This is a genomic window from Alteribacillus sp. JSM 102045 (assembly GCF_041949975.1).
Classification (GTDB): Bacteria; Bacillota; Bacilli; order Bacillales; family Marinococcaceae; genus Alteribacillus.
This window is the reverse complement of sequence record NZ_JBHFQG010000022.1, coordinates 1-57,068: the sequence shown is the minus strand read 5'-3', so window position 1 is coordinate 57,068 and position 57,068 is coordinate 1. Positions and strand designations below refer to the sequence as shown.

The 57,068-nt window shown below is 38.6% G+C and carries 48 protein-coding genes, 7 pseudogenes and 1 riboswitch; of the genes and pseudogenes, 30 read left to right on the top strand and 25 right to left on the bottom strand.

Annotation, left to right across the window (positions count from 1 at the left end):
- Positions 1 to 164: 164 nt before the first annotated feature.
- Positions 165 to 1,373, bottom strand: a pseudogene (locus tag ACE1TI_RS14640) (aldehyde dehydrogenase family protein); the annotation flags it as partial.
- Positions 1,374 to 1,557: 184 nt separating this feature from the next.
- Entirely contained in the window at positions 1,558 to 1,881 is a 324-nt protein-coding gene (locus tag ACE1TI_RS14635; protein WP_375008315.1) for a TetR/AcrR family transcriptional regulator, read from the bottom strand.
- Between the two features lie 179 nt (positions 1,882 to 2,060).
- Here ACE1TI_RS14635 and pdhA point away from each other — a divergent pair, with 179 nt between their 5' ends.
- From pdhA to rlmD, 8 genes and pseudogenes are all read left to right on the top strand, one after another.
- On the top strand, positions 2,061 to 3,086 hold the full coding sequence (gene pdhA, locus ACE1TI_RS14630; protein ID WP_375008314.1) for a pyruvate dehydrogenase (acetyl-transferring) E1 component subunit alpha: 1,026 nt from the start codon (positions 2,061 to 2,063) through the stop codon (positions 3,084 to 3,086).
- Positions 3,074 to 4,061 (top strand): annotated as a pseudogene (locus ACE1TI_RS14625) (alpha-ketoacid dehydrogenase subunit beta). Before pdhA ends, ACE1TI_RS14625 begins: the two are co-directional and overlap by 13 nt.
- A gap of 13 nt (positions 4,062 to 4,074) precedes the next feature.
- Entirely contained in the window at positions 4,075 to 5,247 is a 1,173-nt protein-coding gene (locus tag ACE1TI_RS14620) for a dihydrolipoamide acetyltransferase family protein (RefSeq protein WP_375008313.1), read from the top strand.
- Positions 5,248 to 5,468: 221 nt separating this feature from the next.
- On the top strand, positions 5,469 to 5,834 hold the full coding sequence (locus ACE1TI_RS14615) for a hypothetical protein (RefSeq protein ID WP_375008312.1): 366 nt from the start codon (positions 5,469 to 5,471) through the stop codon (positions 5,832 to 5,834).
- A gap of 15 nt (positions 5,835 to 5,849) precedes the next feature.
- The gene (locus ACE1TI_RS14610; RefSeq protein ID WP_375008311.1) at positions 5,850 to 6,350 is read left to right on the top strand and encodes a GNAT family N-acetyltransferase; all 501 of its coding nucleotides are present in this window, start codon (positions 5,850 to 5,852) and stop codon (positions 6,348 to 6,350) included.
- Between the two features lie 358 nt (positions 6,351 to 6,708).
- Positions 6,709 to 8,421, top strand: coding sequence for a bifunctional metallophosphatase/5'-nucleotidase (locus ACE1TI_RS14605; RefSeq protein ID WP_375008310.1), 1,713 nt, complete (start codon positions 6,709 to 6,711; stop codon positions 8,419 to 8,421).
- Between the two features lie 402 nt (positions 8,422 to 8,823).
- A pseudogene (locus tag ACE1TI_RS14600) lies at positions 8,824 to 9,063 on the top strand (nuclease-related domain-containing protein); the annotation flags it as partial.
- A 644-nt stretch (positions 9,064 to 9,707) separates the two neighbouring features.
- Positions 9,708 to 11,099, top strand: coding sequence for a 23S rRNA (uracil(1939)-C(5))-methyltransferase RlmD (rlmD, locus tag ACE1TI_RS14595; RefSeq protein WP_375008309.1), 1,392 nt, complete (start codon positions 9,708 to 9,710; stop codon positions 11,097 to 11,099).
- Positions 11,100 to 11,163: 64 nt separating this feature from the next.
- On the opposite strand, the pseudogene ACE1TI_RS14590 reads toward rlmD, so the two are convergent.
- The 3 genes and pseudogenes from ACE1TI_RS14590 to ACE1TI_RS14580 all read right to left on the bottom strand — a co-directional run.
- Positions 11,164 to 11,313, bottom strand: a pseudogene (locus tag ACE1TI_RS14590) (transposase); the annotation flags it as partial.
- Complete coding sequence (locus ACE1TI_RS14585; protein WP_375008317.1) at positions 11,244 to 11,801, bottom strand: PepSY-associated TM helix domain-containing protein; 558 nt, start codon at positions 11,799 to 11,801, stop codon at positions 11,244 to 11,246. The pseudogene ACE1TI_RS14590 and the gene ACE1TI_RS14585, both read right to left, overlap by 70 nt.
- Positions 11,802 to 12,241: 440 nt before the next feature.
- A complete protein-coding gene (locus tag ACE1TI_RS14580) occupies positions 12,242 to 13,027 on the bottom strand; it encodes a PepSY-associated TM helix domain-containing protein (RefSeq protein ID WP_375008308.1) in 786 nt (261 codons plus the stop codon).
- On the opposite strand from ACE1TI_RS14580, the gene ACE1TI_RS14575 reads away from it, so the two are divergent.
- The 5 genes and pseudogenes from ACE1TI_RS14575 (at position 12,951) to ACE1TI_RS14555 (ending at position 15,643) form a co-directional block, all read left to right on the top strand.
- Complete coding sequence (locus tag ACE1TI_RS14575; RefSeq protein ID WP_375008307.1) at positions 12,951 to 13,571, top strand: cytochrome c oxidase assembly protein; 621 nt, start codon at positions 12,951 to 12,953, stop codon at positions 13,569 to 13,571. The genes ACE1TI_RS14580 and ACE1TI_RS14575 overlap by 77 nt on opposite strands.
- Before the next feature lie 273 nt (positions 13,572 to 13,844).
- Positions 13,845 to 14,024, top strand: a complete 180-nt coding sequence (locus ACE1TI_RS14570) for a cation transporter (protein WP_375008306.1) — start codon at positions 13,845 to 13,847, stop codon at positions 14,022 to 14,024.
- A gap of 180 nt (positions 14,025 to 14,204) precedes the next feature.
- Positions 14,205 to 14,393, top strand: a pseudogene (locus tag ACE1TI_RS14565) (hypothetical protein); the annotation flags it as partial.
- Positions 14,394 to 14,766: 373 nt separating this feature from the next.
- Positions 14,767 to 14,961: a hypothetical protein gene (locus ACE1TI_RS14560; protein WP_375008305.1), complete on the top strand. Its 195-nt coding sequence runs from the start codon at positions 14,767 to 14,769 to the stop codon at positions 14,959 to 14,961.
- A 256-nt stretch (positions 14,962 to 15,217) separates the two neighbouring features.
- Complete coding sequence (locus ACE1TI_RS14555) at positions 15,218 to 15,643, top strand: ASCH domain-containing protein (RefSeq protein WP_375008304.1); 426 nt, start codon at positions 15,218 to 15,220, stop codon at positions 15,641 to 15,643.
- 359 nt (positions 15,644 to 16,002) lie between these two features.
- On the opposite strand, the gene ACE1TI_RS14550 is transcribed toward ACE1TI_RS14555, so the two are convergent.
- Positions 16,003 to 17,169 (bottom strand): DUF4317 domain-containing protein, encoded by a 1,167-nt coding sequence (locus tag ACE1TI_RS14550; RefSeq protein ID WP_375008303.1) that lies wholly within the window; start codon positions 17,167 to 17,169, stop codon positions 16,003 to 16,005.
- Between the two features lie 324 nt (positions 17,170 to 17,493).
- On the opposite strand from ACE1TI_RS14550, the pseudogene ACE1TI_RS14545 reads away from it, so the two are divergent.
- The 6 genes and pseudogenes from ACE1TI_RS14545 to ACE1TI_RS14520 form a co-directional block, all read left to right on the top strand.
- Positions 17,494 to 18,692, top strand: a pseudogene (locus ACE1TI_RS14545) (APC family permease); the annotation flags it as partial.
- Between the two features lie 15 nt (positions 18,693 to 18,707).
- The gene (locus tag ACE1TI_RS14540) at positions 18,708 to 19,019 is read left to right on the top strand and encodes an Ada metal-binding domain-containing protein (protein WP_375008316.1); all 312 of its coding nucleotides are present in this window, start codon (positions 18,708 to 18,710) and stop codon (positions 19,017 to 19,019) included.
- Positions 19,020 to 19,034: 15 nt separating this feature from the next.
- Positions 19,035 to 19,274 carry a helix-turn-helix domain-containing protein gene (locus ACE1TI_RS14535; protein ID WP_375008302.1) on the top strand — a complete coding sequence of 80 codons (240 nt, stop codon included), beginning with the start codon at positions 19,035 to 19,037 and terminating at the stop codon, positions 19,272 to 19,274.
- Positions 19,275 to 19,713: 439 nt separating this feature from the next.
- Positions 19,714 to 19,917, top strand: a complete 204-nt coding sequence (locus ACE1TI_RS14530; protein ID WP_375008301.1) for a hypothetical protein — start codon at positions 19,714 to 19,716, stop codon at positions 19,915 to 19,917.
- Between the two features lie 180 nt (positions 19,918 to 20,097).
- Complete coding sequence (locus ACE1TI_RS14525) at positions 20,098 to 20,649, top strand: DJ-1/PfpI family protein (RefSeq protein WP_375008300.1); 552 nt, start codon at positions 20,098 to 20,100, stop codon at positions 20,647 to 20,649.
- A 752-nt stretch (positions 20,650 to 21,401) separates the two neighbouring features.
- Positions 21,402 to 21,608 carry a hypothetical protein gene (locus tag ACE1TI_RS14520; RefSeq protein ID WP_375008299.1) on the top strand — a complete coding sequence of 69 codons (207 nt, stop codon included), beginning with the start codon at positions 21,402 to 21,404 and terminating at the stop codon, positions 21,606 to 21,608.
- Positions 21,609 to 21,913: 305 nt separating this feature from the next.
- Here the strand turns inward: ACE1TI_RS14520 and ACE1TI_RS14515 are convergent, their stop codons facing one another.
- Entirely contained in the window at positions 21,914 to 23,653 is a 1,740-nt protein-coding gene (locus ACE1TI_RS14515; RefSeq protein ID WP_375008298.1) for a sigma-54 interaction domain-containing protein, read from the bottom strand.
- 279 nt (positions 23,654 to 23,932) lie between these two features.
- Between ACE1TI_RS14515 and ACE1TI_RS14510 the strand changes: the two genes are divergently transcribed.
- Genes ACE1TI_RS14510 through ACE1TI_RS14500 form a run of 3 tightly spaced genes read left to right on the top strand, consistent with a single transcriptional unit; the run spans position 23,933 to position 28,759 of the window.
- Complete coding sequence (locus tag ACE1TI_RS14510; protein WP_375008297.1) at positions 23,933 to 24,817, top strand: carbon-nitrogen hydrolase family protein; 885 nt, start codon at positions 23,933 to 23,935, stop codon at positions 24,815 to 24,817.
- A gap of 48 nt (positions 24,818 to 24,865) precedes the next feature.
- Positions 24,866 to 26,983 carry a hydantoinase/oxoprolinase family protein gene (locus ACE1TI_RS14505; RefSeq protein ID WP_375008296.1) on the top strand — a complete coding sequence of 706 codons (2,118 nt, stop codon included), beginning with the start codon at positions 24,866 to 24,868 and terminating at the stop codon, positions 26,981 to 26,983.
- A gap of 18 nt (positions 26,984 to 27,001) precedes the next feature.
- Complete coding sequence (locus tag ACE1TI_RS14500; protein ID WP_375008295.1) at positions 27,002 to 28,759, top strand: hydantoinase B/oxoprolinase family protein; 1,758 nt, start codon at positions 27,002 to 27,004, stop codon at positions 28,757 to 28,759.
- 368 nt (positions 28,760 to 29,127) lie between these two features.
- Here the strand turns inward: ACE1TI_RS14500 and ACE1TI_RS14495 are convergent, their stop codons facing one another.
- The 6 genes from ACE1TI_RS14495 to ACE1TI_RS14470 all read right to left on the bottom strand — a co-directional run bounded on the left by ACE1TI_RS14495 (position 29,128) and on the right by ACE1TI_RS14470 (position 37,630).
- Complete coding sequence (locus ACE1TI_RS14495) at positions 29,128 to 30,705, bottom strand: BCCT family transporter (protein ID WP_375008294.1); 1,578 nt, start codon at positions 30,703 to 30,705, stop codon at positions 29,128 to 29,130.
- A 1,046-nt stretch (positions 30,706 to 31,751) separates the two neighbouring features.
- Positions 31,752 to 33,212, bottom strand: a complete 1,461-nt coding sequence (gucD, locus tag ACE1TI_RS14490) for an alpha-ketoglutaric semialdehyde dehydrogenase GucD (protein ID WP_375008293.1) — start codon at positions 33,210 to 33,212, stop codon at positions 31,752 to 31,754.
- Between the two features lie 105 nt (positions 33,213 to 33,317).
- Complete coding sequence (locus ACE1TI_RS14485; protein WP_375008292.1) at positions 33,318 to 34,529, bottom strand: CaiB/BaiF CoA transferase family protein; 1,212 nt, start codon at positions 34,527 to 34,529, stop codon at positions 33,318 to 33,320.
- A gap of 50 nt (positions 34,530 to 34,579) precedes the next feature.
- Positions 34,580 to 35,395 carry an enoyl-CoA hydratase/isomerase family protein gene (locus ACE1TI_RS14480; protein ID WP_375008291.1) on the bottom strand — a complete coding sequence of 272 codons (816 nt, stop codon included), beginning with the start codon at positions 35,393 to 35,395 and terminating at the stop codon, positions 34,580 to 34,582.
- Complete coding sequence (locus ACE1TI_RS14475; protein WP_375008290.1) at positions 35,388 to 36,482, bottom strand: acyl-CoA dehydrogenase family protein; 1,095 nt, start codon at positions 36,480 to 36,482, stop codon at positions 35,388 to 35,390. The genes ACE1TI_RS14480 and ACE1TI_RS14475 overlap by 8 nt, the downstream gene beginning before the upstream one ends.
- The gene (locus ACE1TI_RS14470; protein ID WP_375008289.1) at positions 36,479 to 37,630 is read right to left on the bottom strand and encodes an acyl-CoA dehydrogenase family protein; all 1,152 of its coding nucleotides are present in this window, start codon (positions 37,628 to 37,630) and stop codon (positions 36,479 to 36,481) included. Before ACE1TI_RS14470 ends, ACE1TI_RS14475 begins: the two co-directional genes overlap by 4 nt.
- Positions 37,631 to 38,956: 1,326 nt before the next feature.
- Here ACE1TI_RS14470 and ACE1TI_RS14465 point away from each other — a divergent pair.
- The 5 genes from ACE1TI_RS14465 to ACE1TI_RS14445 all read left to right on the top strand — a co-directional run bounded on the left by ACE1TI_RS14465 (position 38,957) and on the right by ACE1TI_RS14445 (position 44,249).
- Positions 38,957 to 40,180 (top strand): LLM class flavin-dependent oxidoreductase, encoded by a 1,224-nt coding sequence (locus ACE1TI_RS14465; protein ID WP_375008288.1) that lies wholly within the window; start codon positions 38,957 to 38,959, stop codon positions 40,178 to 40,180.
- A gap of 111 nt (positions 40,181 to 40,291) precedes the next feature.
- The gene (locus ACE1TI_RS14460) at positions 40,292 to 41,080 is read left to right on the top strand and encodes an N-acyl homoserine lactonase family protein (RefSeq protein ID WP_375008287.1); all 789 of its coding nucleotides are present in this window, start codon (positions 40,292 to 40,294) and stop codon (positions 41,078 to 41,080) included.
- Between the two features lie 135 nt (positions 41,081 to 41,215).
- Positions 41,216 to 42,196: a 3,4-dihydroxy-2-butanone-4-phosphate synthase gene (locus ACE1TI_RS14455; RefSeq protein ID WP_375008286.1), complete on the top strand. Its 981-nt coding sequence runs from the start codon at positions 41,216 to 41,218 to the stop codon at positions 42,194 to 42,196.
- A gap of 782 nt (positions 42,197 to 42,978) precedes the next feature.
- Entirely contained in the window at positions 42,979 to 43,746 is a 768-nt protein-coding gene (locus ACE1TI_RS14450) for an IclR family transcriptional regulator (protein WP_375008285.1), read from the top strand.
- A 233-nt stretch (positions 43,747 to 43,979) separates the two neighbouring features.
- On the top strand, positions 43,980 to 44,249 hold the full coding sequence (locus ACE1TI_RS14445) for a hypothetical protein (protein ID WP_375008284.1): 270 nt from the start codon (positions 43,980 to 43,982) through the stop codon (positions 44,247 to 44,249).
- Positions 44,250 to 44,601: 352 nt separating this feature from the next.
- Here ACE1TI_RS14445 and ACE1TI_RS14440 read toward each other — a convergent pair whose 3' ends face one another.
- The 3 genes from ACE1TI_RS14440 to ACE1TI_RS14430 form a co-directional block, all read right to left on the bottom strand.
- Positions 44,602 to 45,429, bottom strand: coding sequence for a 5'-methylthioadenosine/adenosylhomocysteine nucleosidase (locus tag ACE1TI_RS14440; protein ID WP_375008283.1), 828 nt, complete (start codon positions 45,427 to 45,429; stop codon positions 44,602 to 44,604).
- A gap of 105 nt (positions 45,430 to 45,534) precedes the next feature.
- Positions 45,535 to 47,286 carry an adenine deaminase gene (gene ade / locus ACE1TI_RS14435; RefSeq protein WP_375008282.1) on the bottom strand — a complete coding sequence of 584 codons (1,752 nt, stop codon included), beginning with the start codon at positions 47,284 to 47,286 and terminating at the stop codon, positions 45,535 to 45,537.
- A gap of 109 nt (positions 47,287 to 47,395) precedes the next feature.
- Positions 47,396 to 47,497: riboswitch (purine riboswitch) on the bottom strand.
- Between the two features lie 91 nt (positions 47,498 to 47,588).
- Positions 47,589 to 48,113: a ribonuclease H-like YkuK family protein gene (locus ACE1TI_RS14430; protein ID WP_375008281.1), complete on the bottom strand. Its 525-nt coding sequence runs from the start codon at positions 48,111 to 48,113 to the stop codon at positions 47,589 to 47,591.
- 215 nt (positions 48,114 to 48,328) lie between these two features.
- On the opposite strand from ACE1TI_RS14430, the gene htpG reads away from it, so the two are divergent.
- Positions 48,329 to 50,209, top strand: a complete 1,881-nt coding sequence (gene htpG / locus ACE1TI_RS14425) for a molecular chaperone HtpG (protein ID WP_375008280.1) — start codon at positions 48,329 to 48,331, stop codon at positions 50,207 to 50,209.
- Positions 50,210 to 50,255: 46 nt separating this feature from the next.
- Here the strand turns inward: htpG and ACE1TI_RS14420 are convergent, their stop codons facing one another.
- On the bottom strand, positions 50,256 to 50,681 hold the full coding sequence (locus tag ACE1TI_RS14420; protein ID WP_375008279.1) for a pyridoxamine 5'-phosphate oxidase family protein: 426 nt from the start codon (positions 50,679 to 50,681) through the stop codon (positions 50,256 to 50,258).
- 149 nt (positions 50,682 to 50,830) lie between these two features.
- Between ACE1TI_RS14420 and ACE1TI_RS14415 the strand changes: the two genes are divergently transcribed.
- A complete protein-coding gene (locus ACE1TI_RS14415) occupies positions 50,831 to 50,980 on the top strand; it encodes a hypothetical protein (RefSeq protein WP_375008278.1) in 150 nt (49 codons plus the stop codon).
- Here ACE1TI_RS14415 and ACE1TI_RS14410 read toward each other — a convergent pair.
- From ACE1TI_RS14410 to ACE1TI_RS14390, 5 genes and pseudogenes are all read right to left on the bottom strand, one after another.
- Positions 50,932 to 51,304, bottom strand: a pseudogene (locus ACE1TI_RS14410) (HAD hydrolase-like protein). The gene ACE1TI_RS14415 and the pseudogene ACE1TI_RS14410 overlap by 49 nt on opposite strands.
- Positions 51,305 to 51,452: 148 nt before the next feature.
- Entirely contained in the window at positions 51,453 to 51,611 is a 159-nt protein-coding gene (locus ACE1TI_RS14405; protein ID WP_375008277.1) for an HAD hydrolase-like protein, read from the bottom strand.
- Between the two features lie 24 nt (positions 51,612 to 51,635).
- Positions 51,636 to 52,037, bottom strand: a complete 402-nt coding sequence (locus ACE1TI_RS14400; protein ID WP_375008276.1) for a UbiA prenyltransferase family protein — start codon at positions 52,035 to 52,037, stop codon at positions 51,636 to 51,638.
- 575 nt (positions 52,038 to 52,612) lie between these two features.
- Positions 52,613 to 53,995, bottom strand: coding sequence for an NADP-specific glutamate dehydrogenase (gdhA, locus tag ACE1TI_RS14395; protein WP_375008275.1), 1,383 nt, complete (start codon positions 53,993 to 53,995; stop codon positions 52,613 to 52,615).
- A 193-nt stretch (positions 53,996 to 54,188) separates the two neighbouring features.
- Positions 54,189 to 54,356, bottom strand: coding sequence for a hypothetical protein (locus tag ACE1TI_RS14390; RefSeq protein WP_375008274.1), 168 nt, complete (start codon positions 54,354 to 54,356; stop codon positions 54,189 to 54,191).
- A 205-nt stretch (positions 54,357 to 54,561) separates the two neighbouring features.
- On the opposite strand from ACE1TI_RS14390, the gene gltC reads away from it, so the two are divergent.
- Positions 54,562 to 55,461, top strand: a complete 900-nt coding sequence (gene gltC, locus ACE1TI_RS14385; RefSeq protein WP_375008273.1) for a glutamate biosynthesis transcriptional regulator GltC — start codon at positions 54,562 to 54,564, stop codon at positions 55,459 to 55,461.
- A 24-nt stretch (positions 55,462 to 55,485) separates the two neighbouring features.
- On the opposite strand, the gene ACE1TI_RS14380 is transcribed toward gltC, so the two are convergent.
- The 3 genes from ACE1TI_RS14380 to ACE1TI_RS14370 all read right to left on the bottom strand — a co-directional run.
- Positions 55,486 to 55,725, bottom strand: a complete 240-nt coding sequence (locus tag ACE1TI_RS14380; RefSeq protein ID WP_375008272.1) for a YetF domain-containing protein — start codon at positions 55,723 to 55,725, stop codon at positions 55,486 to 55,488.
- Positions 55,726 to 55,790: 65 nt separating this feature from the next.
- A complete protein-coding gene (locus ACE1TI_RS14375) occupies positions 55,791 to 55,994 on the bottom strand; it encodes a YetF domain-containing protein (RefSeq protein ID WP_375008271.1) in 204 nt (67 codons plus the stop codon).
- 582 nt (positions 55,995 to 56,576) lie between these two features.
- Positions 56,577 to 57,068: transposase (locus ACE1TI_RS14370; protein ID WP_375008270.1), on the bottom strand; the 492-nt coding region annotated here is incomplete at its 5' end.

The following is a 57,068-nucleotide window of genomic DNA, read 5'->3' as shown; positions in this document are numbered from 1 at the left end:
ACAATCAAACAAAGGTGATTAAACGAAACGCTTTTGGCTTCAAGCGTTATGATCGTTTAAGGTTACGTGTCTTATTACATCACCAATATAAAATAACGGAATTTCAAGTAGGATAAAGGAGTAGGAGCAAGGCACTCCTACCCCAACATTTGACATAGAACCAAAATTTCTTCCTGGAAGACACGCATGTTATTTGAGCCTTTAAAGATAGTCGGCTGGACATAATATCCGTTGGCCAGCTCACCATTTAATTCATTTTTGCCGCCGCCGGCAAGAACTTCGGCTCCTTCTTGCTTCCCGATGTCAAGGTAGGACATAATTTTTTCCATTTGTTCTTGAGAGGCTTGCGCGCCCATCATGGTATCGGTATCCAGCGGATGTCCAGTTTTTATAGCTTCTACTCGATGCAGGGCGCGTTCCATAAAGCGGTCGTAAATGGACTCGTGAATAAGGGCCCGGGATGGACATGTACAAACTTCCCCTTGATTTAATGCAAACATTACAAAGCCTTCAATGGCTTTATCAAGGAATTTGTCATCTTCTTTCATGACGTATTAAAAAAAGATGTTTGGAGATTTACCACCAAGTTCTAACGTAACAGGAATAATATTTTCAGAGGCGTATTGCATAATCAAACGGCCGGTCGTTGTTTCCCCGGTAAACGCTACTTTAGAGATACGGCTGTTTGATGCAAGAGGTTTACCAGCTTCTACCCCAAAACCGTTTACAATATTAAGCACACCAGGCGGAAGAAGGTCTTTTATTAAATCAAGCAGGACATGAATGGAAGCAGGCGTTTGTTCAGCAGGCTTCAGAACGGTGCAGTTGCCGGCTGCAAGTGCAGGAGCAATTTTCCATGTAGCCATTAAAAGCGGAAAGTTCCATGGAATAATTTGACCGACTACGCCAAGCGGTTCATGGAAGTGATAAGCGACCGTATCATCATTAATTTGACTGATTGTACCTTCCTGAGTGCGAATGATCCCCGCAAAATAGCGGAAATGATCGACCGCAAGCGGAATATCAGCATTTAATGTTTTGCGGACTGCTTTTCCATTTTCCCATGTTTCCGCAACAGCCAGCATTTCTAGATTTTCTTCGATACGATCGGCTATCTTATTCAATATTTTGCCGCGTTCAGCAGGAGATGTTCGCCCCCAGGCATCTTTTGCCTGATGAGCTGCATCAATAGCTAGTTCTACATCATCTGCGGTAGAACGCGACATTTGACAAAATACTTCCCCGGTAACAGGAGTAACATTGTCAAAGTATTCACCTTTTACAGGTGCTTTATATTCTCCTCCATTAAAATTGTCGTACCGCTCTTTAAAGTTTACTAGACTTCCAGATGTATTCGGTGCATCATAACGCATCTTTTACTATCCCCTTTCTGTCTATAGAAAAGTTTAATGATTAATAAGAAAAGCACCAAAACCCTGCTAGGTTTATAGATTTCCCAGACCTTCATCCCTCCTTAACTATGTAAACGCTTTCAATTCGTTGTTTTACCATTAAATACGTCAATTTTAAACAATTTATTTGTACACACCATGGGTATTAGATTGCAACTTGAAGAAACTCTTTGGCCCGTTTATACGCAAAAGCGGTCGTTTCTTGATGGGAAGAAGGGGTGAATGTGGTATCGGCAATTTGGTAGAATTCATTCATTGCGCCTTCTACAACGGCGAAAAACAGTTCTTCTTTTCCTTTTTTAAAATGCGAGTAGACGGTACCATATCCTAGATTAGCTTCTTTTGCGACTTTGGCGATAGTCGTTTGTTTATAACCGTGTGCTAGGAACGTATTCTTTGCCGATTCTAATAATAAAACTCGCGAGCGGAGCGCTCTAATATTCCTTTGATCAAAATTTTCACTTTTCAAAATATTACCTCGCTTCGTATTGACGCTTGATTTGTGGAACATTATACTATAGCTAAACAATTTGACATAATGTCATTTTTTTATAAATATACTTGGAATTCGTCTTAAAAAACGAGGGAGGGGGAGTAAAATGTGGGTAGAACCCGAAAGTATTAATATTCAAAGAAAGCAGCTTCTCAATGAAGACGGCAAAATGGAATGGTAATACTAGTATTGGCGATGAAACATTAATCGACATGTATAAGTGGATGGTGCGGGGGAGAATTTTTGATGAAAGAGCGCTAAAGTATCAGCGCCAAGGAAAGATCGGTACTTATGCACCTCTAGCAGGCCAAGAGGCAGCTCAAGTTGGAAGCGCGATGGCTTTAACTTCTGAGGATTGGATGTTTCCCAGTTACAGAGAAGAAGCTGCCTGCATGGTGCGGGGTGTGAGCATGGAAAATTTTTTTCGGTATACGATGGGTCATTTAGAAGGTGGAAATTTAAAAGGAAGCAATGTTTTTCCGATTCAAATTATTATAGGAGCTCAGTCTCTTCACGCTGTTGGAAGTGCATTTGCTGATCAATACAAAAACAGAGACGGCATCAGTGTTGCTTATGTCGGAGATGGTGCAACCTCAGAAGGCGATTTTCATGAAGCATTAAATTTTGCGGGGGTATTCAACCTGCCCGTTATTTTTTTCGTCCAAAATAATCAGTGGGCAATCAGTATGCCGTTTCATAAGAAAACAAACAGCCGGTCCATCGCCCAAAAAGCGCTGGCTTACGGTATAACTGGAATTCAAGTAGATGGAAATGATGCACCAGCCGTATATGAAACGATGAAAGAAGCAAGAACGAAAGCAATAGAAGGTACTCCTGTTTTAATTGAAGCAGTTACTTACCGTAAAGGACCTCATACAACGGCAGATGATCCGACAAAATATAGACAAGCAGAGGAAGGAAGAGAGTGGGAAAATAAAGACCCTCTTCGCAGAATGAGAAACATGTTGATAGATAAAAACATATGGAATGAAACAAAAGAAAAATCATTAAGAGCAGAATTAGAAGATGAAGTGACGAAAAATCTCCAAAAAGCAGCGCAGCATAAACCCTCCACATTAGAAGATGCCTTAGAATGCGTTTATGATCAACCTACAAAAAGGTTGAAAGAACAGATCGACGAGGTTACCGGAAAAAGGAGGGAACAAACATGGCAGTTCTAAATATGGTGGAAGCTATCAACTATACTTTGCGCCAGGAAATGGAACAAAATGAAGACATTCTCATTCTTGGAGAAGATGTCGGCAAAAATGGCGGCGTGTTCCGTGCAACAGACGGATTAGCAGAAACTTTCGGAGAGAAACGCGTCATTGATACCCCATTAGCAGAGTCGGGATTGTAGGCGCGGCAGTGGGAATGGCAGTCCGTAACCTAAAACCAGTTGCGGAGATCCAGTTTTTAGGTTTTATTTATCAAACGATGGACCAAATAGCAGCGCAGGCTGCCAGAGTGAGGTTTCGATCAGCGGGCGCTTACCATGTTCCCATGGTGATTAGAGCTCCGTACAGCGGAGGTGTCCGCACCCCCGAGCTCCATTCTGACAGCTTAGAAGGACTGTTCATGCACTCTCCCGGCATAAAACTGGTCATGCCTTCTACTCCCTGCGATGCAAAAGGTTTATTGGCAGCAGCAATTGATGACCCTGATCCTGTCCTCTTTCTAGAACCGATGAAATTGTACAGAGCATTTAAAGAAGAGGTTTCAGAAGAGAGATATATCATTGAATTAGGAAAGCAAATGTAGTCAAAGAAGGTAACGATATCACTGTGATCAGCTGGGGAGCAGCGATGCAAGCGGTAAAAGAAGCGGTACAAAAAGGAGAGCAGAGCCGGGGACTATCCATTGAATTAATTGATATACGAACGATCGTACCTTTAGATGAAGAAACGGTTATCACTTCGGTTCAAAAAACAGGCCGCGCCGTTATTGTTCACGAAGCAGTTAAATCTGCAGGAGCCGGGGCCGAAATATCAGCGGTTATTAACGAAAAAGCGATGTTTTATTTAGCAGCGCCGATTAATAGAATAACAGGCTATGACAGTCCATATCCTGTGCCAAGTGTAGAGGACCATTGGATACCGTCAGCAGAGCGAATTGAAGAACAGATAATAAATACTTGGGAAATATCTTTGGATTAAAGGGGGCGGCAGGATGAGCTTTGAATTTCGGCTGCCGGATATAGGAGAAGGCCTTCATGAAGCAGAACTGGTAACATGGTTTATACAAAATGGAGACCATGTTAAGGAAAACGAAAATATTGCAGAAGTGCAAACCGATAAGGCATCGGTAGAAATTTCTTCTCCTTATACTGGAAAAGTTGTTAGCCTGGGGGCAAAAGAAGGAGAAGTCATTAAAGTAGGGGAAGTGCTTGTTTCGTTTGAGGAAAAAGCTGAAAAGGTGGAGAAGTCAGCAGCTTCCTCTGGTAAAAAACAAATTCCAGCTGCACCGGTTGTCCGAAAGCTTGCACGAAAACTGGGTGTAGATATTCATGCTGTCACGCCTACTGGAAAGGGCGGAAGAGTGACAGCCGAAGACGTAAGAAATCATGTAGAAGATTACAAGACACCTGCTTCAGTAAATGCTACCAAGACAAAGGATGAAGCCATTCCAGCTGAAACACGGACTCATCGAGTCGAACCTATTAAAGGGTTACGGAAACAAATCTACCAGAACATGACCCGGGCAAAAGAAATCATTCCTCATTGCATTGGGATGGATGAGGTGAACGCAGAAAAGCTGACACAGCTGCGCGATGATTTAACGCCTGAGTTGGAAGGAAGAGGGATTCAGTTAACTTATCTGCCTTTTATTGTGAAAGCGGTAACCCGTGCTTTAAAGAAAATCTCTCGTTTTAACGGAACCGTAGATGACGAAGCAATGGAATTTCATTATCATGCGGGTATTCACATTGGAATCGCCACTGCAACGGAAGAGGGATTAATTGTACCGGTTATTAAGCAAGCCGATGGATTGTCCATTATAGAAATTGCAGAACAGATTCAGGACCTTTCTGACCGAGCTAGACAAAAACGTCTTAAACCAGAAGAATTGAAAGGAAGCACATTTACTATTTCTAATACTGGAAAAAAAGGCGGCTGGTTCGCTACACCGATCATTAATTATCCCGAAGTAGCTATATTAGGTATTCACAGGATGGAAAAGAAACCTATTGTCGTAAATGACCGAATTGAAATAGGCTACATGATGGGAATGTCTTTAACCTTTGACCATCGCGTGATTGACGGGGAACATTGCGGAGAATTTATGACAGAGGTGAAAAGTTACCTAGAAAAACCAGAGCTATTAATATTGGACAGCCGCTGAGCTGCATTTAATGGGAGGTGTGATAAGAAGCCATCGAAGATTTCGCAAAAATATTATAAATTTAGTTAAAGACAGACGTCTGTCCTGTTTATGAAAACAAAGGCAGGCGTTATTCCGTATTAAGGAGAAAGTGTTTTCAATTTGAAGGGGGGAAATTTTTTTCATATACTATAAGGAAACCAATTTAAAGACTAGGACAACAAAGAAGGAGTAGCACAATATTGCTAAAAATATTACTTCAAGCAGGTTTTTTTATTGTCGTCGGCATCCTGGTGTTAAATGACTTTTTCCCCTACACCCAGGTTGCTGAAAGCATATCTAATAGGACCATTATTTTTATTATGGCTGTTCTCATCATTGTATCAATAGCAGTTCCGGAGATTCGCCGCTCTTTTACACCATGGACCAGTTTTCGCTTTAAGTTAATTTTAACGATTTATATCGTTGCTTTAATTGCAGGGTTTACGCTTATGGGAGCATCGTCGAGAGCAGGATTTGATCTCTACAGTCCATTATTTATCGTTCTCGTTCTGCTGCAGGCTTTTCTATTAGTTAATGAATACCGCCGTTTAAAAAAACAGCAATAATATGGAGGTGTATCTTTGAAATATTCGTTTGAACGTTTGCAAAAACCACACTGGCTAGAAGTCAAAGAAATATATGAAATGGGAATAGAAACGGAGATTGCTACATTTGAAACACAAGCACCATCCTGGGAAATCTGGTCGGCAACGCATGATCTAGTCTGCCGACTCGTGGCTATAGATGAGGAAAGCGGTCAGGTTCTCGGCTGGGCTGCTATTTCACCAGTATCCAACCGTACCGTCTATGATGGTGTAGGAGAAACGAGTATATACATAAGAGGCGATATCCGCGGTCAGGGGCTGGGTACATCGTTATTAAAAGAATTAATAGCAGTTACAGAACAGGAAGGCTATTGGACGCTTCAAGCCGGCATTTTCCCTGAAAATCGCAACAGTATAAAAATCCATGAAGGAGCAGGTTTTCGAAAAGTAGGTACGCGTGAGCGGATTGGCCAGTTGAACGGCATCTGGCGCGATGTCGAATTATTTGAACGGCGAAGTGATGTTGTCGGTGTATAAATGAAAAATCGCTTTAAGGCGGTTTTTTTATTGTTTAGGAAATTATGTTTTTACAAGTTGTGGATACTATCTCCATATTGTTTGATCCGCGTCTAGCTTCAGAGCCCAGCCTCTCGGGGTTAAATAACCTCCAGTCATTAAAGGCAAAGAGCGCCTTTATTGACTGGAGAACATTTCCTGTCGAGGCTGAACAGGGCGCTTGCGCTTTTGTTCTTTCTGGAAAACAGCTGGCTAGTTGCAGACCTTTCGATCTATTATCACAATTAGGACCTATCTATTGCAGTGGCTGGATTCTATTGACAGGCAAAAAGTGACCTCCTAGTATGAATTTTAAGTGATTTATAGGGGGGAATTTTTCATGGGTTTTTGTCTGTCCAAATCAAAAGCTGCAATAACCGCTGCTGCACTTTTTTTAGGTTTTTCTGCTGCCACAGCTGAAGCAGCAGAAGAAGAAGTAACTATCATACATACCAATGACATTCATGCTTCGATCGATGATTTTGGAAAACTTGCTGCTTTTGTAGAGGAGAAAAAGAATGAAGATGAAAACGTAATATACCTAGATGCTGGCGACATATCAAGCGGTAACCCAGTAGTGGATTTAAATGAAGGGAAACCGATCATAGATCTTCTTAATCAAGTAGGGCTTGATGCCATGACCGTAGGGAATCATGATTTTGATTATGGGCAAGAAGCCTTTGAAAAAAACATGGGAGATTCAGAGTTTCCTTGGCTTAGTGCTAATACTAAGGTAGAAAGGGAGGATGTCCCGTTTGAAGAACCTGAAGCTTATGAGGTGATAGAAGCGGGAAATGTTGAGATCGGGATTTTAGGTCTCACACAAGCACCGCCTGCTACAGCTCCGGACGGTATTGAGGGGCTTTCTTTTGAAGAAGATTATGCACAAGTAGCAATCGAATACCAAGATATCAAGGAAGACACAGATATTTTTGTCGGGTTGAATCACATAGGATATGATGACGACAGAGCATTAGCTGAAGATACAGATATTTTTGATGTAATTGTTGGGGCTCATTCTCATACGGCACTAGAGGAACCAGAAGAGGTGAACGGCACGTCAATTGCGCAGACAGGTGCTGATTTAAATAACATAGGAGAAGTGAACATTACTGTTGATACGGAAAAAGGAGAAGTAACAAACATAGAAGGACAGCTTCATGATGTGGACGAGCTAGAGGAAATAGATGAAGATGTTCAGGCTTCCGTTGAATCTTATCAAGAAGAAGCCGATGAACTGCTTAGTGAGGAAGTTGGCGAAACCAAAACAGGACTGTCTAGAGAAGGCCGCAACGAACAGGATGTGCCTTTAGGTAATTTTTGGACAGATGCTATGAGGGATTCAATTGATGCAGATATTGCCTTCACGAATAATGGCGGAATTCGTGCAAGTATAGATGAAGGAACGATTACCGCAGGAGATTTTTACGAGGTTGAACCATTTGGAAATGAAGTAATGAAAATCCATATGACGGGTGAATCTATTGAAGAAGTGATAGAGTATTCTTATTCTCGCTATAACGCAATAGATTTACAGGCTTCCGGAATAGGGTACACGATTTATTATGATGAAGAAGATGATGAGTACGTTGACGCTGAGATTTTGGTAGATGGAGAACCAATAGATCCCGAGAAAACCTACGTAGTAGCAGTGAATGATTACATTGGCACAGGCGGAGACGGTTATGAGTTCAACGGTGAAGTCGTACAAGATAACGCAGGCTATGTGACAAACGCTATGCTTAATTATGCGGAAACCTTAATGGAAGAGAAAGGCGTTATTAATTATGAAAGTGAAGGCCGTATCGCTTTAGAAGAGTATCAAGAAGAGGAAGAAGAAGAGGAAACACCGCAGAAGGGTAAAGGAATTGTTAAAGAATGTATAGTAGATGAAGTGCACGAGGTAGTAGGTAACGGAAAACCTCAAGAAAGAGAGACGGAATACAACCGCGGCCAGCTTATTTCTATGTTGAACAAGTATAGAAAAGGGAAGGAAACGGATCTTCCTGAAGAATTGGATGACGCGGTTGGATGTATTGATGAATCAGGATAATAAACGACGAGAGCACCCTCTTCGCAGGGTGTTTTTTGCGTTATCAGCGGTTTTGTAAAGGGGTTATCGGCGAAAAAATTGTCGATATGAGCGAAAAATTTGTCACATCAAGCGTAAGTTCGAAATTTATCAGCGAAAAGGAAAATTAGCACCTCATGTCGAATAAAACATCCATTCAAGCAGAAAGAGAAGTAATAGATTGATCATCAAACCTCGAATCATGCCCCGCCACCTGCAAAAGTTAAAAGCACTAGAGAGAAGACTAATTCCTGGACACCCAAAACCGTTCACGATTGAAAAAGACGCCGCAAAATGGTTCGCCGGATACAAAGGCGAACAATCGATTGACTACCCGTTAACCTTTCTCCCCTCACAACAGTTTTATATACTTCTGGCCTCAGACTCTATGACGGTACTCAGTTTTTCCAAATAGATACACTGATCTTGTCTCCAGCATTTTTTCTTATTTTAGAAATAAAAAACATTTCCGGAACCTTAATATTTGATTCCGAATTTAATCAATTTATCCGAAAAGACGGGGAGAAAGAAGAAGCATTTCTCCACCCTCTTATCCAGGTGAGCCGTCACCAAGCTCAGCTTTCCACATGGCTTCAGAGTCAAAGTGGAATAACTACCCCATAGAAACCTTAGTTGTTATCGGAAACAACCGCTCTGTCTTGAAAAGAACAGGAAAAATGAAGTATGAAAATGTCATTCACTGCTCCTTTCTGCCAGATAAAATAAATCAGCTGCAGCTTCTGTATCCCGAGACGATGCTTTCTTCAACTCAATTAGAATCCTTATCTCTTTTAATGACGAACCATCATACTGATAAAAATCAAGATATCATAAAACGCTATAATATTTCACCGTTCCAAATTATAAAGGGAGTGCAATGTCCACATTGTTTTTATTTTTCTATGAAACGGAAACATGGCAGCTGGCAATGTGCTTCGTGCGATCACTCATCATATTCAATAAAGAAACGAGAGAATTTCTAAATATTTCGTCTCCCCACGCTGCAAAACGGATTCTGCAGTCGCATGGTTTTACTCGGATTGGAAGGTCCAACAGTGGGGCAAAATATGAGTTGAGGTTTGAGGAGGGGGCTCGCTGCTAAAGTTTTTTTTTCGATCGATGCGACATTTATTTCGATTGAATCGACAATTTTTTCGCTGATAACCCCACCTCAATCGCTGATAAACACTCCAACCAAGTTTAAAACCCGATTTTTGTGATACAATGGCTCATATCTTACTAGTACGGAAAAGAAAGGGTCAGCATCAATGAAAAAGAAACAAGCGGTCCAAGCACCGGTTCAAAAAAATGAAATGATCACAGCCACATTTGAAGATTTAACCCATGATGGCGCGGGAGTAGCGAAAGTTGACGGCTATCCATTGTTTGTCCCATATGGCATCCCTGGAGAAAAAGCAAAGATAAAAGTCATTAAAACAAAAAAGAATTACGGTTTTGGCAGATTAATGGAGCGAATCGAAGAAAGTGAAGATCGGACGGATCCGCCTTGTCCCATTTTTTATAAATGCGGCGGCTGCCAGATCCAGCACTTAACGTATGATGCGCAGCTCCGCTATAAGCAAAAGCAAGTTCAGGACGCGATGACTCGAATCGGCGGATTAGAAAACGTTACGGTTCATCCTGCTCTAGGCATGGAAGACCCATGGCGCTACCGCAACAAAGCCCAGGTCCCGATCGGCACAAGAGAAGATGGTCATTTAAAAGCAGGATTTTTTCAAAAGCGATCTCACCAGATTATTGATATGGAAGCCTGCATTATTCAACAAAAAGAAAACGACGACTCGGTCCAGGCCGTCAAAGAAATGGCCGACAAATATAACATTAAAGCGTTTGATGAAGAAAAACACCGCGGCACGCTCCGCCATGTCGTCACCCGATACGCCAAAAATACGGATCAATTAATGATTGTACTTGTCACAAACGGTCCCGATCTGCCTCATAAAAAGAACTTAATTAAAGACATTCGAGAAGGTATTCCGAATGTTGCTTCGATTGTCCAAAACATTAACAACAAGCGTACGAACGTTATTTTTGGTGACAAAACGATTGTATTATGGGGAGAAGAATATATTTATGACACTATCGGCGACGTGAAATTTGCGATATCCGCTCGCTCTTTTTATCAGGTAAACCCGTTACAAACAAAAGTACTCTACGATAAAGCACTTGAATATGCCGATCTGCGCGGAAATGAAAATGTTATTGACGCATACTGCGGCATCGGCACCATTTCTCTGTTTCTCGCGAAAAAAGCAAAGCATGTTTACGGTGTTGAAGTTGTCCCAGAAGCGGTGTCAGATGCAAAACGAAATGCACGCCTAAATAAAATCGAAAACGTTGATTTCGCCGTCGGAGAAGCAGAAGAAGTGATTCCATGGTGGTATAAAGCACATGGCATCCAGCCTGATGTTTTTGTTATTGATCCACCTCGAAAAGGCTGCGATGAAACCCTGCTGGACACCATGCTCTCCATGAAACCAGAACGGATCGTATATGTATCGTGCAACCCAGCAACCCTCGCACGGGATTTAAAGATATTAGAAGAAGGCGGGTATGAAACGAAGGAAGTACAGCCCGTCGATATGTTTCCACAGACGACTCACATCGAGTGCTGTGCGTTGATAGAGAGAAGAAAATAATTAATATTAAACAGGTGGGACGACAGGTTCTTTAAATCGGTAATGGAGTTCCGGATCACATCTACTTTCGTCCCATGATCAGCGCGGCCTGCTTTAAAATATCATTTTCCATGGCAAGCTTTTGATTCTCTTTGCGTAAACGGATCAGCTCTTCTTGTTCAGGCGTGCGGTTGCCGATATCCAAAAAGCTGGAACCGCGTGTAGATCTCGCCTTAAAACTTTTTTTCCTTTCGAAAATCTTGGGAGCACAATACCCCATAATATCTCGTTCCTTTTAGGCCACCATAAGTAAATACCAGTTACAATAAGAATAATTGCCCAACATGCAGCTAATTCAACCATTCGGTCTCCTGTTGTTCCGGCCATTAGTTCTCCATGAATTTCTTCTATTTTATTCATTAAACGTTCTTCATCATTAAGTTCGCCCACAATTTCTCCCGTATAAGGATTTACAAAAACCGTTAGTGAAGAGGAATCATTGCTAATTCCTACTTCTACTGAACGATGCGTGTCTTCTCCAGGTCGGTATCGATCCACTTTTGCTTCAGGATATCTATCCATCACCGTTTCAATCTGTTTAGAAGGGGGGATTGCCTGCCCCTGTGCTTCCACTTGATAAAAGTCCTGATACATAAATTGTTCAATTTCAGATTTAAATAGATAAATGCCACCTGTGATAGCCAATATAAGAAGAACAGGCATAAAAATTAATCCAGCATAAAAGTGCCAACGCCAAACGGCTTTATATAAATCCTTGGTTTTCATAGCATTTGTTGGTACATCATTATGTTTTTCATTTCGTGTTGTAGTCATCTGTTCAGCTTTTCCTCCTCTTGATAGTCAAATGATTACGATCAATTTATCTTTTTTAGATCTCCACCATGGGTTCGGTATCATTTTCTAGACCGTTAGACCGTCGTACATGCTGATAACATTTCCTTCTGGATCAATTAGAAAAAAGCCCGTCGCATGAATAATGTCATTCTGTTCCGGATCTTTTTTACGACACTTTGAAAGACATCCCGTGCAAGCTGCTAGATTTCTTTTCCCTTCTTTCCACTAACCATAAATAGCTTCTGGAAAATATATTTGATAGAGGTACTACCCCAACCATCGCTTCATCACTGGAACTCTCTTCATAATTAACCAATCCAAAAAACAACCAACAAGGAAATCCCGACTAAGGGAAAGAATATGCCAAGGGCAATAACGATCAATGCAACGCCCTTTAACAACTTGAAGTTACGAGGTAGTTTGGGGGCACCTAATGTACCGTTCGGCTTTCGTTTCTTCCACATCATAAGTCCACTCAACGGGATAACGATTAAAGCGAGAACCAAGAGGAGATTAAACATTTGATTGATAATCCCGAATTCACCTTGGTGAAAGGCAATACCAAGGGAAATAATTTTTCCCATGATTCCATAATCTTTCCAACCTAAATCAGCTAAAATTTGTCCATCATATTGGTCAATGTGCAATGTTTGTTGAGTCGAAGGATTAGGGCGGTTAGGATAAACGTCAGCTGGATCGAGATATACGGTGTATACTCCTGTCTTATCTTCAGGGAAGGCTATGGTATACCCTGGATGAACATTTTTTGACTCTGCAATTTGCATAACTTGCTCAATAGAAATGGGGGCTGTTCCGCCAGCACCAGAATCTGGAACAGGTAAGTTCTCTGCAGCCCATGGTACGTCTGCCACTTCTTTAGTAGGCACAGTAGACTCTGTAAAGGCATGTTTTTCCCAAGGTTGATCTCCCACTGGACTACCAGTTTCGGTTGCGTCAACAACACTTTTTGCCATACTACCCCAAACATCCGTCCACATAAGTCCGGATAACAGGACAATGGCAATAAACAATGAAAACCAAAATGCTGTCACGGCATGTATATCATCGACGGGCAGTCCGTTAGCTGCGATCAATCATTTTTCCTTCAGTTTGCATATGATTCAAATGAGTATTCTGTACTTTATTATTCCGCCAATTCTTTTGTTAGGAATTCCTGATTATCTGTATAAACAAGTATGGAAGATTTCAATAATGAAAACGGTAAGCAAATTATTCCCCCCTATGATTTCTTTAAGTGTTTTTGCCGTATTGTTTTTGATGTACCATATACCGATAACTTTAGAAATTCTTTCGCAATATCCTTTGATTCGGGATGGATATACATTATTGCTTTTCGCATTATCTCTTAGTATGTGGTGGCCCATCACGGCACCTGATAGGAATCAACGTTTTTGTAAGGGGCGAAAGAAACGTTTTTCATTTTTGAGCGGGCTTATATTAATGCCGGCATGTCTCTTATTTATCTTTAATGCTTTGATGGACGGAATGAATAATCCTTTTCTTACCCAAGCGATCTCCCATCTTTGTTTGCCTGCTTCATCAAGTTTTTTACTTCCACCTCTTTTCAACACGAAACTTGATCAATATAGCGGGAATGATTATGCTAACGATCCATAAATTTCGATTAATGCTGGCTTTTCGTCTAGAGAATAAAGTGGGAGGTCATCGTTGGGAAAAAGATTGTTGGTGTTTACCCATACTCCATAGGAAGGGATTGGGAAACGGGAAAGTGAGTTCATTAGGAGGATAGGGAAGGGAATGGTTCAGCCTCAGAAAACGTTAGCGTACAGTCAGACTGTGCAAACCTAAGAAAGTTATTCTTCACTCATCGTTATAAATAAAGTCAGTGATTAATAGAATGAAGGTAAAACAATTGAAGTGGTGAGGATCATGGAAGAATCGGACCATTCAGAGATTAGGGGAATGCATTGTGCTGCTTGTGCAACAAGAATTGAAAAGGCCGTTTCAAAAATAGAAGGCGTTATTGATGTTCATGTCAATTTAACAACGGAAAAAGGATTTTTTACGTACGATAAAGATCGGACATGGCTACGCCTCCACATCCTTTAGCATAGTAAAAGAGGTAAAAAACAGGTTAGTACTTTTCCAAGTGCCACTGACATCCTCTCCTTACCGGGATATGGTGTTCAAGCATCGGTGAACGGTAAAAAAACGGTTATAGCCAATCCAAAGTATTATAAAAATAATCAAATTTTTATTCCTATAAAAACAAAAAGATTGGTTAATACGATCACCATTAGTAAAAAAACAACGAGAAATATAAAACAGAATTTCCTTTGGGCATTTCTATATAATGTTCTTATGATACCCATTGCAATGCTTGGTTTTTTGGATCCATGGTTGTCTGGTGCAGCAATGGCTTCGAGCTCAGTGTCCGTTGTATTAAGTTCCCTGCGATTGAAGAAAATTAAAATATAATTATTTAGAGACAGAATATGGTTGAATGATCTTTTATTAAAGGGCGCTTTCCTGTAATAAAGGGAACCGTCCTTTTTTTAGATTCATTGAAAAACATGGAAGGAATCTATAAAGGCACTGAACCTTTCTTCCATGTCAGAATTGAAAGAAGAAGGCGCAGAACAACGCTTAGTGTAGCCATGACAGTCTTATTATTAACAGGCTGTAAAAACAACGCTAATGTAGAAGAAAGGTTCAAGACCTTTGCAACAGAAAACAATTATACGACTGAAGACATATCACAAAACAAAACGCCAGATGAAAAGATGGTTGAATTTGGCTTAAAATATACGTCAAACAAAGCACCCTTAATTCGTTTATGGACAGGGGCGCGATGCAATTAAACACTAGATTCGTTGGTCCTGCGAACAAAGAGTTTATAGATGATTACGTTGCACTTCTTGAGTTTTCTATGGAAGCACCAGACGAGACAGGGTTTGAGTTAGAAAACATGGTAGAAGATATTATTAAACAAGGGGAGCCTAACGGTGAATATTACTTCATAGAATGTTTGCTTCTACGTCTATGATTTTATGTTTAGCATTAGATTAACCAACCTTTAAAGAACTTTCAAATTTGGAAAGTAACTCTGCTGTTAACTAACGGGGACAGGTCAGTTAAGATTTTGTCTATTAACTTATTCTCTTTGATCAACCTTATTTCTTTCAAGAGATTAATTGAATAATTAATATATGTACCAATCAGCCTCTACCAATTGTCATAATATTATTCAACAGGGACACTCTACTGACAAAGTAAACTTTTATAGAATGGAGGCCGATTGAATGAAGGTTTTATCGATGATTCAGCCATGGGCAAGCCTTTTTGTCCTTCGAGAGGCAAAATATGAAACAAGGTCATGGAGAACGCATTATCGTGGCTCTTTAGCCATTCACACAAGTAAAAAAATAGATAAGGACGTCTCTAGCCATGTGGCAATACAGGCGTTACTCGGCAGGCATGGTTATACAAAAGAGAATCTTCCCACTGGCATGATTATAGCTGTATGCAAGCTTATAAATTGTTTGAAGGTTATTGAAAATCATGAGACCTCAGCAGTCCTGGAAGACGGACGAATAGTATCAGGCAATGATTTTTTTTTAGGTGATTTTGCAGTTGGAGGATATGCTTGGGAAGTGCAGGACATGAACATGCTTGATGAATATATTCCAGCGAAAGGAAAACTTGGATTATGGGAGTATGATTTATAAAAAATATTAAATGAGAGTTGGCGCCTGATATTTGTTGAATTCGACAAGGAACAGGTATTTATTTCAAAAAAATATATTCAGCTGAGAAAAGAGAGGATGATTCATGTCAGGACGTCTCCTCATCTTAAACCTGCTCGAGTACATTCTTTGAAGAGTTCCGCTATCTAGATAGGTCAGGGACCAAGGGTTACATCTTTTATCGTGTGTAAAAAATAACCTATTGACATAAAAGGTTCGAGGGGAAAGGTTCAGCGTATTTGTCATACGTTGAATTCTTTCTCTTCGGACCTTTTTTATTACATTAAGGAAGTTTATCGGATGAAAGAAAGCTGGAGTTTCAATTAATTATTTGAAAGGGTTTATTCACCAAAAGCTTCCGGCAGCATTTTAAACCCGTCAATCTCCGCATCTTCTTCCACTTCAATCATAATACAGCGTTTCCCTTGATAGTTGACCTGTCTCACGTATTGCAGGTCCTGCGGGCTGATGGAGATGTTGGCGATTTTTGTGTTGATTTTGATCGATTTTGATTTGTATTTGGGGACAATGCTGCTTGCTTTCAGCTCGTAGTTTTCTTCATCGGTGACTCGTTGAAAAGCCGTTTTTACTTTTTCAGAGTCTACTTGTTCACCGCTCTGATTGAGAACTCGTTCGACATCATTGTAGTCCAGGGTTGGTGGTGCATCTTCTTCATTTTCTTCAACGACACGGTTGATCTCTCCGTACACATGGGCGAGAGTGGAGGGATTGAGCTGGTCTCCTACGACATCTTTGATGACTTCCTCGAACACCGCTTTGTCTTCTTTCGCTGTCATGATGTCTTCACCGTTCAATACCTCTTCGATAAATCGGTAGTCTGGCTCATTGGCTTTGCCTGCGGCGTAGAGAACGTGGTTCATATCAGATGCACCATCCGTAATGGAGGGGAAAAGAAATCCTGACATTGGGTTTTTGAGGTCAATAACCGGATCTGCCTCGATTTTGTATTTGAACTCTTTCTCGATATAGTCGAACTGTATTTCTTTTTTAGGTTCCTCTGTTTTGTTAATGCTGCAAAGAATAAAAGGGTTGGAGTAAACAGCGTCCCGTTCACTTTCCTCGGCTTCTTCGTTCCGTGGTTTCGTTGGTTTCAAATACTCGGCACGAATGAAAGTGATCACGACATCTTTTTCATACGGATGGTCCTTGATCATTTTTTCTGTCATAAGAAGCATTTGTTCCTTCCAGGCCCCGATGTCACTGCTTAATAACCCTTTATGAAGGATGAGCTGACTGTGGTTCTCTGCATCGCGCTTAAATTTTAGTTCAAACAATTTTTCGTCGAGTTGGCCTGTCATGACTTTCTTGAAGTTGTTCATGAAAAGCTCCTGCTGATCTCTGTCGAGCATTTCGAACGGCTGACTCTGGTGATGGTAAATATCCGTCGTTTCCTTCATGATGTATACGTGGAATATGTCGGAGATTTTTAGTATATCATTGTCTACTTTCAATTGTCTGCGGATGCCTGCTATGTCTTTTTTGTCCATCTATCGTTCACTCCTGAGCTGCTTAGAGTTTAAACTTTCAACCTATGATTTTTCTATTTTAACACAGGATTTCTTTTATCATGGAGGATAGAGGAAGAATATGGGTTAAGTACATTCCTTCCCTTTTTAAGACACTTGGATGAAGCAATGGAAATGTGGAAAAAAAGAAAAATAACCCAATAGGCGCAGTCCTAGTTTTAGGATTGGCCCGGTTTTTGATACGAGCTGCCTTTAGAAATTTTAATAAAGGAAACTGCAAAAAACCAGAAGAAAATTTTATGTCTTCATTGGTATATTTCTTATAGAAAAGAGGTGTCGGCGTGAATAATACTTCCATTGGGAGGTATTGCTTTATATATTGCTACGGTTTTAGGGTCAGGAGTCCTTTTTTAACGGCCTCCATAGCTGGGCCAGCGTCTATTATCCTGATTATCATTAGCTTTCCCCTTGCTTATTCCTTTGCATGCTTAGCGCGAAAATATCCAGATGCTGGAGGAGCTGCCACTTTTGTAAGACGATCATTTGGAGAACACGCAGGAAATATTATTGGATGGTTCTACTTTGTTACAGCAGCTGTTGGATAGACAATCGTTGCTTTAACAGGGGCATATAATTTAGGGAATGCCTTTCATTTTACCTGGCTGGAATCGTGATCTCCGCTTTATTGATGTTGGTCGCTGCCGGAACCACTAACTATTTTGGCATTCGTGTAAGCGGTAAAGCAGCATTATTTTTAAGTGGTTGTTTATTTTTTCTTTTAGTCATAACGATTATTTTGGCCATTCCAAGAATAAGCTGGGATCAATTTACACCTTTTTTTCCTTCCGGCGGAGGCTCGATCGGGACTGCCATAACAGTCATTTTTTGGACTTTTTTTGGGTGGGACGCATATGTAACTTATCAGATCATTTTAAACATCCCAATCGAAACATTGTTAGAAGTACCATGATCAGCGTAATAATTATTGTTTTGCTTTTTTTCTCTTTGAGTTTTATCACTATTGGAACAGGAACGTATGGTAGTGAGGAGAGTAATTTATCTCCCATTTCCGTGATAATGAATGATACATTTGGTTGAATGCTCATATAATGACGGTAGTTCTTGCTATCATCATTTGTACTGGAACAACAAACGCTTTTGTAGCAAGTCTGACGCAGCTTGTTTACTCCCTAAGTAGAGATGGCGCATTCCCAGCTTATTTCTCAAAGTTACATCCAGCCTTCAAACTTCAAGACGCATGGTCTTGTTTGTCGTTATGTTCGCAGGAGCAGGGATTATCATTAGCGAAGCTCTTTCTATTCCATTTAATGATATATTATTTATTCCTACTTCGTTAGGGATTCTTGTTTATATCCTTTCTATGGCTGCAGGTATTAAACTTTTTAGTAAGGGATCGCTATCCTGGTTGAGTTCTGCTTCCATTTTTTCAATCACATATCCTTGTTCCGGTGATCGTTATTTTTCTTTATGTTCCGTATAAGCTCTATTGTATAAAAAGCATTAAAACTAATGGTGAAGTAAAACAGGAGTTGAACGTTATGGCTGTTTATACAAGGTTTACTTTTAATGAATTAAGGAAAATAGTTCATGCTAGTGACGGTGCATATGATGGCCTATTTTTCTATGCGGTGAAAACAACAGGAATCGTTTGCCGGCCCTCTTGTAAGTCTCGTAGACCGAACAAAGAAAATATTACGTTTTTTCAATCATTTGAAGAGGCAAAACAAGCAGGTTTCCGTCCTTGCAAAAGGTGCCGGCCGGATGCTATACGTTTTAACCCACCGATGGAACTGATTAATGACACGAAAGCCTATATTCATAAGCATTATAAAGAAAATATAACCATGTAGCGTTTAGCGCGGCATATGGGCATAAGTCCTTATTATCTAGGAAGGCTATTTAAGAATACGATAGAAACTCCACGCTGCTATTTAGAAAAAGTACGAATAAACAAGGCTCATTATCTTCTTCAAACGACTAATCTATCCGTTATGGATATTTGTTATGAAGCAGGCTTTCAGAATTCCTCCAGTTTTTATCATGCTTTTCGAAAACACAACCAGCTACCCCCTCAACAATATAGAAAGAAATTTAGTCAACACTAGTGTCAAGGGGTTACGGTGGAGAAAGAAGTTTGACACATTACAGCAGCTCTCTCACCTCATCACCTTCAAAAGGGGTGTTAAGAGAAGAGTAACCCGCATTTCTTCGAATCCATTCAATCTTCTTCGCAATTGTCATTTTTACACATTTCTATAGATTCCTTTGCAAAATCTACATCCATTTTTTGCTAAAATGAATACTAATTCATTCAAGGGAGATTTATCCTATACAAAAAATGGTTGATCGGAGGCTTTTGTACAGCAGCACTTGTAGCCATAATAACAGCGGCGATGTCACCCAAGCCGGCAGAAAATATCCAGTCCACTTTTACCGGGGAATATACAATAAATAACAACGGGCAGCTTGCTTATGTCTTAGAAACCGGTGAAGAAGAACAGATCAATGTGACTTCACCGCAAACATAAACAGGGAAGAAAAAATATGTTATTTTTTATCATCATGTTTGTGGCAGGAGCGGCATATGCAGGCGGATATTATATTCATAAAAGCCCGGAAAAAAAGAAGTATTTTATTATTTGGGGACTCGTCTCGATGTTTGTTGTCACGCCGCTTCTCAGTTGGAGTATTAGTATGATCGTTGCGTTAACCGCCGGTGAAGGGTTTGCCGGAGTAGCAACGATATAATCGAGAGCAGGAATCGTATGAACCTATCAGGATTGGATTTCAAAGCAATGTTGAAAAGATTTTCTAACCTTGAAGAGCTCAGTCTAAAGTTACAAACATAAATATAAAATTTTTCCTAGTATTTTTCGGTTTTTTGTTAAAAATAAGTGTGTTAAATAAATGAATGAGAGGGTTTTGTTTATGAGCAAAAAAGTATTGATTGTGACTGGAGATGCAGTAGAGGCGCTTGAAGTTTTTTATCCTTACTACCGTTGTTTAGAAGAAGGATTTGATGTATCAATTGCTTCCCCTTCTGTTAAAAAGCTTCGCACAGTTTGTCATGACTTTGTAGAGGGAATGGAGACGTTTGAGGAAAAACAAGCATACAACCTTGAATCTCATGTAGCCTTTAATGATGTTAATCCTGAAACATATGACGGGTTGATTATTCCGGGAGGACGTGCGCCTGAATACATTCGCATGTCTGATGAGATTCCGAAGATTGTCAGCCATTTCTTTGAGGTAAATAAGCCAGTTGGAGCCATCTGTCATGCAGCACAACTACTTACTGTCATTCCAGATTTAATGAAGGGCCGGGAGTACACAGCATACCCTTCTTGTGAACCAGATGTAAAATCATGCGGGGCGATGTATATCAATGAAAATGTTCACACGCATCAAAATATGGTTTCAGGTCAAGCATGGCCGGATTTACCAACATTCATGAAAGAATTTATTAACTTACTGAAATAATCGCAGGTGCGATCACAATATTTAGCATATTTTTTAAACCATGTGTCACTCCAATAAATAATAGTTAACTTGGGATAAGATTTTATAAATTACGACTTGTAAAATCGGAAATGTTATTAAAAGAATGGAGACGAAAGCTGAAGATAGATACACTAATCTTCAGCTTGTTTTTATTCAAGAACTGTGGGTAGGATTAATAGGAAACTGAACGACGTTCAATTGGAAACATAGATCTTCCCGGAATGCTTTAACGAGTCATTCTAGACCTCACAGGGAGGAACGAGCGAGGAGGCTCGATGATTCGTCCCGGAAAGCGAGCGATTTTGACGACTCGCTTATCAACATTAAACTTTAACAAAGCTTATTTATTAAAAAAACATTCTCCCGGTCCGACCAGTCAAGGAAATGACATCACGGCATCATTCAACATGCACAATTTCATGGAAAAAGAGACACACATACCGTTCAAATTGGGGAAAAACAATGGAATGTTCACTGTTTGGGTATAAAAGATTTAAAGCAGGAGCAAAAGTATACTTGTTGTTGACCACCGAAGCAGCAAAGAAGCCACCATTTGATAAACAGGGCCTCATCCGCCCACACGTAAAAAGGTCTGAAAAAAGGGCAGACTAAACAGATGTCTACCCCTAAAATTGGTTCCCCATTATTTTCAATTTCTCCGTAGTAATCAACGCGGATTGATAGGTTCCACTTTCAGTTACAACTACATGATTGAGGGATTTAATGGGATTTTGATTGCACGGAGAGTGGCTGATGCACACCGAAAACTTCCAGAAGAAAATTCGGTTTATGAATCTATTAAAGATAGTATTGGAAGAAAATCCTACGCAGTCATCGATACCATAAAACCGAAAATCATTCAATTGTTGGGAGAGGCGATGGTTCTTAACTGCACTCAAGGTTTTATCGAATACTGTCTAAATATTCAAAAGAGATGAAAAAGCAACCAGAGGATATTATTCGTAATCTAAGTGACCCGATTAACTGTTCGTGTGTAAAGATAGACAAAGATATAACCAACTATCATACGTTGAACAGCTTGTTTCGAAAAAGGATATACTAGATCACGTAAAATTTAAGAAGGAAACCGAGGTTCTTTAAGGCCAGAACGAAAAGTATGATGAAACGAAGGTTACAAGCCGTCTTGGTGTTAAAAATTCGTTTGTAAAAATGATGAGTAAACAAGCTGGAAAAAACAAAAAAGACCAACGAATCCTTTTGTAATTGAGGACGTTGGTCTTAATTACGATTTCAATGAGATATCATATTTTTTCAGCTTTTTACTAATGGTTGATTGGTTAACACCTAATGAACGAGCCATTTCAATTGTCGTGTTCGATCTTTTAGCAGTATATTCCAATATTTGTTTCTCAACTTTTGACAATGTCTCATATAGATCAAGATCTTGCAGGATTTCAAAATGAAAATTTTGAAAAGTCACTTGTTTATTTTCAAGAACTCGTTCAACGTAACTTTTATCAACTATATCTTCTTGAGAAAGGATTAAAAGTCTCTCTACGAAATTTTTTAATTCTCGAATGTTCCCTTTCCAATCGGATTGCATAATTTCGCTAATTGAATCATTACTTACTGTTTTTTTGTCCCCATAATAGTTGTTAAAAGCCTCGGTAAAATAATTTACCAAAGGAGTAACGTCTTCTTTGCGTTTTCTAAGGGGAGGAATTTCAATAGGAATACCATTGAGACGATAATATAAATCTTCTCGAAATTCGCCTTTTTTTATTAATTCACCGATTTCACGGTTTGTCGTAGACACAACTCTGACGTTGATTTTTTTAGAAATAATACTGCCAACAGGCATGATCTCTTTTTCTTGAAGAACACGGAGTAATTTTACTTGAAGTGAAATCGGCATTTCAGTGATTTCATCCAAAAGAATCGTTCCGTTATTTGCTGCTAAAAAAAGACCAGTTTTTCCTGCATTGTTTGCACCAGTGAATGTTCCCTTTTCATATCCAAATAATTCTGATTCTAACAGTGAATCAGGGATGGCTCCGCAATTTACTTTTATAAATGGTTGATTAGAACGATGACTCCAGTCATGAATAAGTGAGGCAATCACTTCTTTTCCGACCCCTGATTCACCAGTAATTAATACTGGTGTTTCATATTTTGCGATAACCTGAACTTGTTCGATAAGTTGTTGCATTTTTTCACTTTGGTAAACTAACTTGTTTGAAAGTACAGATTGATTTTCTGATTTTAAGTGCTGAATTTCATTTTGGTAATGTTCTAGTAAACGACGTGTTTCCATTAGTTCATCTTGAAGTTGATGAATTTCGGTTACATCTCTAGAAGCATTAATAATTCGAACAACTTTACCATTTTCGTTCATTACAGGAGTACCTACGACTAACAATGTTTTTCCAGTGCGCGTTTTTTGAATTACTGATACCTTTCGTTTTTGCTCGAGTACAAGGCGAGTAACAGACGGTTGAAAAACGCCATCTCTCTCAAGATCATTAGTATTTCGCCCAAGAAAATCACTTCGTTTTATTCCCCACAAACGCTCGCAAGCAGAGCTAACTCGGATGGCTTTACCTTCACCATCAGCTACAAATAAAACATCATAGGATGAGTCGAAAATCGTTTTTAAATCTATCTCCATATTTTGATATTCTTCTAACTCGGAGTTTGTTATCTGGAGGACAATAATGACAGCAAATAATTTACCAGATTCTTTAATTGGTATACCTTTCATGTGAAGCTGATTTGCATTATTTAAAGAAATTAGTTTCGAAGAAGGTTGTTCTGTTTTGAAAATATCACCCAGTAATTCCGTGAAGGATTGGTTTTCAAAAGTGAATTGTTCTGACAGAGAGTCGGTTAAATACATTAGTTTTAATTTTTGTTTGGAATCGAATAAGACATAAGGTATTTGAAATGCGTTCAGAATGTCATGCAATTGATACACTTCATCCGATTCTAAATTCACGTGATGAAATAAATCATCTGTAGCCAACCAAACTCACCCCTATTCCAATTGGAATAAACATTATGAAAATTGTAATAGATACTATTTTATTAAATTATACAACGTTTTACCTTCAAATTGAAATCGTTTTCCTATGATTAAATATGATGATTGGAATAAAATAAGAGCTCTTTATCGGGATTATGTGAGAAAAATACCCCAAAATCATTTTGATTAAGCGTTTTTATCATTTGAAACAAGAAGTGGTATTAAAATTGCATGAAATTAAGTTGAATACAATAACAAAAAGAAACGGAGGTTATACGTTTGAAAGACAATGTAAAAGCTGCACTCGTTCAATTTTCTCCTAAGCCAATGCAGCATATGGAACAGAATGTGGAGTTTATCACAAATAAAATTGTAGAATTATCAAACAAAGGAAATGAATTAATTGTCTTTCCGGAGATGAGTATAACAAATTTTTTTGAACATGGTCCCGAAGGGAAGATTCAGTATTGGAACAACGGCTCTCTGTCAGTAGACGATAACGTTGTTCAAAAGATCGTTGAGGTGACAAAAAAGCAAAATTGCTACGCTATTGTTGGATTCGCTGAGCGCTCCCGTATGATAGGCAAAATTTATAACTCAGCTGCATGCATCGGACCAAAAGGGATAATCGGTATTACAAGAAAGGTTCATTTTCCGGGACTTGAAAAGCTTTACTACTCAAAAGGAACTGAAATTCCGGTCTTCGATACACCTCTTGGTAAAATCGGAATAAGTATTTGTTATGACAGTATGTTTGTGGAATATCTTCGAGCACTTGCTGTAAAGGGAGCAGAGATTATTGTGATGACATCATCGATTTGGAAAGGAGGAGGAAAAGGCGGAATAGGTTTGGAAACTTCGAAAAGCCAGTTTTGGGATCTTTTACCGATGGTTGCTTCAGTTGAACATCAATCGTTTGTGATTGCATGTAACGGTGGAGGTTCGCACATGATTGGAGAAAAAGTGGGAACTTGGGAGCGCCTGGGTCTTAGTAAAATCGTTGATCCCACTGGTGATGTTCTTACGAAGACTGATGGAAATGATGAGGTTGTTTTAAATGCAACACTGGAAGAAAAGAAATTGAAAGAATCAAGAATGGCATACTCCTTTTTAAATGATCGCGAACCAGAATTATATCAAGAATTAACAGAATTGTTCAACTAACGCTGTTAAAGTCTAGTTTTTTACTATTTTATTAAAGGAGGATAACGAATGATTCGAATTGGTGTTGATGTTGGCGGAACGTTTACCGATTTAATTTTTATTCATGAAGAAAAAGGTGAATCATGGGTTCATAAGGTACCTTCCACTCCCTCTGATCCTTCAGAAGCAGTGATTACAGGAGTAACAGAAATATGCGGGATGGCAAATATTTCTCCATCACAAATCGATCAATTTTTCCACGGAACAACGGTTGCGACAAACATTGTTTTGGAACATAACGGCGCTAATGTTGGGATGATCACAACAGAGGGATTCCGAGACATTTTGCATATTGCACGTCATAAACGACCGTATAACTTTTCTCTATATCAAGATCTCCCATGGCAAAAATATCCGCTTGTTAAAAGAAGGAATCGTATGGTTGTTCCCGAAAGAATCGACTCGGATGGTCAAGTTATAATTCCTTTGGACGAAGAAAAAACGAGGGAACAGGTTCGAAAATTAAAAGATGCTCAAGTTGATGCAATCGCGGTTTGCTTTTTATTTTCTTTTAAAAATATAGAGCATGAAGAACGTGTGAAAGAAATTATTTTGGAGGAGTATCCGGAAGTCTATCTGTCGATTAGTAATGAGGTTCTTCCACAATACCGTGAATATGAGCGATTTAGCACAGTCGCACTAAATGCGTTTATCGGTCCAAAAACGAGTAACTATATTAAACGGTTAAGGAATAATTTGAAAGAGTCAGGATTAAAAACAGAACTTCATTTAATGCAATCTAATGGTGGAATATCTACTTCGGAAGCTGCTGCAGAAAAACCGGTTAATCTATTACTTTCCGGACCGGTAGCTGGGTTAATTGGTGGTATAAATGCAGCGAAAAAAGCAGGTTTTTATAACGTAATCACACTTGATATTGGCGGGACATCTGCAGATATCGGTGTAGCACCAAGTGGGGAAATGCGAATGCGTCATTTGTTAGATACAATGATTGGCCAATACAATGCAATGGTGCCGATGGTTGATATAGATACAATTGGTGCCGGCGGGGGATCAATCGCCTATGTAGATGAAGGTGGAATATTCAGAGTGGGCCCTCAGAGTGCTGGTGCAGATCCAGGGCCGGCCAGCTATAACCGTGGAGGTCAACTGCCGACATCTACTGACGCCAATGTACTGTTGGGAAGGATTCGCTCTGACAGTAAACTTGCTGGTGGATTAGAGTTAAAATCTGAATTGGCTGAAAAAGCTTATGAAACACATATCGTAAATAAGTTGAATATAAAAACGTTGGATGCTGCTGCAGGTGCTTTGAAAATTATGACACATAACATGGTAAATGCTATTGAGATGAACAGTGTTCGAAAAGGTTACGATCCAAGAGATTTCGTACTCGTTGCTGCAGGCGGTGCAGGACCGTTATTTGCGTGTGACATTGCTGAAGAGTTAAATATCCCTCATGTGGTGGTACCTCCATATCCAGGAATTACGGCGGCGATGGGTCTGTTATCAACAGATATTACTTATGAAAAAGTATTAACTTTATGGGGAAGCTTGTCGAATCCAGACATAGGCCATATTTCGAGAACGTTTAATCAAATAGAGAAAGAAGCAAGTGAGGCTTTGAAAGACGATGGAATCAATGAAAACGATATTTTGATGAAACGAATTTGCGATTGCCGTTATGCTGGACAAGGCTACGAGTTGCGGGTAGATGCCCCTGATGGAGAAATTAATCAGGAATGGGTAGATACTGTTATCAATCGATTCCATCAAGCTCATGAAAGAGAATATGCAAGTCAATTCCCTGATCAGGAAGTTGTTTCAATTAATGTTCGTGTGATTGGAATTGGTTTAATTAAAACAAATAAAGAAGAGAGCGTGAAAGATAAGCCAGTAACGAAACAAGCTGAGGCTGTTTTCCATCCTGTTTATTTTTGGGTGAATGACCAATTAGAAAAGCTGGAGACAGCTTTTTATCAACGTGATGAGATTTCCACTGGGACGGAACTTAGTGGGCCTGCTATTATACAACAGAAAGATAGTACAACGGTATTGCCGCCAAATATCACAGCCACGTTTGACCAGCACGGAAACATTGTTATTGATATGACACGTAAAATTGCAGCAAAAAATGATAAATTTGCAGCTTTCACTAAAGAATAATAGAGGAGGTTCATACGAATGAAAAAATCATATGAAAATGTTGATCCCGTTACTCTCGGTGTCATTGCAGGTTCATTTAATGCCATTGCAAAAGAAATGGCACTAGTACTATATCGCATGGCTTATTCCAGCATTATTCGAGAATCAGAAGATTTAGGTGCAGGATTATTTGATGCTAATGGGAATGAACTGTGTGAGAGCGATTCCACACCGATGCATATCGGATCGTTGCCAGGCTATATTGCAGGTGTAAGGCACTTTTTAGGCGATGATATTCATGAAGGAGACATTATTCTTCACAATAACCCTTATTACGGTGCTTCCCATACTCCGGATTTGGCCATTATTATTCCTATATTTTATAAAGGGAAATTAATTGCTTTTTCTGCAAATACCGGGCACGTATTGGATGCTGGTGGAATGTCGCCAGGATTGATGGTAGATGTTGTGGATGTGTTTGCAGAAGGGAAGCACTATAATGCTGTGAAATTGTATAGAAAAGGGAAGAAGAACGAAGATATCTGGCGGCATATTTTTGAAAACGTCCGCACCCCAAATGAAAACAAAGGAGACGTAGAAGCACTGATTGCTTCAGCACGGTTAGGTCAAAAGCGTTACCTTGAATTGATCGAACGTTATGGCATAGAAACGGTTCAAGCTGCCACAGATCGTTGGATGGATTATTCGGAAGAAATGCTTAGAAAAGAAATTGAAAAAATTCCTGACGGCGTGTATAAGGCTCCAACCGGATGGTTTGATGATGACGGTAGGAATTATGGAGAAAGGCTACGTATAGAAACCAGTGTCATTGTAGATGGAAGCAACTTAACTGTTGATTTGACCGGGAGTTCTCCGCAAGTAGAAACAGCATATAATGTTCCTTTTGCCGGTTCAACATTGCCCGCTACTTATACAATTATACGTTCCATTTTGCTGGATGAAGCGATTTCTGAAGTCTTCGTTCCTCAAAATGGCGGAATTTTCAGACCGATCGATATTGTCGCACCACTTGGAAGTATTTGGAACCCTAAATTTCCAGCGGCTTGTACTGCCCGAATTAACCAAGTTCAAAGACTAGCCGATCAGATTAATTTGGCATTATCAGAAGTTTTGCCAGATAAAACAACCGCCGGGAATTCTGCTCATGTTCATTTTAATTCTTATGCTGGTGTAAAAGCAGAATCCGGTGATTACTGGGTTTATATTGAAGTTAACGAAGGATCATATGGTGGACGTTATGGCAAGGATGGCTTAGATAGTGTTGATAATTTAATAGCAAATACACGAAATAATCCAATTGAGGAATTAGAAATGCGTTTACCAATGCGTTGTAATCGTTACGAGTTAAGAGAAGAGGGTGCCGCATCTGGAAAATGGCGCGGGGGAATTGGTGTAGTAAGAACCTGGGAGTTTTTAGAGGGAAGTTTATTTACCGGTGAGGGAGATCGACATACTGATTCACCACGTGGTGTCAAGGAAGGTAAAGATGGTTTACCCGGTGCATTAACACTTAACCCTGGTAAAGAAGGGGAAAATCTTCATGCAAAGCTTACAAATTACAAAATTAAGCCTGGTGATATTTTAGAAATTAAAACACCTTGTGCTGGAGGATATGGCAATCCGTTTGACCGCGAACCACAGCTTGTTTTGGAAGACTTGTTGGATGGATTCATTACCGGAGACAAAGTGCGAAGCGAATACGGTGTCGTAATAGTTGATGGCAAGGTTGATATCGAAGAAACAGACATACTAAGAGCAAGCGTCCTAAAAATTTGAAAGAAATGAATGAAAAAAAAGTGAGAGCACATGGATTATTCACATGTGCTCCTATTTTTGCAAATCGTTGTCAGGACAAGAACCTAAGGCGCAATTTCATCTTCTTTATCCCGATCATCCATATTTGCCCGAAATGCGGCAGGAGTAGCATGAGTAATCGTTTGGGGTGGCAACTAGACCAGTAGATTTTCCATAATTTGGAATAGTTACTTTGATGTGTTCATACTTTCCATTCGTTTCTTCACTTGTTTTTAGAAAAGTGATTTCTTCTTTTCTGGTAATTTATATGCAATCTATTCTAATATTTAAAGGAACATATATGAAATAGTTTACAAAAAAAGGAGGGGACTGTGTGAAGTCCCCATTTTTTAGTTATTATTATTTTCTATCTGCTCTCTAATCTTTCTTTGTCTTTCTTCTTCCATTTTTCTCCGTGTTTCTCTATAATCTTGGCGTATCGATTTTAATAAGGAAACACAGGCAATAAACAAAACGATTGAAAACGGAAGGGCGCCTATTAGGGAAGCAGTTTGCAAACCTTCTAAACCGGCGCTGATAATCAGTACGACAGCTAAAACGGCAATGAGAGTACCCCAAATAACTTTAACTACAACGGATGGATCTGTATTTCCGTTGGAAGTCATCATTCCTAGGACGAATGTCGCCGAGTCAGCAGACGTAACCAAAAAGGTGAACAGTAAACAAATGGAAAGGATGGATAAAATATCTCCTAACGGCAAGTTTTCCAGCATGGAAAACAGAGCAGTTGTTTCGTCTTCTGCTACCGCACCTGCTATATCTGTTCCATGAAAAAGATCAAAGTTGACAGCTGTGCCTCCGAAAATACCGATCCAGATGATACCAATAAATGGGGGAGAGACCATAACACCAAGTACAAATTCCCGTACGGTGCGTCCTCTTGATATACGAGCAACGAACATTCCGACAAAGGGTGACCAGGCGATTGTCCAAGCCCAATAGTAGATCGGCCAATCCTGTACCCAGGTGCCGTCCGTATATTGATCCAATCTTAAGCTTGCCTGAAAAAAGTTTTGGAGATAATCGCCAACGCCCATTGTAATTGTTTCTAAAATGAATCCCGTAGGACCAATGAATAAGACGGTTATCATAAGTATTAAAGCCAAGCCTAAATTCACATTACTTAAATATTTGATGCCGCGGTCAAGCCCCGATAATGTAGAAATCATAAAGAACAAAAACATGGCAATAACGATAATGATTTGTGTTTGTGTTCCGGAAGGAACGTTGAAGACACTTCCAAGACCTCCATTAATTTGTAAAACACTTAACCCTAATGTAGTAGCTACACCCATAACGGTAGCAATGACTGCAATAATATCAATTGTGTTACGCAGCGGCTTTTTTCCGGTATCTCCAATGACCGAATTCATGGTGTCACTAATTAAGCTTCTTTCTTCCTGCCGGTAAATAAAGTATGAAATAGCGAGGCCTACGAATGTAAAGGAAGCCCATTGATGAATACCATTGTTAAAAAAAGCATTCCACATAGCTGTTCTTGCAGCCTCAGGAGTGCCAGCTTCTATATTTCCGTCAAAGGGAGGAGGAGTACCAAAATGCGTCATCGGCTCTGCAACACCCCAAAACACGATACTAACCCCAAATCCACAGCTGAACAGCATCGCAATCCAGGTGAAGAGTGGATATTTAGGTCTTGCGTTATCTCCGCCCAAACGAATTTTTCCGTATTTACTGAATGCTAAATAAAAGTTAAAAATGATAAGAAACAGCACAAATGCTAAATAAAACCAGCCGAAGGTATTAGCGATAAAATCATATATAATAGTGGCCTGTTCAGCAAGGGCTCCTGGTGCCAATGCGCCCCATAAAGCAAATAAAAAGATTATAGAAAAAGAAACCCAAAATATGCTGTTCATGAACTTAAATTTTCTTTTTTTATCACCCATAATGATTTCCCCTTTGATTTTTTTCTTAACTACATTTATGTGAACATTTCATGCACTGTTTTTCTTCATTTATGAAATACCAACTCCAATCTATGTTCTAATCTTTTAGATATATACCCAGAAATAAAAAGATTCACTCAATAAAATTTGAATATATAAAAATATGCATCAATTTCATAAGTCGCTCATTTAAAAAAGTCAAAATTTCCAGAATTTCTGTTTTCGAATGTGTCATAGGAAACATCCAGCTGATCTTTTATCTTTTTAATAGAGAGGAAGTGCTTTTTCCGTTCTTTTACCCATTATTTGCGTTCTGATTTTGGATTGCGCCGCGCTTTTTCGGTTGTTTCTCAGGCTTTTCCGTTTTCTTTTGTGGAGCCTGATCTCTTGCTTCGACATGGGTGGCGTCCAGGGCTACGTTGCGATAGCCCCTTCATTCTTGGCTTCAGTTACAATTTTTTGATTCATGGTTTCAAGTACACCCGATTGGGTAATTCTAGGTGATCATTCGGGAATAAGAGGCTTCCGATGGAACAGGAACAGAGATAAGAAAGCCGCAATCTCTCTTGAAACGCAAATCATTTTGGAGACACTTAATCAAATCAAAATCCTTCATTATTCTCCTTGATGCGGGCCTAAGGATAAATCATCGCTGGATAATTACACTCTACTGGACGGCCAAATGACGTCTTTTTTCCTCTACATCAAGCAAGAAAAGACGGACGCAAAACGTTGGGTAGGTTCTAAATGTTTGAAAAACGAGAAAAACTCCTGCCAAGCGGCAAGGAGTTTTTATTACTTCTATCTAAGCTGCGGCCGTGAAATAGAGGCATCATCTTCGTTAGGGAATTCACATATATATTATTGTCCAGCCGCGGAAGGGTCGCAATTTGTATTGTTGTTGGGAAACGTCCCACCATTTGTTTTCATCGCAGGTCATCGGAGGCCCTGCAAAAAGTAGAAGATGACTAAAAGCAAGGAAAAAAGCTTATAATGTAAATACTTTCAGAATACCGAGAGTCTATTTTATCATACGAGAAGAGAGATTATGGATTCATTGTTATAGTTTTAATAGAAGTAAAGAATTCCATTGCTGCTCTTCCTAGTTCTCTTGATTGACTACTAGAAGCCTTCAATCCGCCAAATGGTGCATGAAAGTCAATTCCTGTAGTTTGCCCATTAATTCGAATCATACCTACTTCTATTTCATTCATATATTGAAATACTTCGTCCAGATGGTTTGTAAAAATGGAAGCACTTAAGCCATACTTGACATCATTAGCCACTTTTAAAGCTTCACCAAGGGATTCTACTTTGATTAAACTTAATACTGGCCCGAATATTTCTTCTTGTGCAATTGACATTTTAGGTTTTACATCATCAAATAATGTTGGCGCAATATAGTATCCATTTGATAATTCCTCATTTTTAATCGGTTTATCTCCTGTCACAAGACGAGCCCCTTCTTGAATCCCTTTTTTTATAGAATTTAGCACACTATCATACTGATTACGGGAGGAGACAGGACCCATATAGGAATCAGCTAGTAAACCATTACCAACTTTAATACTTTCAATTTTTTGGATCAGTTTTTCACGGAATGCTTCATATACTTCTTTAACGACAATTGCTCGGCTAGTTGCAGTACACTTTTGACCAGTAGATTTCATACTCCCGCTAACTGTCAATTCCGCGGCTAAATCGAGGTCCGCATGCTGAGTCACGATCACGGGGTTTTTCCCTCCCATTTCCAATTGAAATCTCACTCCACGTTGTACTGCTTTCGATGCAATCAACTGCCCAACTTCGTTGGATCCGGTAAAACTGATAGCTTTTACATCTGAATGCTCACATAAAGCGTTGCCTATTGTGGAACCTCTTCCACTCACTAAATTCACCACACCTGGAGGGAAACCTGCATCTTTAAAACACTCCATAACTTTGATAGCTGTTATCGTCGTTTCAAATGCTGACTTTATAACCACTGTATTTCCATATATTAAGGCTGGAGCCATTTTGTGAATAGGAATGGCAACTGGAAAATTCCATGGGGTAATTAATCCAACTACTCCTAGGGGGCCTCTTGTAGTGAAAAATAATGCTTTTTCATCAGTGGAAGGGATTACTTCTCCAATTGATCGCATTCCTTCACTAGCATAGTAACGTAATATGTTTACTCCTCGTAATGTTTCATTTTTAGCTTCGACAAGCGTTTTTCCCATTTCACGAGTTAGTGTTTCAGCGATATCATCCGCCCGTTGTTCTAAAATAGAGGCCGCTTTAAGAAGATATTCTCCACGAGCGGAACCTGATAATTTCCTCCAATCTGGTAAAGCGTTTTTTCCGGACTGAACGGCATTATCTACATCTCTAGGTGATGATAGAGGCGCGTATCCAACAATTTCCTTATAATCAGCTGGGTTTACACTCTCCTTAAATTCATTAGATGTTGGAATGATCCATTCCCCATTTATTAAATTGTGATAGGTTTTTGATTTCACTTTCATTTTTCACGCTCCTCCTTTAGTATATACAAAACTAATTAATAAATAGACATAGTCATTCAAAGCATATTTGTATTCATTCAAAGTATTTGAAAGTTTACTTGTCTGTTAGGTACTATCTACCGTTTCAAAATTGCCTACTACTTTCTTGGTTTTCAAATCTTTTATATAATCAGGCGTTAACCCTAATTCACTCAAAATTTCGTCCGTATGCTCTCCAAGGAGAGGGGGGTGTCTTTTCAAACTAGCCGGTGTGTCCGACAATTTAATAGGGAATCCGGCCATCTTGAGATTCTTTACTATTGGATGATCTACTTCCAAAATCATATCTCTAGCAAGTACTTGGGGATCGTTAACAACCTGATCAATGGTATTGATAGGTCCGCAGGGCACACCAACAGCATCGAGACACTCAAATATTTCACTGCTCTCTAATTTAGAAAGGCGTTTGCTGATAATATCAACTAATTCAGACCGATGAGCAACACGATCCTCGTTTGTTTTAAATCTTGGATCATCTAACAAATCTTCCCATTCCATAGCGCGACAACACTTTTCCCATAGTCCATTGTTAGGAACTGCAAGAATAATATCCATATCCTTAGCGGGAAAGGCTTGATACGGGACAATAGTCGGGTGTGCAGATCCCATGCGTTCGGCCGGTTTTCCTGTAGCCAAATAGCTTGTTACTAAAAAGTTTAATAAGGAGACTTGACCGTCTAAAAGACTAGCATCAATTAGTTGGCCCTTTCCTGTTTTACCTCTGGCAATTACAGCTGTCAAAATAGCATAAGCAGCAAAAATTCCCATTGTTAAATCAACAACGGACATACCGGATTTAGCAGGTGTTCCATTTGGGTCCCCTGTAATGCTCATCAAACCTCCATATCCCTGGAGGAGAAGGTCATACCCAGCTCGGTTTCTTTGCGGTCCAGTACGGCCAAATCCAGAAATAGAACAGTAAATCAGTTGAGGATTAATATCTTTCATCTGTTCATAACCAAATCCTAGCTTTTCCATTGTGCCTGTACGAAAGTTTTCAATAAAAACATCTGATTCTTTTGCCAACTTATAAATAATTTTTTTACCTTCTTCTGATTTTATATTAATTGTGATGCTTCGTTTATTTCGGTTTGAAGCAAGATAATAAGTGCTTACTTTATCCCATTTGGGAGGAGTGAATTCCCTTGTCTCGTCCCCGGTTTCAGGCTTCTCAACTTTTATGATATCTGCTCCCATATCTCCTAGTAACATGGTGCAAAAAGGTCCAGCCAAAGTCCTTGACAAATCTAACACTTTAAGTCCATCTAATGCTTGCATAAATTATAACTTCCTTTCTTCGCCTTAGTTGCTAAATCATGCTTATGTTTCTATTCAAATTTAGGTTTTCGTTTTTCCGAAATAGCATTTACACCTTCTTGATAGTTTTCTAGTTCAGTCACGATACCCATTGCAGATGAAATCGTATCAAGAGAAGAACGTAGATCCATGTTAAGTCCTTGGTAAACGGCTCTTTTGGTAAAACGTAGGACGGCCTGTGGTCCATTAGCCAGCCGTTGAATATATTCTTCTACAAATGCATTAAGTTCCTCATCAGCCACAACATGGGTAACTAACCCTAACTGTTTTGCCTCTTCGGCAGACAAAATATCACCGGTCCAAAGCAGCTCTAAGGCCTTATCCACACCGACTATTCGCGGCAAAAAATAAGCTCCCCCATCGCCAGGGACAATGCCTGCTTTAACATAACTCTCTGATAATTTGACACTACGGGCAGCAATCCGAATGTCGCACGCCAGGGTCATATCAAAGCCTGCTCCCATTGCAATTCCTTGAATCACCGCAACCACTGGCTTATCAATTTCTTGGAGTAGTAAAGGAATCCGCTGTACCCTTTTCCATAAAGTGTTTTTACGGGCAAGAGCTGTAGAAACCATATCGCCAGCCCCTGTATTGTTATAGAGCATACCTTCTCCTTTAGTCATGGATTTTACGTCTCCTCCGGAACAAAAAGCACGCCCATTCCCTGCTAAAACAACTACCCTAATATCCTCATCATCACGGATCTTCTCCAGAGCATCAATCCATAAATCAATCATTTGAGTACTAAACGCATTAAGTTTATCCGGACGATTTAATGTAACCCGTGCAATTCCGTTATCTACAGAAAAAAGTAAATCACTCATTAGTCAACACTCCCTTATCCTCGTTTATTTGAGTGAGAAGGGGCCATAGTCCAATCCAATCCGTTTCCATTATTTGATTGGCTAATTGTGCTCCCCACTCTGTCTCTGTTCCAAATTCATCTCGCCACGACCACAAACGACGTGTATTTTGGTGAAGGATATGCTCGTAGGTAAAACCGAATGCACCATGTACTTGGTGCGCAATGGTCGCAGCATGTCCTGCCGCTTCATTAATCCGTATCTTAGCCATAGCAATTTCTTTAGAAAGATGTCCTTCCTGATAGGCTTGAATTGCATAATCGGTAGCCACTCCGGCTGCCGCATATTCCCCAGCTAATAGGGCTAATTGATGTTGGATGGCCTGAAACCGGTGAATTGGCCTTCCAAATTGGGAACGTTCTGACGAATAAACCTTGGTTAGTTCCAGAACGCGTTCCAGGGCACCAGTCATCAAAACAATTCGGGTGAGTGCACCCCCATACCATAATTGATTCACAACCCAATCATATTTGATGGGAATCACCGGGCAATCAGTAATCAAAATATTATCAAATATTATGGAATCTCTTGCTTCTCCGGCAAGATTTTGGCTAAATTTGATTTTCCCATGCTCTGGTTTAATTAAAGCAAGAACATGTTCTGATTCTGTTTTTCCAATTACAATCATTTGTTTGGCAAATCTTGCCCATGGCACAGAACTTACTTTTCCTGAAAGGATCCAATCATCACCATTTTTTTTGAAGTTGAGCAACTTATTAATGTTGGGAAATGCAACGGTTAGTGGCTCGTCGGAAACTTGCTGGCCTAAATCATTCAAAAGCCAATTCCCTAGGAACGTTTCAGCCAATGGAATCGGTGCAGAATATTTTCCTGCCAACCGAAGGATGTTTAAGGCATCGGTGTAGCTTCCACCAGTACCACCCTTTTCCTCTGGAATGGACACTTTGATCATTCCAGAGTCTGTGAGTACATCCCATAACTCAGCAGCCCAATGCCCTTGCTCTGCGTCGTTAACGAGCTCTTTCGTACAGATGTCATTCATGATTTTAGTAGTGGAACCAATTAATATCTTTGTGATGTCATTCATGTTCTAACTACCCCCTTGGCAACAATACCCCGAAGTATTTCTGTGGTCCCCCCGCGAAGAGTAAAGCCCGGTGCATGAAGGACCGCTTCTGACATTAGTTTTTCTAATCTAGATGATAAATCAGTCGATTTGAAAGAAACTAACAACCTAGCCATTTCCGCAACCTGTTTTTCAAATTGTGTACCCAAGTCCTTCACTAAAGCAGCAGCCAAATCAGGTGTAATATTATCTTCGAGCATTTGAGCGATGCCCATAGACATATTCCGTAAGGTCCACAGATTAGATACTAAGGGACTTACTTGGCTTAATAATTGATTGTCACCATTTAACCGAAGGGTGTTCACTAGTTCCTCTAAAAGTGGGAACGTACTCAAAAATCGTTCAGGACCACTTCGTTCATATGCCAGTTCTGCCATTCCTTGTTTCCAACCATTCCCCACTTCTCCTATCAACATTTCTTCAGAAACAAATACATCTTCAAAGATCACTTCATTGAAATGATGTTCGCCTGTCATTAGATGAATGGGTCGAATGGTTACACCAGGCGCAGACAAGTCAGTTATAAGTTGGCTCATCCCTTCGTGTCGATCTTCTGGATTCTTCAAGGAAGTTCTACAGAGGGTAATCATATAATGAGCGAAATGGGCACCACTGGTCCAAATTTTATTTCCATTCAATATCCATCCCTTATCCACTTTGGTTGCTTTTAAACTAACGGCAGCCAAATCAGAACCCGCATTCGGTTCGCTCAGTCCAATAGCAAAATAACATTCCCCACTTACGATTTTGGGAAGAAAGAACTTTCGTTGGTGCTCTGTTCCATATCGGAGGAGTAAAGGGCCGGTCTGCCGATCTGCTATCCAGTGAGCAGCGACTGGGGCTCCTGCTGCCAATAACTCTTCCGCAACAATATATCTTTCGATTGAAGAACGTTCTTGTCCACCATAGCGTTTTGGCCAAGTCATCCCAATCCATTGTCTTTTACCTAACTTTCGACTGAAGTTGGGAGAATACCCGCTTAACCAAGAATCACATTTAGGTTCAAATGTTCCCATTTCTTGTTCTTCGTAAATGAAACGCCGTATTTCCTGCCTTAATGTTTTTGCTGGTTCAGAAAGTTGAACAACAGATAGTTGTAAATTCTTCATAGGAGTCTCACCTCATTGAAATTTTATTGGCGTTAACTACCAATATACCGTTAATCAATACAATGTATCTATAATTGAAATAATACAATATTCTTAAAATTTAATCAATAAAAAAATAGAAGTTATAGATTACCGGAAGGTTTTCGGTAGTCTTTCGTAGTTTGAAATTGAGGGATATAATCAATAGAAAAAATAAAAAAAGGTCTTTATATATATAAATTCCGAAAATCTGACGTTATTATCCTACAGCAGTAATTGTGGAGTAATCTTGATAGAAAAACTATAAGGGGCTAAAGTGAACGATAAAAAAAAGAAGGTAAAATCGAAATGAAAATCAGATGGCGAAGAAGAACATATTAACAGAGCTTCAATTTGCAAATGAAACAGTTGGGGATATTTTCATTCACTACTGGGTCTATTGTTTAGATAAATGAGTACTTAGAAGAAGGTATGTGGACAAGCACCTTATGAACAAAATGAAGTTGGAAATTTGAGCATGATCTATTTGCCGTCTGCGAACCTCTTAGTTGCACAATTTATTCAAATATCATTAACTTCCTAAAGATATGGCAGAGTCCATACGACACAAAAAGCAGGCATTAAGCCTGCTCTTCATCTTCAACAAATATTTTAAACTTTTCATCATACTTAGTAGGCAAGAATTCAATGACTTCATATTCGGTAATATTTTGGGCATGAAATGGGTCTTCATGTATAATAGCTTGAATATCTTTTTCCGTATTTTCATTTGTTAAAATTACCCGCCAATTCTTGGATTACGTCTTCCAGAAAAAATAAACTTTTTTGCTCGTAATATTTGTTTAAAAACTTTACATGCTCATCTAACGAGTTTTCTACTTCTTCTAATGATTTACGAAACGTTAAATTACTAAAAACACAAAAATTGCTCCTTTCTGTTTTTTAAATTAGTTTACATCTATTTAAGATTTATTCTTCGAGGGGTTTCAAAAGAGTTTTCTGTAAAAAGTTATGTAGTGTAAAAACGGATAAGACTCAGTATTCAAAGAAAAAACCAATTAGTCAGAAAATAATGAAAAATAAATTGACAGGGGGTTTTACTGTGTAGTACTATGATTGTATCACTAATCAGTATAAAAAACCATTAATCGGTACAAATGAAAAAGGAGTTGAAAAACATGTCACTAAATTTGGTTGAATTTCTTCATTTTCACTTCAGGGAGGGGGGATAGTAGCCCGTTATTTAGAATAAACCAATAAAATGTCGCTGTTTTTTGAATCCGCTTTCATTTATAACTTAAGGGAAATGTATTTGCACCTATAATTTAAAATTTGGAGGGATTTATCATGAAATTCGTATTATTTTATTTACCTACAGTTGGTACTAGACAACAGATTGAGTCTGGAATGCTTCCAGGTCAAAATACACAAGCTTATCAAAATATGCTCTATCAGATTTCAGAGCAAGTTAAGGCTGCTGATCAACTTGGTTATTATGCAGCGGCATTTACTGAACATCATTTTCATATTGAAGGTTTAGAAGTATCTAATAACCCACTAATGTTAAGTTTGTACTTGGGTATGCAGACAAAAAACATTAAAGTCGCTCAATTGGCAAATGTACTACCTTTTCACAACCCTATTCGGTTAGCGGAAGACATAGCAATGCTAGATCAAATGACAAATGGACGAGCGATTGCTGGAATTGCCCGCGGTTATCAGAAGAGGTGGGCAGATGTTCTTGGTCAGGTTTATGATGTAGGAGCTACATTCTCCGATAAGACGGAAACAGACCGACGTAATAGAGAATTATTCAATGAACACTACGAAATCATAAGAAAAGCTTGGAATTCAGAAACTTTTTCACATCAAGGTGAAAACTGGAGTATCCCTCCTGAAAACCTCAAATTTGATCATAGTGCTGTTGGTGATTATGGTAAAGGAATGGATGATAATGGTTATATAAAAGAAGTTGGGATTGCCCCTAAACTTTATCAAAATCGAGATATAGAGGTCTGGCAACCATTTTCTCATAGTGAAAGTACGTGGCGTTTCTGTGCATCAGAAAATATTGTCCCGTTTATGTTGAACACGGATGATACAGCAATGAGTACATTAATTAATGCATACCACGAAGAGGCAAAAAAAGTCGGCCGTGATATTGCTCATGGGGATAGTATAGGGGTTTTCCGTGATGTTCTTGTTGCTAATACTGATGAACGTGCACATGAACTGGCTGCTAATGGAAATGGATTTGTTTGGCCTCATTGGTTTGGTGAATTAGGCTTTAATGAGGCACTACGCAGAGAAGGGGAAACTGGCAAAATAAAAGGCGATTTTAAAGATTTATGTGATCGAGGCTTTGAATTTATAGGAAATCCAGACACCGTAAATCGTCAAATTGAACAATTAGTCAAAAAACACAACCCTGAGTATCTGCTAATGTGGCAATATCCTGGATTAGTTCCGCATGAAGACATGATGCGCCATATCGAAATGTTTGCAACACAGGTAATGCCAAACTGGGCTGATTCTAAAGAAACACAAAGTTCCTCTCTCCTATCTCTGTAATATTGTTAACATCTTTTGCTTTTACTATAGTGAAATGATTTCCAACCAAATTTAGTGAAGTTTATATATCAGGTTTATTTCAAAACTAATAATAGTGTAGGAGGTATGAATATGGGGAAAGGTTTACGAGTGACGGTAGTTGATTGTGGCCCATTGAAACTAGATAAGGGTATAATTATGACAGGTGCAAGCGGAATAGTATCTGCACCATCAAGCGTGTGGATAATTGAACATCCAAAAAAGGGGTTAATCCTTTTTGATACGGGGATTAACTATAATGTTGCTGATCCTGAAGCTGCAGAAAAACACTGGGGTCCTGGAATGCGTGAAGCGTTTGGTTGCGTCATGACACGAGAAGATGCAATCGATCGCCAATTAATTAAACTGGGGTATAAACTGGACGATGTAAAGTACGTCGTTTTATCACATATGCATCTGGATCATGCAGGTGGAATGTGTCACTTTCCTAATGCCACTTTCATTGTTCAAAAAAGAGAATTGAGTTATGCGTGGTGGCCAGATGAATGGACTAAAATAGTATATTGCCTGAATGATTATAAGGATACAAGGGGATATAATTTTATTGAACTCGATGGAGATATCGATTTATTTCATGATGGAACGATTAAATTGATTAACACTCCGGGACATTCTCCGGGTCATCAAGCAATGATTGTTAGATTGGAAAATCGAGGTCTTGTATGTTTAGGTGCAGACACTGCTCATCTTAAAGAAGCTTATCGGAATTCAGCCCCAATGCCTTACGATTGGAGTACTGAAGCACACATCTCTTCTTACATGAAACTACGTACGATTGAAAATGCAGGTATACCAATATATCTATCACATGATGAAAAAGATTTTAATGAATTTCCAAAAAATGGTGAATGGGCTGATTAATATAATGGCAGAAGGAAGAACTATTCAATAACTATCACTAGCGTTGCATTAAATTAAAATTGAAAATAGATGCAATTATTAAAATATATTATTTTTAAGTTATATGCAACGCTAGCAATATAATGGGGGGTCTTTATGTATAATAATCTAAAAGATTGTATATTAGCTTTGAAAAGAGGAGAGATGATATTACTTATTGATGATTGTATCGATGGACGAGAAATAGGTTATTTCTATTTATTATCTCAAAATGTCTCACCTAATCACATTAATTTAATGATTACCCATGCTAAAGGTTTAGTTTCCATCGTTTTAACCAAAAAACGGGCGGAAGAATTAGCTCTCCCAAAAATGGAAAAAAGTAATGAGAACCTCTATAAAAACTTTACGATTTCTATTGATTCTAAAAGTTGCACGACAGGTATTTCTGCTTTTGAAAGGTGCGAAACAATAAAAATGTTAATTCAAAAAAGCACTTCACTCAATGATTTTATAAGACCAGGTCATATTTTTCCTATAATTTCCAGAGAAAGAGGGCTTGTAGAGAAAGTAAGCATATCGGAAGCTGCAACTGATTTGGCTAAATTATGTAGTTCTTATTTATCCGGTGTTATTTGCGAAGTGCTAAACAATGAAGGGGGGATCGCTAATCTAAAAGAATTAAAAGAAAAATCAATTCAGCAAAACCTAAAAATGCTTTCAATAAAAGACTTAACAGAATATCAACTAAAAAACACGAGCCTAATTGTACGTCAATCAGATTTCACTCTTCCTACCAAATATGGGGATGTTAAAACGAGAACGTATTTAAACCAAATAGATGACAGTGAATTAATAGTTATGGTTGGAAATTCAAAAAAGAAGAATATATTGCCTCTGCCAGTCTATATTGATTCTGGTTACTCCATTGGAGAAGCTCTTGAACCAAAAAAATTAGAGAAGATTACACAAGATGGAACCAGCGTATTAATATACAGAAAATTAAGCAATCCAAAAGGGCAGAATGTAGAAAATAGAAATATGTTTATGATTGAAGGATGGGAAAAAATTATCGTTGAACAAATATTGAAAGATATTAATATTACTAATTCAGTAGTTATTACTAATGTTGCTTAAAGTTTTTTTTACTTAGGGGGTGTTATTTATTGATAATTTCAGGTACTATTACTGGGTCTAAAACATTGATTATTACTAAGGAAGTGTTCTACTTGGGTAAAGAAGTTGTATTTATGCAAAAGCTCTTAAGACAAAATCCATAGTAATAGCTTTTAATTGCTGTCTGTAATTTTAATTTATTTATAAAAACAAAGAGAGAATAACCCAGGATTAATAGAGATATCTTGTATTTACTAAATATTTCATTGTCAAGATTATGTGAAAAACGTATGGAATTAATAAGGGAATATATAACACAATTGACTTGCGGTTTTATGAAAATGGCTTTTATAACATTGTATATGGGCGAAAAGAAATCTGTCTGAAATTTGCCTAAGTGGAGACAGAAAAAGAATTAAACAACACGGACTAAGAAATTTTATAAATGATTATTTACTTCAAATGAAAAAGAATGCATAATGCAGACCATAATAGTAAAGAGGTTTATTATGTTATAATTTATTTATGCTGCTACACTCGCGGTGAAGGATTGTGATATATTCACCGAATATTCAAAACTGCTCGGGAGCCTTGTCGAGTTTGGTTATTGAGAGTGGAGAACAAAAGGGTACCATGATGGAACATTTATCGTCCGTCCCGTCACTACCTTAAATGTATAATCTTACTAAATGAATAGTGTTACCTCCTGCTTAGGTCTTTCCTTTTTAGTTTAACGTCAGAAAAGCAAAAATGCAATGCTAGTGATATTAACAGAATAAAACCGGTTAGAGGAGGGAGTAAACATGGAAAAATCAATGCAGACAATTACAAGAGCTATCCAGATTCTGAAGTCCTTTTCAAGAGATGAGAAAGAATTTTCCTTGGCTGAACTTCACCATAAACTTGATCTTTCTAAATCAAGTCTTCAAAGGATCCTAAATACATTAGTAATAAATGGTTTTCTTGAAAAAGATAATAAGAAAAAAACGTATAAATTGGGAATTGAATTATATTATTTAGGAAAACTTGTAGAAGAACATTCCCATTTATTAACAACTGCCAAACCATATTTAAAAGATTTACGAGATAGATTAGGTGAAAACGTCTATATAAATATTATTGAAAATAACGAACGAAAATGCATTGCTTTTGAAGAAGCCAAGCATGCTTTAATGACTATTTCATATATTGGTCAAAAGTCTCCCTTATATATAGGTGCGTCTGCAAAGTTGTTGTTAGCTTATCTTCCTCCTGATAGAATTGAACAATATATTCAGGAGATTAAATTAACACCAGAAACAGATAAAACTATTGTTAATAGAAAAAAGCTACAGGAAGAATTGGATACTATAAAAGAAAAAGGCTATGCTGTAAGTTTTGGAGAGTTAGTTTCTGGTGTATTTTCAGTCAGTGCTCCAATATTTGACAATAGAGATAATGAAGTTGTAGCTGGAATATCAGTCTCAGCCCCATTAGTCAGAGTTGATGAATCTAGAATTGATTACTTTATTAGTTCTATAAAAGAGACTGCAGATCAAATAAGTAATAAACTTAAATTTGGCAACTTTTAATTCTTGAGGAATCTTTACTTATAACTTAACTTTCACCTATAAAACGGTGATGTACTTAACTATCATGCTTGTGGCGGATGAAGTATGTTTTTTGACCATCAATAATGGAACAAAGACGAATGTATTGAAAACCCAGGAAGGTTTGGAGCCACAGGAAGAATTACCCTACTATGATACAATTATAATTTTTTATCTAGGCAGGTCCGATGGAACTTGAAGGGATCAGGACCTACATGATCAAAGAATCGCTTCGGAAGAGAGATGCTTTGATCAGTATAGTCATAAAGGGGAAAAATTGGGGAGGCGTTGATGAGACGGGGCTTCTTAGCTTTGAAAAGCACTACGATCACTGCTTGAAACGGAATACACCGATAAAGAAACCGACAAAAAACGAACGGTATTATGTTATGCATCACATCCTTGAGGCGAAACTAGTTGTGGGAGATATAGTGCTGAGTATCGTTTCGGAGTTTATCGGAAACGGTATTGAGATAGAATTGTGAGTAAACGCTTTTTATCGCTTAATTAAAAAACTCAAGAAGACTTATAAACGATACTTATTCTGGGAGAGAATCTATATCCATAAATAATAATTTTCTCTTCTTATAGTGGACAACCCTGTCTGAATCAGCACACCTGTGTGATCTATCTTCAAGATTTCCTATGTTTTCATATTCATTGAAATATTTCCGGACCGTTTTTCGATCCACACCAGTCCTTTTAGCTGATCTCTCGCTGCTAATGCCCCTCCCTCACGTAAACAGAAACAGAGCCTAGTATGTCACGGGTAGGGAAATGCATTGATAACGGACAGATGGGGTGCAGTTCACACTTTTGGACAGCTCACAATCTTTATTACATATTATCTAATATTTCCTCAATCACGTGACTGGAATTTTGCGCTGCTTCTTCCACGAAGTTTTCCTGGATTTCTGCAGCTTCTTCCCCAGCATCATCGGAAGCAGAACGAATGACAACGTAAGGAATATCGTTCAAATAGGCAATTTGACCTACTGCAGCACCTTCCATTTCAACTACATACGCGTCAAATGTTTCATTAATCCACTCGGACTTTTCTTCGCTATCAATAAATTGATCTCCTGTAGCTACTGTTTCTGTAAACACATCTACATAGTCTGGTAAACCTTCTGTTCCGTCTTTTGCAAGAGAAATCAGTTCTTCATCTGCTTTAAAGTACAGTACGTCCATATCTGGAATTTGACCCGGCTCATAATCCTTAGCTGTTTCATCCATATCATGGTGCACCGTTTGGGTAGAAATAACAATATCTCCAAGACCTACATCAGGATGAATGCTCCCAGCTACTCCTGAATTAATCAATGCATCTACATTGAATTCACTGATAAGAATCTGCGCTGCCACAGAAGCGTTCACTTTCCCGATACCTGATTGCACAAGAACAATATTTTCTCCTTTTAATGTTCCTTCATAAAAAGTCATGCCGGCAATGTCTTCTTCATTTTCCACTTCCATATTGGAGCGCAAAATGTCGATTTCAACTTCCATCGGCCCAATAATTCCAACTGTTTCTTCCTCTTGTTTACTTTCTGTTTCCCCAGTTTCTTCACTTTCAGCTTGTCCTGTATCTTGTCCGCAGCCTGACAAAATAAGCCCCAGGATTACAATGGACAGCATTTTCTTCCCAAAAGATAAAATGTTCATTTTTCCGTACCCTCCATAGATGTTTTTGCCAATAATGCATTGAAAAATAGTTAAATACGTTACGGAAATTTATTTTCAATTCAACCCCAATCTGAAATTTTTTCTTTACCGATAGAGGACGGACGGGTCAACAGATATATGGCTAAACATCTCTACATTAAATAAGCCTTTATCTGTCAATTTTAGCGCTGGAATAACCGGTAATGTTAAAAATGCCAAGGTTAAAAAGGGATTGAATGTTTGAGAGCATCCAATTTCCGACAGTGCAGTATTTAATAGGTGAAGAGACTTGCAGACCGTTTCACTGTCTTTGTCAGAGATTAACCCCGCAACGTTTAAGGAAAGAGCTGCAATAACTTTCTCGTTTTTTACGACAGCCAATCCGCCATTCATGCTTTTAATCGTATTTATAGCTGTTATCACGTCTTGATCATTTGCTCCAGCTGTCACGAGGTTATGAGAATCGTGCGCTACAGTAGATGCTATCGCTCCTTCTTTTATTTCCAGCCCTTTTACGATCCCTAAGCCAATATTTCCTGTTCTTGAATGTCTTTCGATAACAGCTAACTTCATTTGATCGAGGGATGCGGAAGGGACGAAAACTCCATTTTCCGTTTGTACTTTTTCCACTAATTTGTTCGTGACAATGCTATTTGGTGACACACCTATAATATGAGCGCTCTCTCCACTAATGGGGATGTCTAAATCCTCTTCTTTCAGGTCTGGTACATGAATGGTATTTGTTAGTTCAGCAGAAGGCTGAACGGATTCGATTTTCTCCCCAACATACTTTCCATCTTCGGCAGTAAGCTTCCCTGATGTGTATACTGCACTAATGGATATAGCATCTAAGTTGTCTAAAAGTAGAAAGTCAGCAGCATATCCCGGGGCAATAGCACCTTTGTTTTTTAATCCATAACACTCGGCAGCGTTCAGAGAAGCCATCTGAATAGCCAATAATGGGTCAAGTCCTTCTTTAATGGCCAGCCGTACATTATGATCAATGCTTCCTTTTTCCACCAAATCGTCTAAATGTTTATCATCTGTGCAAAAAAGAAAACGTCGGGCATTTTTATCATTCACCAGCGGAAGGATAGATGTGAGGTCTTTTGCTGCCGATCCTTCCCTAATAAGAACGTACATTCCGCGCTGTAACCGCTCTAGTGCTTGAGAAGCTGTGTTACATTCATGATCTGTACCGATACCGGCTGCAGCATATACATTTAGTTCTTCAGAATTGAGCCCGGCGGCGTGTCCATCTATAAAATTGCTGTATTTAGAGGTAGTAACTAGTTTATCAATCATAGTATCTTCATTATTTAAGACCGAAGGATAATCCATAACTTCAGCCAGGCCGAGTACACGTTTATGACTAAAAAATGTCTGTAAATCTTCGGCGTTTAACTGTGCTCCATTATTTTCAAATGGAGTCGCCGGAACACAGGATGGAAGCATGATTCGTATATCCATTGGTACATTTTCAGAGTCATCTATCATAAACTGAATGCCTTCTTTTCCCGCCACATTTGCAATTTCATGAGGGTCGGTAATGACGGTTGTGACACCGTGCGGAATCACAGCTTTTGCAAATTCAGATGGCGTGACCATAGATGATTCAATATGAACATGTCCATCTATAAAAGAAGGGCACACATACCGGTTATCTGCATCAATAACTTCTTTTCCTTCAAAGTCACCAATCCCAACGATATATCCATCGGCAATTGCAATGTCCCCGTGAATGATCTCCCTGTTAAATACATCTATAATTCTTCCGTTTTTAACTACAATATCTGCCGGTATACGGTTGCTTGCCACATTTATGCGTTTGGTTAAAACTTCTTTATCTATCGTCATAACTCGTTCCCCCTTAATTGAGTTATACTTTAACAGTATAAAAAAAACCCAGGTTACCCTGGAGTTTGACATAGAAGGGGAAGTCAGCCATCAGACTATATACCACATTTATAGGCAGATTCCCCCTAGTAGTCAAACTATTTACGGTAGTTTGGTAGAAACTTTTGGACCATATTTCCAATATTATACGAGCGGTAAAAAATTATTTTATTTAAATATTGTTTTATATTGTAAATATCTCTATAAACCGTGTCAACATACAATCGATTTCCAATTAATTCTAAAAGGGAGTATGGAAGTGATTATTTGGTGTAACGATTGGCATAACTTGAAGCAACAAAAGAATCTGGTTTAACTCGTGTCCTCATTCCGTGCACCTCGAGACGCGCTATCATTTCTTCTACGTAAATTTTCGTTTTGTTTCGTTTTCCTTTGCCGACATCCAGATGCCCCTCAAAGACAAATGAACTTCCTTCATCGATATAAGGCAGCACGATCTTAAATAACTGTTGTTTTTTTGCGGGCGTAAACAGCTGAGCGACTTCTTCTGTTAAATAGGTCTCCATTGAAACCTTTTCATGCAAATGCTCTACTCGTCTTTTTACTTCATACTTTTTTAAACAAGCCCATACTCCATGTCCTTCACGACGGATCACGATGCCAGTTACAAATCTGGTAGTTTTAGGGTGTACCTGTGAATCGGTGCCGATCATTAGACGATATTGTGCTTTTGGGTTTTGCTTTATGAAAGCTTCTATATGATGATATACATTTGCAAATGTCATGTTCTTTTTGGATAAATTATGAAAACGAAAGTTTCTGCCCATTCTTCTCCCCCTTATATATAAATATAGAAAGGAAAGGAAAAACAGACCATTTAAATTTAGATATTAGTTTATTCAAAAGAAAAGTTCGAGGGATAATTTGAAAGATATTGACACCAAAAAAGCGGCATGTAAAATATAAGTAGGCAGATTAGCACTCAGTATGTGTGAGTGCTAATTGGAAAATAGTAACTATTAAGCAGAAAGGAGACATTATGATGGCAACAAAGCAGTTTCAAGCAGAATCGAAACGGTTGTTAGAAATGATGATTAACTCTATATATTCACAGAAGGAAATTTTTCTGCGGGAATTAATTTCAAACGCAAGTGATGCGATTGATAAAATGTACTATAAGGCTTTAACAGATGACTCACTAACGTTCAACAAAGATGATTATTACATAAAGGTGAGTGCAGAGAAGGATAATCGGACGTTAACCATTGAAGACACAGGGATCGGTATGACCGAAGAGGAATTGGAATCCAACCTCGGAACTATTGCGAAAAGCGGCTCACTAGCTTTCAAAAATGAAAACGAAATAAAAGACGGCCATGATATTATCGGCCAATTTGGTGTTGGTTTCTATTCTTCTTTTATGGTGGCGGATGTAGTAACCGTCTACACGAAATCAGCAGACAGCGGCCAGGCCTACAAATGGGAATCCAACGGTGCTGACGGTTATACGATTGAACCTGCAGAAAAATCATCAACCGGCACAGAAGTCATTATTACACTGCGGGAAAACACAGAAGATGAAAATTATGATGACTTTTTAGAAGAACACCGCTTAAAATCCATTATAAAAAAATACTCTGATTTTATTCGTTACCCAATAAAGATGGATGTTACGATACAAAAGCCAAAAGAAGAAAATGAAAAGGAATTTGAAGACGTACAAGAAGAACAAACCATAAACAGCATGGTGCCAATCTGGAGAAAAAATAAAAATGAATTAACCACAGAGGATTATGAAGCATTTTATAATGAGAAACATTATGGGTTTGATAAACCTTTAAAACATATTCATCTAAGTGTAGACGGCGCAGTTCGCTATCAAGCGATTTTGTATATTCCGGAAACGACGCCGTTTGATTACTATACAAAAGAATACGAAAAAGGGCTCGAACTTTATTCCAACGGTGTATTGATTATGGAAAAATGCGCTGATCTGCTTCCAGACTACTTCAGCTTTGTAAAAGGGATTGTTGATTCAGAAGATTTATCATTGAATATTTCCCGAGAAATGCTTCAGCATGACCGCCAGTTAAAATTGATCGCCAAAAACATTAAGAATAAAATAAAGAGCCAGCTTCAAACGCTTTTAAAAGAAGAACGCGAAAAATATGAAAAATTTTATCAATCCTTTGGCCGTCAATTAAAATTCGGAGTGCATATGGATTTTGGCAGCCATAAAGACGATTTAAAGGACCTGCTGCTGTTCTATTCTTCTAAAGAAAAGAAATTGATTACTTTATCTGAGTATGTATCAAGAATGCCAGAAGACCAAAAGTATATCTATTATGCTACCGGTGATTCATACGATAGAATCGAAAAACTTCCGCAAACAGAAAGGTTATTAGATAAAGGATATGAGATCTTATACTTCACTGAAGATATAGATGAATTTGCTATTAAAACATTAATGAGCTATGACGATAAACCATTTAAATCTGTAGCAAGCAGTGACTTAGGAATTGAGTCTGAAGAAGAGCAAGAAAAAGAAGAAACAGAAGAGAAAGAAAACAAAGAACTCTTTGATGAAATTAAAAATCTTCTATCCGATAAAATTAAAGATGTCCGCGCCTCTAAACGGCTGAAAACACATCCAGTCTGCTTAGCAGCTGATGGAGAAGTCTCTATCGAGATGGAAAAGATTCTTCAGCAAATGCCTGACAACCAAAATATTAAAGCAGATAAAATATTAGAAATTAATATAAATCATGATGTTTACCAATCCTTAAAGAAAGCGTACGACAATGATAAAGAAAAACTAAAGCTTTATACAAACCTTTTATATAATCAGGCTCTTCTTATTGAAGGACTCCCGGTAGAGGATCCTGTCGCGTTTACTAATGATATGTGCAAAGTGATGGCCTAAACCAATAAGCCTCCTTACCCAAATGATGGGAAGGAGGCTTCATTATTTATGAAAAATCTAAATCCTGAGGAGGCTCTCCTTTTTTATTCATTAAACGAATACTTTCTGGTTTGATTTCGAGGACCACATAACCAGGGTCATCAGGACCATTTAGCCATTTGTCCATTTTTTCATTCCAAATCTTTTCTTTCAGCTGCTTATCTTCACGAATCGATGCTGTTCCAGCTACTTCCACATATGCATCACCCAATCCTTCTCCGTCATAACCGAGAAGAATATGAACATTTGGATTTTTTTCAATTTCTTCAGCTTTGTGAGTCTCTTTGCTTGTCGGGGTGTGAAGGGTAAAATTGTCATTTAAAAAAGTCATATAGCGAGAGTGGGGTTTATTATTTTCCACTGTAGCCAGTACTCCGATTTTGTGATGGTCCATGATTTCCACTACTTTATCTTTCACATGAGCTTGATTCATGATATCACTCCTTCGCTTTTATTATGGAATAACTAATATTGGAAGTATTCCTTAAGCAGAGAAAAATTAAACCTTCTTATGTACGAATAAATGAACCTTCATCTTCAAAAACTAACCATCCATGATACAGAGAAAGAAAGGAGCAGAAAATGTCCGACAAGGAAAAGAAACCTGACAACCAGTTTAAGGAAAATAAAAATCACGGCGAGCACCGAAATGGCCGCTTAAGCCAGTTTAAAAACTATAACGTTCACGGAGGAGAAGTTCCGAACGAGTATCTGAATAAAGAGGAGAAGTAAGGGCAAGGTGAATGGAAGGGAGGGGACTTAGTACTCCCCCTTTTACATATTACGCTTTCTAGTAGAAAGTTTAAATGCTTAGAAGGATGGGTGAAAACAGCGTCGGGTTCGGCTTTATATTCAGCATTCTGATATTGTGGCAGCCATTTTGCTCCAGCCGTCGTAACATTTGCCCGTCTGCCGGCATGAATATCACCACCACTGTCTCCAATATACATAGCTTGCTTGCTGGAAACATCTAATTTAGATAAAGCTTTTAAAACACTCTGGTTTATCACGTTCAGTGTCATCTCCTGTGATAATGACGTCAAAAAAATCCTTCATTTCAAGTTGTTCTAAAGAAGTCTCAAAACTTCTTCTTGATTTTCCAGTATATCTTTTATTTCTATTTACTAAACGAGAATGATTAGCTTCATATTCCTGGTAATAAAATTCTATAGCTTGATCTACTTGATCACTTTCAAGGTGTTCTTTAATAATCTCTGGCTCCGGCGGTCCAAATAGTTCTTTGACTTCTTTTTTCGGACAAATCTTTGTGATCAAATTTTTTAAATACTCGCTGAAATCCCGCGTAATTTACAGGCAGCGTGTTGGCCAATGTTCCGTCAAAGTGAAAAATAACAGCCTTCATTTTCATTCTTCCTCCTTCCGAAAATTATATGAATATACCAATCCAAATAGCGTTAATCATTGCGAAGAGAAGCAGTAATTTCTCAATCTTAGATATTTGAAAAGGGTTTTCAACCTTCATTTTTATAATGAAGAAAACAGAGGTGATGACTATAATCAAAAGTCCAAGTGCTGCCCAAAGCCGATCTGTACCAAGCCAAAAATACATACAGCGGTTAGGAAGTAATATAATAACGCAGGGGAAACGGCTAAAGCCTTTTCCATATTTGTCTGCAGCCCACACAACACTCGTTTTTTTCTTCGGGGAAGCATTTTTATCCGTCTCTACATCTGGAATATGATGGACCATAACCCAGGCAATACATATTAAGGCATTGATAACGGCATTTTGAAGGGCCCAGCCAGGCAGGCTCTCAAATATAACCATGTACCGGCCATTCCAAGAAAAAAGACGGATGGAAAGGTACAAAGCCATTCTCCTGCAAATGGACGGTAACTTAATCGAAACGGCGGTAAAGAATAAGCTGCCGCTCCCCATACACCAATTCCTAATAAAACAGCTAAACGATAAAAACCGAAAAGGAGAAAAACAAGCATTATGAAAATAAGGATAATAATCAGCCACATTCCAAACAATCTCATCTTTTCTATAGAAATAAGACCCTTCTGGATGACACGGCTTCCGCCTGATAATATGGCAGGACTATGTAAATCCGTTCCCGATAGATAATCGATATAATCATTTAAACATGTGTCAATATTCCGTGTATCAAAAAAGCACTAAATAAGAGTAGAAAAAAGAGTGGAAGGAGTCGTTCAGTAGAAATGGGATAATATAAAAGTTATAGGAAGCATGGAAGAGATAATGGCAGACACACTTGATGAAATAACGGCTATGGCACGAAGCAGCATCCACCCTCCCTTAATAGAGGAAAAATTTTTTGATTTTTTTGATATAAAAAAGAGCACCCTTATAAGGGTACTCCTTCATTGATTGTCTTCTTAAATAACTCCTTGCTCAATCATAGCATCGGCTACTTTTAGAAAACCTGCAATATTAGCTCCAACCACAAGGTTGTCGGGATGTCCATATTTATCTGCAGCTTCTACACTGTTACGGTAAATATTAGTCATAATTTCCTTTAACTTCGAATCTACTTCTTCAAATGACCAGGAAAGTCTCATGCTGTTTTGGGACATTTCTAATGCAGAAACAGCTACACCTCCAGCATTTACAGCTTTGGCCGGGCCAAAGAGGACTTCATTTTGCTGGAAGGCTTCGACAGCCCGTAATGTTGATGGCATATTTGCTCCTTCTCCTACAGCTTTCACACCGTTTGCAATTAATATCTTTGCCGCCTTTTCATCAATCTCATTCTGAGTAGCGCATGGGAGGGCAATATCACAAGGCGTTAACCAAATGTCAGAGCATCCTTCATGATATTCTGCACTTGGATGTTCTTTAACATATTCTGAAATTCTTTTGCGTTCAATTTCTTTTAGTCGTCTAACGGTTTCAACGTTGATTCCATTTTTGTCAAAAATATAACCATTGGAATCACTGCAAGCTACCACCGTTGCGCCTAGATGGGCCGCCTTTTCCATAGCGTAGATTGAAACGTTTCCAGAACCAGATACGACAACTGTTCTGCCGTTAAAGCTAAGGCCTTTATCTTTTAACATTTCCTCTACAAAGTAGACAGTTCCATATCCCGTTGCTTCCGTTCGTGTTAAACTTCCGCCATAACCGATTCCTTTTCCAGTTAAAATCCCGGCCTCATAGCCCCTTTTAACCTTTTTATACTGCCCAAACATATAACCAATTTCTCTTGAACCTACTCCTATATCACCAGCCGGAACATCAATATCAGGTCCGATATGTTTAGAAAGCTCGGTCATAAAACTTTGTGTAAACCTCATCACTTCACCGTCTGATTTACCTTTTGGATCAAAATCAGCACCACCTTTTCCTCCGCCGATAGGGAGGCCGGTTAGCGAATTCTTGAAAATTTGTTCAAATCCTAGAAATTTAATTATACTTGCATTGACAGAAGGATGAAACCTTAAGCCACCTTTATAAGGACCGATCGTACTGTTGAATTGGACACGAAAACCACGGTTAACTCTTACTTTTCCTTCATCATCCACCCAGGGCACCCGAAAAGAAATTACTCTTTCAGGCTCTGAAATTCTTTCAAGAATACTATGTTCCATATATGTTGAGTGTTTTTCAAATACTGGTACTAGGGAGTCAAATATTTCTTTGACAGCTTGGTGAAACTCAATTTCATTTGGGTTTCTTTTTTTAATCATTTCAAACACTTGACTTATGTAATTTTCGGCTGTCTCTTTATTTGTTTTTGCTTTATTCACTACAGTTGGCATAATCTCTCCTATCCCTCCGTACTTTTATTTATCCACTCATAACGTAACCAAAAAGCATACAAAATAATGATTTAAATTTATTGTTATGAAATATTTTATAATTATTAGCTAAGAAGAAACAATATAAAATATAGATGAGTTTCATGCGGTTATGAGATGAATAAATGAAAAGGTCTAGGATTGTGAAGAGTAATTATTTAGACATTCGTAAAGCTGAATATGGTGCAGACAAGGATCTAAAACCATATTTTTTATTCACTTCTTGCATTCTTTTCTTTCTGTTCGTCTCGGACATCGCTGGTTTTACATACTCTTCATGGAGAACTTCTTTTTGCCACTTTTTCCAATTGAGTTCAGTCATCTTCTATCACCTTTTTGAAAGTTTTTAATATTTCTTCTATTTAGTTTGATCTACTGTTAAAATGACAATTTCCTTGAGTTATAAAGGTTGTAGTTTGTTAAATGTTTGATTTACGTGTATTTTATTATGTAGTCAATCATCTAATCAATATTAATTACAGATAGCAATGATATCGAATTGAGATGAATTAAAGGAGGGAATAAATATGGAATTAAGACAATTAAGATACTTCATGGAAGTTGCCAATCGGGAACACATGACGGAGGCAGCTGAGAATTTACATGTCGCACAATCTGCAGTAAGCCGTCAAATATATAATCTGGAGTCGGAGCTTGGAGTAGATCTGTTTGTGAGACAGGGACGCAGGGTCCGTTTAACTCCAATGGGCAGGATGTTTTTAGAAAGTTCTACTCAAGCGATGAAAATGCTTGAAAATGCAAAGAGGGAAGTAAGAGAGCATTTAGACCCAGCAAGAGGTACCATTCGAATTACATATCCAATAAGTATGGCTGCTTACACACTGCCCACAGCTATCTCTTCTTTTCGGGAGCAATATCCTGATGCCAGATTTCAGCTAAAACAAAACATATATTATGACGTTATTGAAGAAGTCGCTAACGGTGAATATAATATGGGACTTCTTGCACCGGTGCCCAAAGGTGATAAAAAAGTGGAAGGGTATACGTTATTTACAGAAAATGTTATTGCGCTTTTGCCAAAGAATCATCGTTTGGCTGAAGAGGAGGCTCTTCATTTGACTCAATTAAAAGAGGAACCGTTTATATTACTTCCTGAAGGGATGTATTTTCGTGAATTAGTCATAGATGCTTGCTTAGCCCAGGGTTTTCAACCAGAAATTGCTTTTGAAGGCGACGATGTAGATGCACTAAAAGGACTCGTATCGGCAGGGCTCGGTATTGCATTAATCCCTGAAGTTACCCTTGTAGATACGACGCCGCGATTTACAGTAAAAAAACCTATTCTAGAACCGAAGGTTACACGTACAATCGGAGTTATTGTACCTAAAGAACGACAGCTGCTTCCAACGGAAAGTTTATTTTTTGATTTTTTACAAGACTTTTTTTCAAAAATGAAAAACTATTAAAAATGAAGGTGATATTTAATTATTCTAATATAATTTTTGTTTTGCGGAAATTTGCTCATAAGGAATGACGAACAACCCGTCGTTTTCTAACCACTCCGCAAAAAGAACATTTTCTATCTTATCTGCTCCCTGTACTCTTAATTGATTGATAAGCCATTGTTTATTTGTTTTAATTTCTTCCAAGTTTTTTTGGATTAATTTCCTGTCTCTTACCAACGTGACTGGCAGGCGAACGGATTGCGGAGGGACTTTGAAATCCTGCAAGGTTGTCTTTTGGTAAGGTGACTTTTTTCATATGCTTATAGTATCATTTTCTAAAAAAGCATAGGCTACTTCCTGTATAGAAAAACTTCACTTTGCCGAAGCAAACTTTGCAATTGATTGATATTCATGCGGTTATGCTTCAGTTCCTCGAAATCAATTTTTCCATTTCGAATAATCAGAGAAGGTTTACCGTCAAACGTGTTCCGGAACGGCAAAGATTTTTGTGATAAGTATTCTACTAGAAATAATAACCCTCCCCACAAAATCATAGTTTATAAAAAATATAGTAAATGGGAGTATCTTCATAAACAGCGTTACCTAATAATTCACTTAATACTTCAGCTGCAATAAAAGTAAAACGGTGTAATTGGATTTATAATCTTCCTGCCTACATTTTAATCAAAAGAAATAGTACAAAAAACCCTATAACCAATTTTAATGTAATAGGCAACAGTTCTATTGAAAACACCTCCCTCTTTGTAATTAATTATTCTTTCATATACTCTTGTTTTCTTGGAATTTCTCACCTATCGATTTCAATAGATTTATGTGTTCCCACTCACTGAATACAGATACTGTTTCTTAATACAAATTATTCCAGCGGGGATGCCGTCCAATTATTCCAAAAGGGCGTATTTGGAAAAAATTGTATGACCGTGCGTCTATATCACCCACTTGGCACATGGTCGCTAACTCACATTCTCGCTGACCGATCACAAACAATACTTTGAAAAGTTTTCCACACAGGGCTACCAGAGACTGTGTCTTTTTCAACGGGCGGTCAGAACGTTGGGTCAGCTCGTCATGAAGGGCGCGGAACGTGTCATTGTGAGCGACGAGGGGACGAATCGCTAAAAATAAATACGGCGTAATCGTCTTCGTCCTCGTTTACTAATGGTTGTTTGTCCCTTGTGTAAACCTAAGCTGTTCTCTTTAAAGTCTAGACCGGCCAGGCTGATCAGCTGTTTTGGATGACGGTACTGGTGAATATCCCCTATTTCGGCAAAGATGGCTGCAATCGTCATGTTACTAAGTCCTTTGATATCCCTCATTTGTTCGGCGCCAGGGAGATTGTCGACTTGTTCGGACAGTTGCGATTCCAAATTTTCTATCTGTCGGGAATAGAGGTCATACTGTTCTAGTAACGCCTTCAGTTCCTGCCTGGCAAATGCCAATCCAACTGTAATGCCGATACTGCGTTCTGCAGATTTATGGAGCTTTTTGGCCCGTTTCAGGCCTTCCGGTCTTTTGGAGTACTGTTTCCATTCCTCGACGATCGTTTCCGGTGTCATCCGGACAATGTCCTGTGGAAGAGGAAACCTCCGTAAAGTAGAAAGAGCCGT

Excerpts from the sequence above, each read along its gene's own strand:
- ACE1TI_RS14535 (WP_375008302.1), top strand. The coding sequence starts at position 19,035 with ATGGGCATAAGTCCTTATTATCTAGGAAGGCTATTTAAGAATACGATA.
- ACE1TI_RS14465 (WP_375008288.1), top strand. The coding sequence starts at position 38,957 with ATGAAATTCGTATTATTTTATTTACCTACAGTTGGTACTAGACAACAG.
- ACE1TI_RS14450 (WP_375008285.1), top strand. The coding sequence starts at position 42,979 with ATGGAAAAATCAATGCAGACAATTACAAGAGCTATCCAGATTCTGAAG.
- ACE1TI_RS14550 (WP_375008303.1), bottom strand. The coding sequence starts at position 17,169 with ATGGACAAAAAAGACATAGCAGGCATCCGCAGACAATTGAAAGTAGAC.
- ACE1TI_RS14460 (WP_375008287.1), top strand. The coding sequence starts at position 40,292 with ATGGGGAAAGGTTTACGAGTGACGGTAGTTGATTGTGGCCCATTGAAA.
- ACE1TI_RS14400 (WP_375008276.1), bottom strand. The coding sequence starts at position 52,037 with ATGGTTATATTTGAGAGCCTGCCTGGCTGGGCCCTTCAAAATGCCGTT.
- ACE1TI_RS14415 (WP_375008278.1), top strand. The coding sequence starts at position 50,831 with ATGTCCGACAAGGAAAAGAAACCTGACAACCAGTTTAAGGAAAATAAA.
- ACE1TI_RS14585 (WP_375008317.1), bottom strand. The coding sequence starts at position 11,801 with ATGCCTGTTCTTCTTATATTGGCTATCACAGGTGGCATTTATCTATTT.
- ade (WP_375008282.1), bottom strand. The coding sequence starts at position 47,286 with ATGACGATAGATAAAGAAGTTTTAACCAAACGCATAAATGTGGCAAGC.
- ACE1TI_RS14605 (WP_375008310.1), top strand. The coding sequence starts at position 6,709 with ATGGGTTTTTGTCTGTCCAAATCAAAAGCTGCAATAACCGCTGCTGCA.
- ACE1TI_RS14455 (WP_375008286.1), top strand. The coding sequence starts at position 41,216 with ATGTATAATAATCTAAAAGATTGTATATTAGCTTTGAAAAGAGGAGAG.
- ACE1TI_RS14430 (WP_375008281.1), bottom strand. The coding sequence starts at position 48,113 with ATGGGCAGAAACTTTCGTTTTCATAATTTATCCAAAAAGAACATGACA.
- gdhA (WP_375008275.1), bottom strand. The coding sequence starts at position 53,995 with ATGCCAACTGTAGTGAATAAAGCAAAAACAAATAAAGAGACAGCCGAA.
- ACE1TI_RS14475 (WP_375008290.1), bottom strand. The coding sequence starts at position 36,482 with ATGAATGACATCACAAAGATATTAATTGGTTCCACTACTAAAATCATG.
- ACE1TI_RS14485 (WP_375008292.1), bottom strand. The coding sequence starts at position 34,529 with ATGCAAGCATTAGATGGACTTAAAGTGTTAGATTTGTCAAGGACTTTG.
- gltC (WP_375008273.1), top strand. The coding sequence starts at position 54,562 with ATGGAATTAAGACAATTAAGATACTTCATGGAAGTTGCCAATCGGGAA.
- ACE1TI_RS14560 (WP_375008305.1), top strand. The coding sequence starts at position 14,767 with ATGCAATTAAACACTAGATTCGTTGGTCCTGCGAACAAAGAGTTTATA.
- ACE1TI_RS14540 (WP_375008316.1), top strand. The coding sequence starts at position 18,708 with ATGGCTGTTTATACAAGGTTTACTTTTAATGAATTAAGGAAAATAGTT.
- ACE1TI_RS14470 (WP_375008289.1), bottom strand. The coding sequence starts at position 37,630 with ATGAAGAATTTACAACTATCTGTTGTTCAACTTTCTGAACCAGCAAAA.
- ACE1TI_RS14440 (WP_375008283.1), bottom strand. The coding sequence starts at position 45,429 with ATGAACATTTTATCTTTTGGGAAGAAAATGCTGTCCATTGTAATCCTG.
- ACE1TI_RS14390 (WP_375008274.1), bottom strand. The coding sequence starts at position 54,356 with ATGACTGAACTCAATTGGAAAAAGTGGCAAAAAGAAGTTCTCCATGAA.
- rlmD (WP_375008309.1), top strand. The coding sequence starts at position 9,708 with ATGAAAAAGAAACAAGCGGTCCAAGCACCGGTTCAAAAAAATGAAATG.
- ACE1TI_RS14420 (WP_375008279.1), bottom strand. The coding sequence starts at position 50,681 with ATGAATCAAGCTCATGTGAAAGATAAAGTAGTGGAAATCATGGACCAT.
- ACE1TI_RS14445 (WP_375008284.1), top strand. The coding sequence starts at position 43,980 with ATGATCAAAGAATCGCTTCGGAAGAGAGATGCTTTGATCAGTATAGTC.
- ACE1TI_RS14575 (WP_375008307.1), top strand. The coding sequence starts at position 12,951 with ATGGCAATAAACAATGAAAACCAAAATGCTGTCACGGCATGTATATCA.
- ACE1TI_RS14480 (WP_375008291.1), bottom strand. The coding sequence starts at position 35,395 with ATGAGTGATTTACTTTTTTCTGTAGATAACGGAATTGCACGGGTTACA.
- ACE1TI_RS14555 (WP_375008304.1), top strand. The coding sequence starts at position 15,218 with ATGAAGGTTTTATCGATGATTCAGCCATGGGCAAGCCTTTTTGTCCTT.
- ACE1TI_RS14530 (WP_375008301.1), top strand. The coding sequence starts at position 19,714 with ATGTTATTTTTTATCATCATGTTTGTGGCAGGAGCGGCATATGCAGGC.
- htpG (WP_375008280.1), top strand. The coding sequence starts at position 48,329 with ATGGCAACAAAGCAGTTTCAAGCAGAATCGAAACGGTTGTTAGAAATG.
- ACE1TI_RS14405 (WP_375008277.1), bottom strand. The coding sequence starts at position 51,611 with ATGAAGGCTGTTATTTTTCACTTTGACGGAACATTGGCCAACACGCTG.
- ACE1TI_RS14375 (WP_375008271.1), bottom strand. The coding sequence starts at position 55,994 with ATGATTTTGTGGGGAGGGTTATTATTTCTAGTAGAATACTTATCACAA.
- ACE1TI_RS14495 (WP_375008294.1), bottom strand. The coding sequence starts at position 30,705 with ATGGGTGATAAAAAAAGAAAATTTAAGTTCATGAACAGCATATTTTGG.
- ACE1TI_RS14525 (WP_375008300.1), top strand. The coding sequence starts at position 20,098 with ATGAGCAAAAAAGTATTGATTGTGACTGGAGATGCAGTAGAGGCGCTT.
- ACE1TI_RS14620 (WP_375008313.1), top strand. The coding sequence starts at position 4,075 with ATGAGCTTTGAATTTCGGCTGCCGGATATAGGAGAAGGCCTTCATGAA.
- gucD (WP_375008293.1), bottom strand. The coding sequence starts at position 33,212 with ATGAAAGTGAAATCAAAAACCTATCACAATTTAATAAATGGGGAATGG.
- ACE1TI_RS14500 (WP_375008295.1), top strand. The coding sequence starts at position 27,002 with ATGAAAAAATCATATGAAAATGTTGATCCCGTTACTCTCGGTGTCATT.
- ACE1TI_RS14570 (WP_375008306.1), top strand. The coding sequence starts at position 13,845 with ATGGAAGAATCGGACCATTCAGAGATTAGGGGAATGCATTGTGCTGCT.
- ACE1TI_RS14505 (WP_375008296.1), top strand. The coding sequence starts at position 24,866 with ATGATTCGAATTGGTGTTGATGTTGGCGGAACGTTTACCGATTTAATT.
- pdhA (WP_375008314.1), top strand. The coding sequence starts at position 2,061 with ATGAAGACGGCAAAATGGAATGGTAATACTAGTATTGGCGATGAAACA.